Source organism: Candidatus Omnitrophota bacterium (assembly GCA_028693815.1).
Taxonomy (GTDB): Bacteria; Omnitrophota; Gorgyraeia; order Zapsychrales; family Aceulaceae; genus Aceula.
On the sequence record JAQUUP010000015.1, the window covers coordinates 1 to 45,229 of the forward strand.

General features: G+C 37.1%; 46 protein-coding genes. All 46 read left to right on the forward strand.

The genetic code is table 11. From position 1 onward, the window contains the following. Positions 1-1,394, forward strand: a 1,394-nt coding sequence (locus tag PHY73_05815; GenBank protein ID MDD3375221.1) for a hypothetical protein, incomplete at its 5' end; no start/stop codon positions are given. Position 1,395: 1 nt separating this feature from the next. Further along, on the forward strand, positions 1,396-2,502 hold the full coding sequence (locus PHY73_05820; protein MDD3375222.1) for an N-acetyl sugar amidotransferase: 1,107 nt from the start codon (positions 1,396-1,398) through the stop codon (positions 2,500-2,502). 17 nt (positions 2,503-2,519) lie between these two features. Next, positions 2,520-3,140 carry an imidazole glycerol phosphate synthase subunit HisH gene (hisH, locus tag PHY73_05825; protein ID MDD3375223.1) on the forward strand — a complete coding sequence of 207 codons (621 nt, stop codon included), beginning with the start codon at positions 2,520-2,522 and terminating at the stop codon, positions 3,138-3,140. 4 nt (positions 3,141-3,144) lie between these two features. After that, positions 3,145-3,963 (forward strand): HisA/HisF-related TIM barrel protein, encoded by an 819-nt coding sequence (locus PHY73_05830; protein MDD3375224.1) that lies wholly within the window; start codon positions 3,145-3,147, stop codon positions 3,961-3,963. 12 nt (positions 3,964-3,975) lie between these two features. Then, entirely contained in the window at positions 3,976-5,046 is a 1,071-nt protein-coding gene (locus PHY73_05835) for a hypothetical protein (protein ID MDD3375225.1), read from the forward strand. 1 nt (position 5,047) lies between these two features. Further along, entirely contained in the window at positions 5,048-6,394 is a 1,347-nt protein-coding gene (locus tag PHY73_05840) for a hypothetical protein (protein MDD3375226.1), read from the forward strand. Between the two features lie 34 nt (positions 6,395-6,428). Next, positions 6,429-6,989: an SIS domain-containing protein gene (locus PHY73_05845; protein MDD3375227.1), complete on the forward strand. Its 561-nt coding sequence runs from the start codon at positions 6,429-6,431 to the stop codon at positions 6,987-6,989. A 3-nt stretch (positions 6,990-6,992) separates the two neighbouring features. Continuing rightward, a complete protein-coding gene (locus PHY73_05850) occupies positions 6,993-7,817 on the forward strand; it encodes an NAD(P)-dependent oxidoreductase (protein MDD3375228.1) in 825 nt (274 codons plus the stop codon). Beyond that, positions 7,810-8,808: a Gfo/Idh/MocA family oxidoreductase gene (locus PHY73_05855; protein MDD3375229.1), complete on the forward strand. Its 999-nt coding sequence runs from the start codon at positions 7,810-7,812 to the stop codon at positions 8,806-8,808. Before PHY73_05850 ends, PHY73_05855 begins: the two co-directional genes overlap by 8 nt. Continuing rightward, entirely contained in the window at positions 8,795-9,526 is a 732-nt protein-coding gene (locus tag PHY73_05860; protein MDD3375230.1) for an SDR family NAD(P)-dependent oxidoreductase, read from the forward strand. The genes PHY73_05855 and PHY73_05860 overlap by 14 nt, the downstream gene beginning before the upstream one ends. Then, entirely contained in the window at positions 9,523-10,251 is a 729-nt protein-coding gene (locus PHY73_05865; GenBank protein ID MDD3375231.1) for an SDR family NAD(P)-dependent oxidoreductase, read from the forward strand. The genes PHY73_05860 and PHY73_05865 overlap by 4 nt, the downstream gene beginning before the upstream one ends. Further along, a complete protein-coding gene (locus tag PHY73_05870) occupies positions 10,248-11,336 on the forward strand; it encodes an iron-containing alcohol dehydrogenase (GenBank protein ID MDD3375232.1) in 1,089 nt (362 codons plus the stop codon). The genes PHY73_05865 and PHY73_05870 overlap by 4 nt, the downstream gene beginning before the upstream one ends. Beyond that, entirely contained in the window at positions 11,333-12,478 is a 1,146-nt protein-coding gene (locus PHY73_05875; protein MDD3375233.1) for a cupin domain-containing protein, read from the forward strand. Before PHY73_05870 ends, PHY73_05875 begins: the two co-directional genes overlap by 4 nt. Further along, entirely contained in the window at positions 12,475-12,930 is a 456-nt protein-coding gene (locus tag PHY73_05880) for a YhcH/YjgK/YiaL family protein (GenBank protein ID MDD3375234.1), read from the forward strand. Before PHY73_05875 ends, PHY73_05880 begins: the two co-directional genes overlap by 4 nt. Before the next feature lie 23 nt (positions 12,931-12,953). Continuing rightward, positions 12,954-14,243, forward strand: coding sequence for a hypothetical protein (locus PHY73_05885; protein MDD3375235.1), 1,290 nt, complete (start codon positions 12,954-12,956; stop codon positions 14,241-14,243). Next, the gene (locus PHY73_05890) at positions 14,240-15,763 is read left to right on the forward strand and encodes an oligosaccharide flippase family protein (protein MDD3375236.1); all 1,524 of its coding nucleotides are present in this window, start codon (positions 14,240-14,242) and stop codon (positions 15,761-15,763) included. Before PHY73_05885 ends, PHY73_05890 begins: the two co-directional genes overlap by 4 nt. Continuing rightward, a complete protein-coding gene (locus PHY73_05895; protein MDD3375237.1) occupies positions 15,760-16,452 on the forward strand; it encodes an acylneuraminate cytidylyltransferase family protein in 693 nt (230 codons plus the stop codon). The genes PHY73_05890 and PHY73_05895 overlap by 4 nt, the downstream gene beginning before the upstream one ends. A gap of 4 nt (positions 16,453-16,456) precedes the next feature. Continuing rightward, entirely contained in the window at positions 16,457-17,284 is an 828-nt protein-coding gene (locus tag PHY73_05900; protein MDD3375238.1) for an SDR family oxidoreductase, read from the forward strand. Between the two features lie 20 nt (positions 17,285-17,304). After that, positions 17,305-18,177 (forward strand): SPASM domain-containing protein, encoded by an 873-nt coding sequence (locus PHY73_05905; GenBank protein MDD3375239.1) that lies wholly within the window; start codon positions 17,305-17,307, stop codon positions 18,175-18,177. Between the two features lie 59 nt (positions 18,178-18,236). Further along, on the forward strand, positions 18,237-19,082 hold the full coding sequence (locus tag PHY73_05910) for an N-acetylneuraminate synthase family protein (GenBank protein MDD3375240.1): 846 nt from the start codon (positions 18,237-18,239) through the stop codon (positions 19,080-19,082). A 220-nt stretch (positions 19,083-19,302) separates the two neighbouring features. Then, positions 19,303-20,421: a hypothetical protein gene (locus tag PHY73_05915; GenBank protein MDD3375241.1), complete on the forward strand. Its 1,119-nt coding sequence runs from the start codon at positions 19,303-19,305 to the stop codon at positions 20,419-20,421. Next, entirely contained in the window at positions 20,414-21,793 is a 1,380-nt protein-coding gene (locus PHY73_05920; GenBank protein ID MDD3375242.1) for a hypothetical protein, read from the forward strand. The genes PHY73_05915 and PHY73_05920 overlap by 8 nt, the downstream gene beginning before the upstream one ends. A 56-nt stretch (positions 21,794-21,849) precedes the next feature. Continuing rightward, the gene (locus PHY73_05925) at positions 21,850-22,608 is read left to right on the forward strand and encodes a glycosyltransferase family 2 protein (GenBank protein MDD3375243.1); all 759 of its coding nucleotides are present in this window, start codon (positions 21,850-21,852) and stop codon (positions 22,606-22,608) included. A gap of 53 nt (positions 22,609-22,661) precedes the next feature. Next, a complete protein-coding gene (locus tag PHY73_05930; protein ID MDD3375244.1) occupies positions 22,662-23,603 on the forward strand; it encodes an SDR family oxidoreductase in 942 nt (313 codons plus the stop codon). Positions 23,604-24,133: 530 nt separating this feature from the next. Beyond that, on the forward strand, positions 24,134-25,477 hold the full coding sequence (locus tag PHY73_05935; GenBank protein MDD3375245.1) for an AAA family ATPase: 1,344 nt from the start codon (positions 24,134-24,136) through the stop codon (positions 25,475-25,477). A 236-nt stretch (positions 25,478-25,713) separates the two neighbouring features. After that, on the forward strand, positions 25,714-25,950 hold the full coding sequence (locus PHY73_05940; GenBank protein ID MDD3375246.1) for a helix-turn-helix transcriptional regulator: 237 nt from the start codon (positions 25,714-25,716) through the stop codon (positions 25,948-25,950). Further along, a complete protein-coding gene (locus PHY73_05945; GenBank protein MDD3375247.1) occupies positions 25,938-27,161 on the forward strand; it encodes a type II toxin-antitoxin system HipA family toxin in 1,224 nt (407 codons plus the stop codon). Before PHY73_05940 ends, PHY73_05945 begins: the two co-directional genes overlap by 13 nt. A gap of 128 nt (positions 27,162-27,289) precedes the next feature. Continuing rightward, entirely contained in the window at positions 27,290-28,327 is a 1,038-nt protein-coding gene (locus PHY73_05950; GenBank protein MDD3375248.1) for a thermonuclease family protein, read from the forward strand. Positions 28,328-28,513: 186 nt separating this feature from the next. Further along, positions 28,514-28,717, forward strand: coding sequence for a type II toxin-antitoxin system Y4mF family antitoxin (locus tag PHY73_05955; GenBank protein MDD3375249.1), 204 nt, complete (start codon positions 28,514-28,516; stop codon positions 28,715-28,717). Beyond that, the gene (locus tag PHY73_05960; GenBank protein MDD3375250.1) at positions 28,714-29,049 is read left to right on the forward strand and encodes a HipA N-terminal domain-containing protein; all 336 of its coding nucleotides are present in this window, start codon (positions 28,714-28,716) and stop codon (positions 29,047-29,049) included. The genes PHY73_05955 and PHY73_05960 overlap by 4 nt, the downstream gene beginning before the upstream one ends. Continuing rightward, positions 29,042-29,899, forward strand: a complete 858-nt coding sequence (locus PHY73_05965; GenBank protein ID MDD3375251.1) for a HipA domain-containing protein — start codon at positions 29,042-29,044, stop codon at positions 29,897-29,899. The genes PHY73_05960 and PHY73_05965 overlap by 8 nt, the downstream gene beginning before the upstream one ends. A 154-nt stretch (positions 29,900-30,053) precedes the next feature. Then, a complete protein-coding gene (locus PHY73_05970; GenBank protein MDD3375252.1) occupies positions 30,054-31,190 on the forward strand; it encodes an ATP-binding protein in 1,137 nt (378 codons plus the stop codon). Between the two features lie 47 nt (positions 31,191-31,237). Further along, entirely contained in the window at positions 31,238-31,798 is a 561-nt protein-coding gene (locus tag PHY73_05975) for a sugar transferase (GenBank protein MDD3375253.1), read from the forward strand. Between the two features lie 54 nt (positions 31,799-31,852). After that, positions 31,853-33,688 (forward strand): nucleoside-diphosphate sugar epimerase/dehydratase, encoded by a 1,836-nt coding sequence (locus PHY73_05980; GenBank protein MDD3375254.1) that lies wholly within the window; start codon positions 31,853-31,855, stop codon positions 33,686-33,688. After that, a complete protein-coding gene (locus PHY73_05985) occupies positions 33,685-34,938 on the forward strand; it encodes an O-antigen ligase family protein (GenBank protein ID MDD3375255.1) in 1,254 nt (417 codons plus the stop codon). The genes PHY73_05980 and PHY73_05985 overlap by 4 nt, the downstream gene beginning before the upstream one ends. Continuing rightward, positions 34,931-36,232, forward strand: a complete 1,302-nt coding sequence (locus tag PHY73_05990) for an O-antigen ligase family protein (protein MDD3375256.1) — start codon at positions 34,931-34,933, stop codon at positions 36,230-36,232. Before PHY73_05985 ends, PHY73_05990 begins: the two co-directional genes overlap by 8 nt. After that, a complete protein-coding gene (locus PHY73_05995; GenBank protein MDD3375257.1) occupies positions 36,225-37,538 on the forward strand; it encodes an O-antigen ligase family protein in 1,314 nt (437 codons plus the stop codon). Before PHY73_05990 ends, PHY73_05995 begins: the two co-directional genes overlap by 8 nt. A gap of 210 nt (positions 37,539-37,748) precedes the next feature. Then, positions 37,749-38,876, forward strand: a complete 1,128-nt coding sequence (locus PHY73_06000) for a glycosyltransferase family 9 protein (protein MDD3375258.1) — start codon at positions 37,749-37,751, stop codon at positions 38,874-38,876. 26 nt (positions 38,877-38,902) lie between these two features. Beyond that, positions 38,903-39,796: a glycosyltransferase family 2 protein gene (locus PHY73_06005; protein MDD3375259.1), complete on the forward strand. Its 894-nt coding sequence runs from the start codon at positions 38,903-38,905 to the stop codon at positions 39,794-39,796. A 318-nt stretch (positions 39,797-40,114) separates the two neighbouring features. Then, on the forward strand, positions 40,115-41,245 hold the full coding sequence (locus tag PHY73_06010; protein MDD3375260.1) for an ATP-binding protein: 1,131 nt from the start codon (positions 40,115-40,117) through the stop codon (positions 41,243-41,245). 286 nt (positions 41,246-41,531) lie between these two features. Further along, positions 41,532-41,795 (forward strand): phosphomannose isomerase type II C-terminal cupin domain, encoded by a 264-nt coding sequence (locus tag PHY73_06015; protein MDD3375261.1) that lies wholly within the window; start codon positions 41,532-41,534, stop codon positions 41,793-41,795. Positions 41,796-41,858: 63 nt separating this feature from the next. After that, positions 41,859-42,200, forward strand: coding sequence for a DUF5674 family protein (locus PHY73_06020; GenBank protein ID MDD3375262.1), 342 nt, complete (start codon positions 41,859-41,861; stop codon positions 42,198-42,200). Beyond that, positions 42,197-42,529: a hypothetical protein gene (locus PHY73_06025; GenBank protein MDD3375263.1), complete on the forward strand. Its 333-nt coding sequence runs from the start codon at positions 42,197-42,199 to the stop codon at positions 42,527-42,529. Before PHY73_06020 ends, PHY73_06025 begins: the two co-directional genes overlap by 4 nt. Before the next feature lie 133 nt (positions 42,530-42,662). Continuing rightward, positions 42,663-43,790 (forward strand): ATP-binding protein, encoded by a 1,128-nt coding sequence (locus PHY73_06030; protein ID MDD3375264.1) that lies wholly within the window; start codon positions 42,663-42,665, stop codon positions 43,788-43,790. Positions 43,791-44,099: 309 nt separating this feature from the next. Further along, a complete protein-coding gene (locus PHY73_06035; protein ID MDD3375265.1) occupies positions 44,100-44,864 on the forward strand; it encodes a glycosyltransferase family 2 protein in 765 nt (254 codons plus the stop codon). Between the two features lie 124 nt (positions 44,865-44,988). After that, a partial coding sequence (gene pgk, locus PHY73_06040; protein ID MDD3375266.1) for a phosphoglycerate kinase occupies positions 44,989-45,229 on the forward strand: 241 nt, incomplete at its 3' end.

Here is a 45,229-nt window from a genome sequence, read left to right on the forward strand (position 1 = left end):
ATACCAGTGATGACTATTATTGTAAAATGCTTTTTCAATCGCCTGAATATTTTAGAAAAGATATGGAATATTTAGGAAAGCGGTATTCTTCGCAGCATAATGTAGGGCTTTTTTTAGCAAATACGAATTTTGGTCTTTTCGAAAAAGATTTTGAAATTGCTAAAATAATAAGAGAAACCCAGGATAAATATGATTGGCCCAAAGTTATTAATGTTAATTCAGGAAAAGATCCTGATAAGTTGCTCAAAACAGCTTCTATTTTAAAGTATAAATTTAGTCCTTCAATTGCGTTACAAACACTTACGCCAAAGGTTCTAAAAAATATAGGCCGTAAAAATATTGAATTTGAAAAGTTTGTAGATTTCCAAAAAACAGTTTCAGAAACCATAGACAAAAACACTTCTACGGAGCTAATTTTAAATTTGCCTGGCGAAACTAAAAGTAGCTTTCTGGAGGTGATATCTTCAGTTCTGAATTCAAGTGTGGAGAGGATTGTTATATATACTCTGATGGCTCTGAGGGGAACGCCATTGGCTTCTAAGGAAAGTGCTCAAAAGTATGACTACGATATGCGCTATAGAGTGGTTCCTCGATGTTTTACTGAAATAGATGGAATTAAAATATTCGAACCCGAGAAAGTTGTTGTTGGAACAAAGGATATGTCGTTTGATGATTACCTGTATTTAAGGGGTCTATCACTTATTATAACTATTTTTGATAGTTCCGTAGAAATGGCTCCAATTAAAAAGTTTTTAGCTGATTTTGATATTAACATTGATAAATGGATATTCGGCATTCATTCTAGTATTTTAGATTCTAAAGTATTGCGTTCAATATATAATAATTTTATGGATGAAACTGAAAAAGAGCTTTTCAAATCTATTAATTCTTTGAAAAGTTTTTTTAATAAAAAAGAAAACTACGAGCTTCTTTGTTCAGGGAAGCTTGGAGATAATCTGTCTAGAAAATATAAAACAATATTTCTTTCGCAGTGTTATGGTGAGTGTTTGAAGGTAGCTTGTGCTGAATTGAGAGTTTTAGCCAAGAAAAAGGAAGAAAAAAAGCAGTGCGATGATATGATAGATGCTTTAGAATCATACTTAGAAAGCAGGGATATAAATTATTTATTTGAAGGAAAAGATGTGCGAAAAGAGCCAAGAAATATTGTATTAAAATATGATATTCCAAAATGGCTTGAAAATAAAAACAATAAAACTTTGAAAAAGTATAAAGGGGAATTCTTGTATTCAGTTGTTGTGACAGATTATGCTTATAATCGTGTTAAGAATTTCTATCTTGCAAATCGAGATCCGCAACTTTCATTGCAAATATTATTTCGAGATGGGGATATCAAAGATTTTTGGCCAAAATGGAATTATAGCGAGAGGAAATAGTATGCAGTATTGTAAAGAATGTCTGAATGTCTCTACTCGTCCACGAATTACGTTTAATGAAGATGGCGTGTGTAGCGCTTGTCAATGGGCGAGAAATAAAAAGGAAAGTATAGATTGGAAAAAAAGGTATAAAACTTTAGAAGAGTTATGCAATAAATATCGGTGTAATGATGGGTCAAATTGGGATGTGCTTGTTCCTTGTAGTGGGGGCAAAGATGGTTCATATGTTGCATGGAAATTGAAGCATGAATTTGGGATGCATCCTTTATGCGTAACATTGGTACCTCAGCTACAAACTGATTTAGGAAGAAAAAATTTAGAAAATTTTCAAAGATCAGGATTTGATCATATTTTAATAACACCGAACCTTCAAGTGTACAAAAAGCTTGCAATAAGAGGATTTAAGGAGCAGGGACGCCCTAAACTTCCGTTTGTAACAGGTGTAAGTACGGTCACCATTAAAACAGCTTTCAAGTTTAACGTTCCCTTTGTTATGTATGGCGAAGAAGGTGAAAGTGAATATGGAGGCGTGACTTCTCAATCAGTGGCACCAAAAATTACCAGAGATTATTTGGTTAACTATTATTATAGTGGGCATGATACAACTGAATATTTGGATGAGTTTTCAAAGGATGATCTGAAGTGGTGGCTGCTTCCAACAGATGAAGAAATGCAAGATGTAGACCTTTTCCCAACACACTGGTCTCATTATGAAAACTGGAATCCTTATGAACATTATTTAATTGCAAAGAAACATTGTGGCTTAAAGACTTTAACTGATAGAAGCGTTGGAACTTACACAAATTTTGCACAACTAGATGATTATTTACAAGATTTACACGCTTACATAATGTTTCTTAAGTTTGGTTTTGGAAGAGTTACTTCCGATGTTTGTATCGACATACGAAGAGGGGCGTTGGATAGAAAACAAGCTCTCACGTTAATTAAAAGATATGATGGCGAATATCCGGAGGAATTAACACCACATTTTTTAAAATACTTTGAAATGAATAGAGAAGAGTTTGAAGGTGTTCTTGACAAGTTCGCGAATAAAGATGTTCTTGAGAAGATTGAAGGTAAATGGAGATTAAAGGAAGATCCACATTAATCATGGGAAACAATAATATGATATCCATTGTAGATTATGGAATGGGTAATATTCGATCCGTTCGAAATGCCTTGGATTTTATTGGAGTCAAAAATAAGGTTATAGATTCTCCATCGAAAGTTTTAGCAAGTGAAAAACTTATTTTGCCTGGCGTAGGTTATTTTAGCGAGGCAATGAAAAATATACAGGCTAAAGGTCTTTTAAGCCCATTGAATGAAGCAGTTTTAGTAAGAAAAGTGCCTGTTCTTGGGATTTGTCTAGGCATGCACTTGTTGCTAAAAGAAAGTGAAGAGGGTGGGGCTACCAAGGGTTTTGGATGGATAGATGGTAAGGTCAAGCGTATTCCAGAAGCACCTTTGTTGAAAGTTCCTCATATTGGTTTCAATACAGTTTATTTTCAAAGGCCCTCTTTAGGTCTTTTTGAAAACTTGGGCGAACATTCTGATTTTTATTTTGCTCATTCTTATAGAGTTTTATGTGATGACGTTCAGACTGTTTCTGGATGGGTAGACTATGGGGATAGGTTTGCAGTAAGTATAGAAAAAAATAATATTTTTGGGACTCAATTTCATCCTGAAAAAAGTCAAAGTAATGGGCTTGCAGTGCTAAAGAATTTCTGTAAATTAAGAAAGAATTAGAGTTATGGTAAAAAATCGTTTAATTTTTACTTTATTATCAGATAACGGAAATTATATGCTGAGTAGAAATTTTTCTCTTCAAAAAGTAGGGGATTTGAATTGGCTACGTGAGCATTATAATTTCGATGCGATTGCTTACTCCATAGATGAATTAATTCTTCTTAATGTTGCCAGAGAAGATAAAAATTTTAAGCAGTTTTCAGAAAACATAATGGAATTAGGTAAGCAATGCTTTATTCCTATTGTAGCAGGCGGGGGGATCAGAAAATTAGAGGATGCATACTTGCTCATGAATTCTGGTGCAGATAAGCTTGTGGTAAATTCTCCTGTAACTACAGATCCAGCGCTAGTCAAGGCGTTGGTTAATATTTTCGGAAGTCAGTGTATAGTCGCCTCTATTGATTATTTTGTGACACAAGACAAGACAGAGGTTTATATTTCCAATGGTTCTAAAGCTACAGGTATGACGGTAGAGCAAGCTATAGAAAAAGCACAGGGCTTAGGATGTGGTGAGATATATTTAACTTCAATGGACAATGATGGTACAGGTGAAGGTTATGATTTAGAGACAATTAAAAAGGCGAGCAGTTTTTCGAAAGTTCCAATAATTGTTTCAGGAGGAGCAGGCAAGTATGGACACTTAGCTGAGGGGATTGTTCATGGAGGTGTTACTGCATCAGCTACAGCCAATCTTTTTAATTTTATGGCTGATGGATTAAGTGAGGCTAGGGATGTTATGAAGCAACGGGGCATAGAGATGGCTTCATGGGAAATTATATTGTCGAAAGAAAATGGGTTAATTGAAAAAGATAAAGTATATTAAAGAAATGAAATAATGTCAGAAACAGTGGATCAGTCTCATACAATAGAAATAAGTCGTAAAGGTTTTTTTGCAGATAAGATTGTTTTTATTGATGGCCAGCCAGGTTGCGGGAAAACCATGTTGGCTTCAATTGTGGCTGCTTTGGATAAGGCGGAGCTTTTAACGTATTCTTATGAAATTGAGCTTATTTGTATGATGCGTTATCTTGGCAGGATTGAACTTGATGCTGCGAGCGCTGCTGTGGGACTTCATACGGATCTTGCGCTTTATAATTTGATGATGTCCCGTGAAGTAAATTTTCGTATTGGAGATTTGTCCAGTATTTTTTCTTCAGCGTATCCGTGGCGGTATATTAAGCGATTGTTTATGAAGGGGGATGAACATGTGCCTGGGAGGATCAGGGAGTTGAACCCTATTTTGACATTGACAACGCATTTATTAACAGGTATGTCTGAGTCGATTTTTTCTCAATTGGGAGATCGCGTTGTTTTTATTGAGGGCGTGAGGCATCCTGCTTATATGGTTAGGCAACAAGAGTTAAATATGGAGCGTCTTGTAAGGAATCCGAGAGATTTTATTATTTATCATTTTTACAAGGGAAAAGATTATCCTTTTTGGGCGCGAGGATGGGAAGAAGAATTTGATCAGGCTAATGCTGTAGAAAAGGCGGCTTTATTTATCAAGCATGTTTCCGAATGGACAAATAAAACAAGAAAGAAAGTGAGAGACCAGTATGGGGCCAAGATTATTACGGTTCCTTTTGAATCTTTTGTGTTAGATCCAGAGCCATATTTAGATGAGATGTGTCAATGTTTGGGGACTCGTGTTACGTCGGTTACACGAAAAGCAATGAAAAGACAACGCGTTCCAAGGGCGAAAATTGCAGACGGTATTGGTTTAGGAATTTATAAACGTTGCGGCTGGGAGCCAGGCGAAAAGAATAGCGATGAGCGCAAGGAGTTAGATAAAAGGATGGCTTATGTGCGTGATCGTGTTTCAGACAATATTTATCAGGATTTTAAGAAACTATCTGATGATTATCAGAATACTTATTGGTCAGAGTTAGCGATTGAGCGAGTTTAAGATGACAAATGTAAAGCCAAAAGTTTTTTTGATTGTTGATAATCCACTACGAGATTTACAAGGGCTAGCGCTTTTGTCTTATCAGATGGCACACCGTGGTTTTGAGGCTTATTTGGTTCCTATGTATGAACAATTTGTTGCTTCTGCGATTATCCGCCCAGATATTATTATTTTGAATTATGCGCGTTTTGCTAATACGCCATATTGTTTATGGTGTAAAAGTATGGGTATTAAATTAATGGTGCTGGATACTGAAGGTGGAGTATTTGATAACATTCAAAATGATTTTGTAGATCGCATTCCCCGTTCTTTAGCACAGCATGTGGATCGTTATATAACGTGGGGTGATGTGCAACGTAAGGCAATCATAGATCAGGGTTTGTTTGCTGAGGATGAAATTGTGGCGACAGGTTGTCCACGTTATGATTTTTGCGCTCAACCATGGCGCAAGGCGTTAGAGAAAAAAGGCAAAGGAAAGTTTATTCTTATTAACATGCGATACGGCCTACTTTTTCCAAGGTATGCCAAAGATACAGTATCGGAAATTGAAAAGCCATTTAGAAAAGAAATAGTGTCGATTCATTGGTGCTGGCGATTTATTAATAGCATGAAAGGCTGTGTTTCGATTTTTGAATCGATTGAGTATCTGACCAAGGCGTTTCCTGACTTAGAAATTATCGTTCGTCCGCATCCTTTTGAGCGTGACGATATTTATAAGATTGTTTTTGAGGACATGCCTAATGTGAAAGTTATTCGTGAGGGATTTTCATTGGAGTGGATTAATTCGGCTTTGGCTGTGATTCAGAAGGAATGCTCCACTGCTGTGGAGTCTAAGCTACTGAATGTTCCGGTGTTATCCATCAATTGGCTAGGAGAAACTTTTACTGGGTCAGAAGCTACATATAAGGTGGCACATCCTATTAACAATCCACAGGAATTGATTGATATCATTCGTGCATTACGTGAAGGTCGAGCAGATATAAAAAATCATGAAATAGATACGATGATTTATGATTATTTTGGCGCTTTAGATGGTCAGGCTTCAGAGCGCGTATGCAGTGAGGTTGAGAGTGTATTGGCTTCTGAAAAGAAAAACATTCCTATTAATTTTTCTGTACGTTTTTTTGCTTGGAATAATATAATTAAGACTTTTATTAGAAAATTTTTAGGAAGAAAAATTATCCAGTGGATACGAAAGCTGAAAGGGGGCCGTGATAATAGTTCAAAATATTTTAGCAAAGAATGGGTGGAAAGAATCATGGTGCGTATTAAAAACGCTGATCCTGATGGAAAGCCAGTGGAAATAACTAGTTCTGTTTTTCGGTTTTTTATTAAAATTGTAACTTAATAATATGTGATTCTTTTCTTTAAGGAGGCAAAAGATGTTGATGGAATATTATGAGAATATGAAAAAAGTTTTTGATGCTTTTGTTGACAGGTCTGAAAATTTAGAGAATATGGCCAAGGCAAAAGATATTCTTGAGAACACAAGAAAGGCTGGCAAATGTATTTATCTTATTGGCAATGGAGGGTCTGCTTCAGTAGCTGAGCATGTGGCCATTGATCTAACAAAAAATGCTGGTCTTCGTGCCACGGCTTTAAGTGGCGCGACCATGATAACAACGTTTTCTAATGATTATGGTTATGAAAATGTTTTTAAAAAGTATCTTGAATCATTTGCATTTGAAGATGATGTGTTGATTGCTATTAGCAGCAGTGGCTCATCGAAAAATATTGTTAACGCTTGCGATGAAGCGCGACGTAAGAGCATGCATGTTATCACACTTTCAGGGTTTAAAGGTGACAATCCTTTACGCATGAAAGGAGATATTAATTTTTGGGTTGAGACTGAGGCTTTTGGATTTTTAGAAATCTTGCATAGCTTGATTCTCCATTGGATAAATGATTCTATTATTGGCAAGGAAGTCTACATGATAAGGTGATTTATGAAAACTTACTTTAATACAAAGACATTTGATGCTTTTTTAAAGAAATCGCCGCTCGTGATTACGGATGATGTGAATGAAGCATCGCTGCTTGTGTTGGGGGCAAAAAAAATTGATTTTTCAGTTTTTCCGAAATTAAAAGCGGTTTACCGTTTTGGCGTAGGGCAAGAAAATGTCGATTTTAATTATTTAAAAAGCAGGGATGTGGCGATTCATTTTCCGGCGGAGGCTGTTAAAGATATCGTTTATGAAGGAACGGCAAACTTTACTGTTTTAGGGATTATGTCATTGATCTTTGACAATATTTGCGGAGATGCGGAAAGCTGGACCAAAGAAAAGCGCGTCTTTCTCAAAAATAGAAAGGCTCTGGTGATCGGCATGGGGCACATTGGACGAAAGGTATTTGAGAAATTATCAGTGTTCATGACTATGCAGTCATTTGATGTGTTGAAAAATTCTATGGATGAGCTTGAGCTACTTATTCGAGAGGCGGATGTCATTACAATCCATATCCCATTGAATGATCAGACTAAGAATTTTTTTGATGAAGAAAAATTATCTTGGGTTAAAGAGGATGTGATTCTGGCTAATACGGCACGTGGTGATTTGTATAATGAAGGCGCTTTGTATAAGAAATTGACGCAAAGCAAATGCCGCGCATTTTTTGATGTGTTTTGGCAAGAGCCATATTCAGGAAAATTGAAAGAGCTCGGATATAAGAAATTCTTGATGACGCCTCATTCGGCCAGTAACACCAGAGACTTTGTTGAAAAAGGATTTTCAGAAATTCTTGAAATTGATAGGAGCTTGAAGCGTGATGGGTAAAACAATTAATTTTGGTATTGTTGGCTATGGAAAGATGGGGAAAATTCGCTATGAAACATTATCAGAGATGGACGGATGTTGTGTTAAGTCAATCTATGAGGCTGCAGAAGGGGTTGAGTTTCCTGAAGATGTAACGATTGCGAGATTTCCCGATGACATTTTTACAAATCCTGATATTGATGCGGTAGTGATTAGCACGCCGAATCATTTTATCAAAGAGTATGTTGTTAAAAGTTTAGAACAAGGCAAGCATGTATTTGCTGAAAAGCCTCCGGGAAGAGACCTTGAGGAAGTTTGCGCTATGCGCGAGGCATTAAACAAAGCGAAGGATTCTAAGTTGATGTTTGGTTTTAATCATCGTCATCATGAAAGTATGATCAAGGCTAAAAGTCTTATTGATTCTGGGGAATATGGTAAAGTTTTATGGATGCGTGGGCGATATGGGAAAAGTGTGGATGATACTTTTTTTGGCAATTGGCGATCGAAAAAAGATTTGGCTGGCGGTGGCATTTTTTTGGACCAGGGTATTCATATGCTGGATTTGTTTTTAATGTTCTGCAAGGATTTTGACGAAGTGAAGGCCCTTGTATCGAATTTATATTGGCATCTGGATATTGAAGATAATGTCTTTGCCATTTTTCATAATAAAGAAGGACAGGTTGCGTCTTTACATTCTACGATGACCCAATGGCGTCATATTTTTTCGCTAGAGATTTTTTTGGAACACGGATATATGACGATCAATGGATTGAAAACAAGTTCAAACAGCTATGGGGATGAGATTTTGACTGTAGCCAAAAACAGAAGTCTTCCGCCGGCAGCTAGTTGGACGGATGAAGAAAAACATGCTTATCATGTGGATACGTCCTGGAAAACTGAATTAGAAATTTTTGTCGACGCTGTGGCCAACAATAAAGATATTTCTGTGGGCAGCATTGATGATGCGGTAAAGTTAATGACCTTAGTGGAAAAAGTTTATGCTCAACAATAGTTTGAATAATCTTACAGTTTTAGTGACTGGTGGAACGCGTGGCATTGGATGTGCCATTGTTGAAGTCTTCCTCGATCAGGGTGCAACGGTGATTTATACCGGTATCAAAAAGGAGGATCCAAACAAGAATAATCGTGCGAAATATGTTCAGTTGGATTTTTGTTCGGATGAAAGCGTCGCTCAGGCATTAGAAACAATTTTATCTCATCATCGTATTGATATTTTGATCAATAATGCAGGAATTAATATTATTGAGCCTATTGATCAACTTAAAGAAGAGCATTGGGATCGTATTTTTAAAGTTAATTTGAAAGGAAGTGCTTGGCTCATCAAAGAGTTTTCTAGGCATATGATTGATCAGGGGATTAAAGGAAAAGTTCTCAATATCAGTTCAATTTTCGGAGTAGTTTCCAGGGCGAAGCGAGCGAGCTATTCATCTTCAAAATCAGGGATATTGGGGTTAACTCGGGCATCTGCCTTGGATTTGGCACCGCATCAAATCTTGGTGAATGCATTGTCGCCGGGGTTTACAGATACTGAATTAACGCGCGAAGTTTTAGGTGAAGAGGGAATGAGGGAGTTGGCTCAGCAAATTCCTCTTAAACGTTGTGCTGATGTTAAAGAAATTGCTCACTGGGCATTGTTTTTATGCTCGCCGCATAATTCTTATATAACGGGTCAGAATTTTGTTGTTGACGGAGGGTTTATTATTCAATGAGTACGTTAGATTTTAATAATAAGACAGTTTTGGTGACCGGCGCAAGCCGAGGAATTGGTCAATTTGTGGCACGTAAGTTTCATGAGCTTGGAGCAGATCTGATTTTAACGGCAACAGCGCTAACCAGCTTTGAAGGCATGATTCCTGATGCTGAACAGCATGCTCTTGATTTTACTGATCAGGCCTCTGTTGAGGTTTTTATAAAGGTTCTTGATGGGAAAAAAGTTGATGTTTTGGTCAATAATGCTGGGATTCATTCTTTGCAAGCGGTTGGAGAGATGGACTCTGAAACATTTGATAAAATTTGCCGTGTAAATCTTTGGGGTGCGGCAGTGTTGTGTAACGCAGTGGCCAAAGGAATGAAAGAGAGAAAGGGCGGGCGTATTGTTAATGTTAGTTCTATTGCAGCGATGGTCTCAAAACCTGGTTCTGGAGCTTATTCTGCGTCTAAGGCAGGGCTGTTGGGATTTACTCGATCTTGCGCTCTTGATATGGCACCGTTTAATGTATTGGTTAATGCGGTTTGCCCTGGGACAACACAAACAGATATGGTTGAGAATATTTTAAGTGATGAGCAAAAGAAAAGAATTATTAGTCATGTTCCTTTAAAACGATTAGGCAATCCTAAGGAGGTTGCGGAGCTAATTGTTTTCTTGTGTTCTGATTTAAACACCTATATGACAGGGCAGTCATTAATTATCGATGGAGGATATATAATACAATGAAAATAGAGTCACGTGTAAAAAATTATGATGTGGAGATGGCTGATGCCATTTTGCAAAATAAGCAGATGCTGCTTGATGGGTTTTCCTGCAGCAATGAATTTTATTTTATTGATGAAAATGTTTATAAGATTTATCAGAAGGAAATTGATGTCTTTACGCAAGGGGCTAAGATTCTGGTTATCGAGGCGCATGAAACTAATAAAGAATACATTAAACTTGCTGAGTATTATTCATGGCTCATTGAGCACCAATTTACGCGTAAAGATGTTTTGATCACAATTGGCGGAGGAATTTTACAGGACATAAGTGGGTTTATCGCCTCAACCCTTTATCGCGGCATGAAGTGGATTTTTTTACCAACAACATTGCTTGCTCAGGCGGATAGCTGTATTGGGTCGAAAACATCTATTAATTTCAAAGATAGTAAAAATTTGATCGGATCGTTTTATCCTCCAGACCGTATTTTTATAGATTCAGCCTTTTGCAAAACGCTTACACCGGAATATTTTAATAGTGGCGTTGGAGAGGTAATCAAATTTCATTTGTTGTCTAATCAAGAGGGATATAAAAAATTAAAGACTTATATTTTTGCAAAAGATGGGCATGAGTCTCAATTGCTTAAAGATATTATTTGGTCAACGTTGAATATTAAGCGATCTTATTTTGAAGAAGATGAATTTGATACTGATAGAAGAAATCTATTAAATTACGGACATTGTTTTGGTCATGCGTTAGAGTCAGCTAGTCATTTTGAGGTGTGTCATGGAGAGGGCGTACTAGTCGGGATGTCTTTTGCGGATTTGTTATCTTTGAAAAGAGGCGCGATGTCGCAGTCTTTATATGGTGAGTTTCAGAAAATTTATGAAGGCCATTACCCGGATTTTGATTTAAGCACTATTGCTGCCGAAGAGATTGTTAAATACTTAAAAAAAGATAAGAAACGTGTTGGCAAGGATCTAACGATGGTTATCGGAGAAGATATTGGTAAATTTCATAAGTGCGACAATATCACTGAAGATGAAGTTCACAAAGTGTATCAGGAATTTTTAGTGAAATGGCAAACGTATAGAAAGTTGGACTCATGAGTAGAATAATTGCTATGATCCCCGCCCGATTAGGAAGCAAGCGAGTGCCGCGTAAGAATTTGAGGTATCTCGCTGGAAAGCCATTGATCTGTCATTGTATCGAAACGGCTAAGGACAGCGGAGTTTTTGATGAGATTTATATTAATTCCGAGGCGGAAATTTTTGCTCAAATAGCACAGGAGAGTGGTATCAGTTTTTATAAGCGAGATGAAAAATTTTCGACCGATCAGACGAATAATGATGAATTTGCGCATGATTTTATTCAAAATACCGATGGAGATATTTTAGTCCAGATTTTACCAACATCGCCGCTTATTACGGCTGAGGAGATTCGGAATTTTGTGGTGATGATGACTGAAAAAAAATATGAAACTTGCGTGTCTGTTGTGCCGCATCAAATTGCTTGTGTTTATGAGGGTGAATCTGTTAATTTTTCTTATGAAGAGGCACATCGCTCGTCTCAGACCATGTCGGCAGTGTGTTCTTATGCAACCGTGCTGATGGGGTGGACATATGAGAGCTTTAAACGCAATATCAAGGAAAAAGGGTTTGCGTATCATGGAGAGAAAGGTAAGATTGGTTTTTTTCCGATTACAGGATTATCTACTATTGATATTGACCATGAAGAAGACTTTCAATTAGCTGAAGCGGCTATGGTGTATAGATCTATGAGCCAGCAGAATAAGATTCCTAAGTATTATGGTGATGATCAAAATGAAAGCTTGCGTTCAGAGGTGGATGTGCCAACGATCTTGAAAAAAGATGGAGTCAATAAAAGTAATTTTGAACAAGAGAATACATTTTTGATCAACATTGATCATATCATTAAAAATTATGATAACACGCAGTCTTGGTGTCATAGATTAGTTAATACAGAAAATAATTCAGCTACGTTGATCTCGCAGATGCCTGGAGAAGGTAATCGTCGACATTTTCATCCGGATTGGAATGAATGGTGGTATATTTTGCGAGGGCAGTGGAAATGGGAGATTGAAGGCAAGGAGCATGTTGTTAAAGAGGGAGATGTTATTTTTATTCCTAAGGGGAAATGGCATTGCATTATAGCGATTGGTGATGAGCCTGCGATTCGCTTGGCTGTTAGTCGGGCCGATGTTGCCCATGTTTATAAGGGGGATACATGATATTTGATTCTTTAGATCGATTAAATTTATATGAGAGCATTCCAAGGAGTAAGGAGATTGTTGAGTTTCTGAATGCGAATGATTTTCTTAATCTGGAGTTGGGAGATCGTAAAATTATTGGGGATGATTTGATTGCAAAGGTCATGGAATATGAAACTAAGCCTCATGAGGAACTTTTTTTTGAAACTCACGACCACCATATTGACGTGCAAGTGATGTTGAGTGGTGGGGAAGTGATGCAGGTTATAAATACGGAGCACCTCATTCCTGCGCAAGGTCCGGATATTCAAGGGGATTTTCATTTTTATAAGCCGAATGGGCCGTTTTCTTCTATTTATGTGGCCAAAAGATTCTTTACAGTCTTTTTTCCATGGGATGCTCATCGCCCAGGATGCTCACTTGATCAAAATAAGACTGTTAAAAAAGTGGTATTTAAAATCAAAATAGTCTAGACAAGGGAAGCTGCGTTTTTATTATGACTTTGTTAACAAAGAAACATTTTGTATTTTTTGTTTTAAAGGCCACCAGTGAGCTTGATTTTTTTGTTCCATTGATTTGGGGGATTAAAAAGCGAGATTGGGACGTCGATGTTCAGGTGATTTATCTTTCTTTTAATAAAGACAATATTCTTAGAGAAACACAGTTTTATTCTTCTACGTTAAAGCAGCTTGGTGTCAGAGAGTATGATCTTTCTGATATTCTGCGCCCTGCTTTTGCTATTTTAAAACCGTTAATTAGGCGGTGGAATCGGACATCATTATGGGATACTCCTAATACGCTTGGTGGAAAATTTCAGCGTATTTTTTGGAAAATCGGTAAAAAGATCTGTGAGCTTTTTATTGATCTCAAAGGACATTTGGATTGTCTTAATCCATCTATTGTTTTTTTTCCGATAAGAAGTTTTTCAGCGCCGGGCGTGGATCAGTTTTTGTCTTATGCCTATGAGAAAAAAAAACCGGTTGTCTTGTTTCCGCATGGCACGTTTGGGAGCACTGGGTTTCAAAGCTTATATTTTGGCAAAGAGGAAGGGTTGCCGGAATTTTGTTATTATTGGTATCCTTTTCCTTTAGAAGAAACGATTGACCGTTATCCTCAATTTCATGAACGAATACAATTTTCAAGTTATCCAGGCAATGATGCTTCATGGATTGATTTTTTGAAAACACAGCACTCTAAGCAGGGTGAGCATTTGCGAGTGCTTTTTGTAATTCGAAAATTTGGTAGGTCAGAAAATGCGGCTCAGACGGATAGTACATTGACAGCTGATGAGTTTAAAAAGACATTGAGTGCGGTTGTGCAGGCAATGAAACAAGCCCAAGCCCAATTGGTTATTAAGCCTCATCCGCAAAATAATTATGAAGCAGTCAAAGAGATTATGAAGGAGTTTGATTATGATGATTGGATAATTACCTATGAGCCGATTTATGCTGAATCGTTGCAGGCTGATATTGTCTTATCATTTGGGTCAACGACGGTGACCATTCCGTCTTTGCAGGGAAAGCCGGTGATCTTGTTTAATGATTCGATTGCTCAAGAATTTCTGGAGTGGGAGGGGTCGCGTAAGGTATTTGAAGGACTTGTGTATCAACTGAATGATATTTATGAATTTCAAACTACTTTTATAGAAGTTTGCTGTTTGGTTCGCGATCCAGAATTGCTGTGTGTTTATCAGGAAAAGGCGCTTACATATTTTAGAAATTACTATTCTGCAGCTGCCATTAATAATTGTCTTGCATTTCTCGATAAGATGGGAGAGAGGTTTTGAAGCAGTTGATTTTTAAAAATACATTTTTTTGCGGCCTATCAACCTTTGTTATTGGCTTGACGGGGTTGTTTTTGTTGCCTTTTATGATTATTAAATTGGGGGCTGAGCAGTATGGCCTTATCGCTATTGTTTATATTTTTACAATGAATGGCTATATCAATCTTTTTGAGTTGGGATTTCAGGGTGGAGTAGCGCGTTATGTGGCTAAATATAAAGAAGAGCAGAATGTTCAGGGTCTATTTTCAGTAACCATTTCTTCGTTTGCGATTTTTCTTGCTTTAGGTGTTGTTTTATTAGCTGTTTCTTTTTTGTTTAAAGGCTTTTTAGTTGATCTTTTTAAGATTCCAGCGTTGTATGCAAGCTCAGTATCTACTGTCTTGGGATGGGTATTTTTATCTTATTTGTTTGTCTTTCCTTCAGTTGTCTTTATGGGTTATTTTCAAGGGTTGCAGCGATATGATGTTTTAAAAATTACTGAAATCGTAACTTATTTGAGCTATGCTCTGGGCACCTTTTTTTATCTGAATAGCGGCGGTAGTAATTTTCAAATGATTTTATATTTTTTTCTTATTTCTTTATTTTTTCGTTTTGTGACATACGGGGTATTTTTTGTGTTTGATTTTTCTCAGTCTGGGGCTCGGGTCTTGTTCGACAAAGAGGAGGTGGCTAAAGTCTGGGGGATGGCAAAATATTTGTTTGCTGGAAAGCCCGCGAGCATGCTCTATCATAACGCCCCTCGTTTAATGGTGGCCATTTTTTTAGGACCTGTTGCGATGACAGGCTATGAGATAGTTATGAAGATTCCTCGTTTTTTAAAGAGTGGGTTAGGTTTTTTAAACAGCGCGGTGATGCCTGTTGCTAGCACTTTAGAAGCAAGAGGGGATCAGGTTAGATTAAAAAAGCTGTTTTTGTGCGGATTTAAGTATCAGTTTCTTTTTCTTTTGCCGGCCTTGAGCGTTTGTTTTCTTTTCTCCAGAGAAATTCTTCACTTCTGGATGCCGGCTGAATATGAGCACTTATTTCCTTTGTTGCGGATTATGTTTGTTTGGAATCTTTTGGCGCCCCTGGTTGCTTATAGTAATTCGATTATGACAGGTATGGAGCGAAAGCTTAAGCTTATGGCATTTTGGGTTTGGGGCGTTGTTCTTATTTCGACTTTATTTATTGTGCTGACGATTCATTGGTGGGGTCTGTATTCAGCGGTTATTGGTTATCTTTTAGGAACAGTTTTGTGGATTCCATTTATTGCTATTTGGACCTGTAGGGAGACGGGGTCATCTTCGACTGAATTTTTCTTAATTTTAGGAAATGGATTGAAATATGTTTTTATACCATTAACATTGTATGTAATATTTCGACATTTTTTAAGCAATATTGTTTTGGTTGCCTTGTTTGCAGTATTGTGCATGGCAAGTTATTTTGTTGTGTTATTTTATAAATACTTAACTCAAGAAGAGCGAGGGTTCATAGTGAGCCTTTTACCGATGTCTGCTGAGAATTATTTTCGAGGACGGAAATGAAAACAGTTGCTATTATCCCTGCGCGAGGAGGAAGCAAGGGAATCAAAAATAAGAATATTATTGAAGTGGCAGGAAAGCCGCTGGTTGTGTGGTCGATTGAGCAGGCACTTCAGTCAAAAAGCATTGAGGCTGTTTTTGTAACAACTGATGATGAAAAAATAGCTGAAATTTCTGAGAAGGCAGGGGCGAAAGTTATAAAAAGGCCGGAGGAGTTATCATTAGACACAGCCACTTCAGAAGCTGCGTTGTTACATGCGATTAATGTTATTGAAGAGGATTTACAGATAGATTTTGAGATAGTTGTATTTTTACAGGCGACATCGCCGGTTCGCGAAAGTTTGGACATTGATCATGCGTTTGAAAAATTTAACAGAGAAAATCTGGATTCTTTGTTCTCCTGCTGTAAAGTAGAGGACAGGTTTGTATGGGAAAAGCAGGGCGAGGACTATCAAAGCATTACATATGATTACCGTAACCGTCAGCGCCGTCAGGATATCAAGCCCAGATTTTTGGAGAACGGCTCGATCTATATTTTTAAAAAGGATATTCTGCGTCAAACCAGTAACCGGCTGGGCGGAAAGATCGGCATATATGAAATGCCCTTCTGGAAGTCGTTTCAGATCGATAAGGAAGAGGATATCGATATTTGTGAATATTATCTGAATAGGCTGTGTCAGAAAAATGGATAAGAAAATGACGAACTTTTTTGACCTAACAGGAAAAACGATTTTCATCACAGGGGCAACCGGATTTTTCGGCAAGTATATCTCAGAGGCAATGCTTGAGGCTGGTGGGAATGTCATCCTTTTGGGCAGGTCAAAAAAGGTGACGGCCTTTGTTGGCCAATGTAATGAAAAATATGGATCAGGAAGAGCGACTGGTTTTCTTCAAGATATGTATGATCTGGAAGGGTTAGAGAAGCTTCTGCAAACCATTGCGCAAGATTTTGATATTGACGCGATCATTAATAATGCTTATGACCTTGGTAAAAAAACCGGGTTCAATTCCAAAGAATCCTGGTTCGAGAATTTAGATCATCAGACATGGAAAAATGCTTTTGAAAGCGGCATATATTGGAGTGTCTTGACTATAAAGATTATTGGGGAAACATTCAAAAAGAAAAAGGCAGGAAGTATTATTAATATCAGCTCGATGTATGCCACGGTTTCGCCCGATCCCGGCCTTTATGAAGGAACGGATTTTATGAATCCGGCCACGTACGGCGTCAACAAATCCGGTATTTTGGCTTTTACAAGATATATTGCCTCTTTTTGGGGAAAATATAATATACGATGTAATGCTGTTGTGCCTGGTGCGTTTCCAAATCTAGAAACGGAAACAGAGAACAGCGTTAGTGACGACAATGATTTTTTTATTGAACGGCTTAAAGAAAAAACAGTATTAAAAAGGGTTGGGCATCCTAAGGATCTGGTCGGGACATTTATTTTTCTTGTTTCAGATGCCTCGAGTTATATGACGGGCCAGTCTATTGTTATTGATGGCGGTTGGACGATAAAATAGTCATGATGTAAGGAGTTGTAATGAAAAAATGTTTTAATGGATTAACAACGGTGAACGTTGAATTGACCAGCAGATGCAATAAAGAATGCTGGATGTGCGGACGTCGAAAGGTCGATAAGGATTATCCGGAAATCGCCATGAATTACGGCGATATGGATTTTGTGCTTGTTGAAAAAATTGCCGCTCAGTTACCGGAGAATATTGTTGTGCAACTACATAATAATGGTGAGCCGCTGCTGTATCCACGGTTTAAAGAAGCCGCACAGCTTTTTGCTCGGCAGATCACCAATTTTGATACAAATGGAAAGCTTTTAGTTGAAAAGGCCGATGAGATCATTGATGTGGTAGATACGATGGCCATTTCTGTTTTTGAAAATGACGAGGAAGCGGATGAACAGTATGAAATCATCGAAAAGTTCTTAAAAATAAAAGGCGAGAGGAAACCGTATGCCATCTTGAGAATTAACGGAGATGTTGATGTCAAACGGTATGAAAAATTCGGGCTTGTGATGGCGTCGCGTGTTCTACATGCCCCTATGGGAAGCTTTAATTATAAAAAGGCCGAGCCCACGGTGCCTGAGGTGGGTATCTGCCTGGATTTTTTAAACCATATGGCGATTGATCGGAATGGGGAGGTCTCGATCTGTGTGCGGTTTGATCCCAAACGGCTGGGAGTGATCGGGGATGCAAATAAACAAAGTTTGTTTGATATCTGGAACGGCGAACAACGGATGAAGTGGCTTGAATTGCACAAGAAAGGTAAAAGGAAGGATATTCCGTTGTGTTCGTATTGTCATTTTTGGGGTGTGCCCACAGGCAGAGGAAACGCGGTTCATAATGTTAAAGAAAAGGTTGATGATTCAGATGTTGTTAATAAACAAAGGGCTGAGTAGTGCAGTCTGTTTAAAGATGTGTTGAGGAATGCAAGTTGAAAAAGGAAAAGGAGAGTTATATGTGGGAAAAAGAAAAAATTTTTATTATTGCGGAGATCGGCATCAATCATAACGGGGACCTGTCTATAGCAAAAAAACTTATTGATATGGCAAAAGAATGCGGTTGCGATGCAGTAAAATTTCAAAAGCGTACGATTGATATTGTCTATACAAAAGAATTGCTGGATTCTCCTAGAGAAAGTCCCTGGGGAAACACTCAAAGAGAGCAGAAAGAAGGATTGGAGTTCGGAAAAGAAGAATATGATGAAATAGACAGGTATTGTAAAGAAAAAGGCATTATCTGGTTTGCTTCAGCATGGGATCTTGAAAGCCAGAAATTCTTAAAGCAGTATGATTTAAAATACAATAAAGTCGCGTCGGCGATGTTGACGCACTATGACTTGTTAGAGATGATCGCGCAGGAGAAAAAACACACGTTCATTTCTTGCGGGATGAGTGATTGGGGGATGATCGATAAAGCCTTGGAGGTCTTTGAGAAGAAGGGTTGTGTGTATACATTGCTTCATTGCGTTTCTACTTATCCTTCGGATGATGAGGAATGCAATTTAAACGCAATAAAAACGCTGAAAAAGAAATATGGATGTGAGGTAGGATATAGCGGGCACGAGCGAGGGGTTTTACCCTCTATTTTGGCTGTTGCCGCTGGCGCTGTGGTTCTCGAGAGGCACGTTACTCTCGATAGGACTATGTATGGCAGTGATCAGGCGGCATCACTTGAACATAGGGGTTTAGAGCTTCTTGTAAGAGATGCACGTAGGGTTAAGGATATTTTAGGTGATGGAAATAAGGCTGTTTCTGAGAAGGAAGCATCAATCGCGAAAAAGTTACGATATTATGAGGAATGATCCACATTGGATTAAGGCTACAAAACAGGCGACTAGAGGTGTTCGGGAGAAATCTCTGCTGATTACCTCGTTGCTGACGATTTGGGCGTTATATTCTCTAAATTTTTATTTTATATCAGCTAAATCACGTTTTGATAAAACTCAGTCTCAAGCGACAATTATAGTTATTGTCTTTTTTTTCTTTGTATTTGCTGGCTTTTTGATAACTAAGAAAGTCTTTATGAAAAAGAAGAAATATACGGTTGCTGAAAGCGAAATTTTTTCAGTGAACATAGCTTGGGGTTTTATTTTAATTTTTACTCTCTTGGCCTTGGCCGGACTGTCTTTTCATTTTTATGATAAAATTTTCAATCTTGAAGTTGATTATTCTAAGAGCATTGCCTATGCTCGCCACGCATGGATAAGTGCGTCTGTCGCGAGAAAACAAGCAGGAATATTGTCGTGGTCAAGTGCTCTTGGTCACGTATTGTGTAATTTTTACTTTATTCCTATTTTTTTACTTTTATTTTCTTGGGAACAGTTGATTTCTAAGGCTAAATATGTGTTGTTGTTTTTGAATGTTTTTATCATGTTAATATATGCATCAACCATGGGATCGCGGACGATTCCCTTCTTTTTTTTATGTTTCTTTTTTGGCTTGATTTTGCTAAAGTGTAAAACTTGTCCAGGTAAAAAAATAAGAAGCTATGTCTTTCTATGCTTAGTTGTTGTATTGCTGGTGACTTCTTATAATTTCTATATTTTTAAGTTGAGAGTAAATGCGTTTGGAAAAAAGAACGTAAAATATTATTCCGAGTCGTTTTACGCATTTTTAGGAGGAGAAAAGAAGAAGATTGAAAAGGTCGAGAAGGTTGAGAATATTTTTGTAAAGATATATTATTATTATGAGCTGACAAGTATTTATATCATTCACAATCATTGGACTTTCGCAAAAGTTTTAGAGATGGAAGATTATAGGAAAGAAATGATGTTTCGATATTTATGGTTTCCGTTAGAGCGAATAGGCATTAAGGTTCCTTTTAATCAGACTCCCTCTAGAACTCCGGGCAAGTTTTTATCTTTGCCGGGTAGCGCTTATGTCACGTATGGGAAGAGAGGGATGTTTATTTTTGCGTTTATTTTAGGATGTTTTATTGGGTTGGCTGAAATTTTAGTTAATATTAAAAAGCAGAGTTTGGGCGCGGCGTTTTTTTATGTTTTAGTAGGAATATTTGTTTTCTCATCTTTCTTAACTTCAGCTGGAAGCTTATTACCCTTTCCTTTTTTTTGTTGTGCGTTTTTTATTTTTTTGATTTCGTATAAAACATTTACAAAGCTTAAAGGGAGAAGATATGCCTAAGAAGATAGCTTTATTAGTCATGCGGATTCCTGAGGCAGAATTTTACATAAAAATGTGTCCTTTTTTTGATAGAGTGGGCATACAGGCCGAATTTATTTCATGTCACCAGGCAGCTTCAAAAGTAATTAGAAAAAAAGGGTATATATGCCACGATATATTTGAAATTCAAGCGCCAGGGGGTTTTTCTGAATCAGAAGTTTTATTGACAGAAAAGAAGTTTGGAATACCGAATATCAGGGAGGTTTATTTTCGAGAGTCTGTGCAATTTAATATTAAGGATGAAAAGTTTTTATTGGAGAAAACATTAAGATATTTAAGAGTTATGGATCAAATCTTAAATGAATCTTCTTTTGATCTGGTCGCGCAAGAAACAGCAGATTTTATTGCCCCTTTGACTTTGTATTATGCTTCAAAAAAGAATAATATTGAGCATTTGTTTATTGAACCATCGATGCTCAAAGGAAAAATTGTTTTTTCTAAAAATACATTATTTGCTGATATTTGCGATGAGAGTTTATCATCAAGAATTGAGCAAGAACAGCTTGATGAAGCGACTTGTCTTATAAACGAATATATTGAAAGCAAAGATATAAGGATGCCTGAAAAAGATAAGGTGTTTTTTTTAAAAAGGGGCTGGAGAGATTTATTTTCAGCTCAGAAAATAAAAAGTTTATTTAGAAAACTGAATCATAAATATTTCACAAAAGAAAAAGAAGAATACGGTGCTATCTTTAATCGTTGCATGATGATTTTAGAAAGAGCTTTTACTTTAAGAAAAATGAAAAAACTATATACAAGTAAGGTTCCGGATTGTAATTACATATATTTTCCATTTCATGTCCCTTTTGACCTACAGCTTACAACTAGATGTAATGAATTTTTTGACCAAATAGGATTGGTTGAATATATTTCTCGAAAGTTACCTTATGGATGGGTTTTGGTTGTCAAAGAGCACCCTGCATCTGTTGGCATGTATCCTTTTAAAAGGATACGGGATACACTTAAAGCGAACCCCAGTATATGCCTTTTAAATCCATCTATTAATTCATTTGATATCATAAAGGATTCGAGGGCGGTGATTGCGGTTAATTCGAAAGCTGGGGTGGAGGCTGTTTTGCAAGGTAAACCCGTAATTGTGGTTGGAAAGACTTTTTATCGCGGGAAGGGAATTACGCTAGATGTTGATAGTTTAAATAAATTGTCAGAAGCAATTCATAAAGTGAGAAACGGGTGGGCGCCAGAATACAATAAAGTCTTGAAATTTTTAGCGCAGGTTTTTTTATGGTCAAAAGATGGAGAATTGTTTGGATTTTCTGAAGATAGTCCTAGAAAAACAGCAAAGTCTTTAATCGAGCAAATAGGAACTGTTTAAATAATTTATAATTGTAATGTCATTTTACTGAAAATTAAGAATGAGATTTCTTGAATATGAATCAAGAATTTGCAGTATCCATTATCACTCCGACCTTTAATTCTGATAGATTTCTAGCTGATGCGATTAAGTCTGTTCAAAAGCAAGTGTTTAATAATTGGGAAATGATTATTGTTGACGATTGTTCAAGTGACAAAACAACAGAGATTGCTGAAAGCTTTGCAAAGAATGACAAACGAATTCGTTTATTTAAGAATCTTCACAATAGCGGCCCTGCTGGGACGCGCAATAAAGCATTATTAGAGGCTAGGCATCGTTTTGTTGCCTTTTTAGATAGTGATGATATGTGGTTGCCTGCTAAGCTCGATAGACAGGTTTCTTTTATGTTAAGGAAAAATAGTGCTTTTTCTTTTACTGAATATAGAAGAATTTCTGTTTTAGGAAATAAGCAGGGAAGAATTATTCGAATTCCAAAGCTTGTTAGATATGATGATTTGCTTAAGAATACTGTAATTGCAACATCTTCTGTAGTAATAGATAAAACTAGAGTTGGGGATTTTTTTATGAAAGAAACATATTATGATGATTTTGTTCTTTGGCTTGATATTTTAAAGAGGGGGTTTTTAGCTCATGGATTAAAAGAAGATCTGATGCGGTATCGAGTTGTTGGCGGATCTATCTCCAGAAACAAGGTTGCTTCAGCAAAATATGTTTGGAGTACATATCGAGAAGATGAAGGATTAAGCGTGATATATTCAACGTGGTGTTTTATTAACTATGCTTTGAATGCATTTTTAAAATATATAATTTTTTAAGATATTGGAAAAAGACAAGAGCTTGATGTGGAATAATAAATAATGGATAGGTGATGACTGTTCCAAAAAAAATATTGGTTACTGGCGCTAGCGGATTTATTGGTCGCAATTTGTGTGCTTCTTTGAGAGCGAGAGGCTATTTTGTCCGAGTCGCTATTCGAAATAATATGCACGATGTTTTTGGTGCTGATGAATATATTGAAATTAGTGATGTTGGTCTTGAAGCTGATTGGGCTCAAGCATTAATCGGAATTGATGTGGTTATTCATTTGGCAGCGCGTGTTCATGTTGTTAAAGAATCAGCTGCTGATTCGCTTGAAGTTTTTCGAAAAGTGAATGTGTTGGGCACAAAACGATTGGCAGAGCAGTCAGTAAAGGCAGGGGTGAAACGATTCTTTTTTATGAGTTCAATTGGTGTTAATGGAGAAGTTGATTCGGGAAAGCCTTTTGCGGAACAAGATACTCCTTGTCCGGTTAGTGCCTATGCAATCTCAAAATGGGAGGCTGAGCAGATTCTCTGCGAAGTTGTAAGGGGTACTGGTATGGAAATTGTGATTTTTCGTCCAACTCTGGTCTATGGACCCAGCGCTCCGGGTAATTTTGCACGATTAATGCGCTTGGTTAAGCTGAAAGCTCCTCTGCCATTTGGAGGCTTTAAGAATTTACGGAGTTTTCTTTATGTTGGTAATTTAGTGGATGCGATTATTACTTGCATGACTCATCCAAGAGCTGTAGGTGAAACTTTTTTGTTAAGTGATGGTGAGGATGTGTCCACGCCGGATTTAATACAGATGATTGCAGTTTCAATGAACAAGAAGGTAGTTTTGTTTCCTTTTCCTCAGAGTGTATTAAAAACATTGTGTAAAATTATTGGTAAAGATAAAGAGTTGGAGAAATTAACAGGAAATCTCACTGTTGATTGTAGCAAGATTCGTAATTTATTAGGATGGAAGCCTCCGTTTACGATGGAAGAGGGAATAAGGGAAAGTATTTAGTATGTGGTATTTGGTATGTAGGATAATAGCGTATAGCGGATAGCGGATGTCATGCGGATATCCCCGCGTCGCTTTAGAAGTGCTCCTTGGGATAAATTCGCGCTTTAGTTTACATCCCTGAAGGTCACGTAAACTATGCGCTCATTCAGAGTGAAGTGTGAATAGTGAAGCGAAAAAGTATTTAGTATTTGGAGTGTAGGATAGCGTATAGCGTATAGCGTATAGCGGAGAGCGGATGTCATGCGGATATCCCCGCGTCGCTTTAGAAGTGCTCCTTGGGATAAATTCGCGCTTTAGTTTACATCCCTGAAGGTCACGTAAACTATGCGCTCATTCAGAGTGAAGTGTGAAGAGTGAAGCGGGAAAAGTATATAGTATGTAGCATGTAGTATATGGTATGTAGGATAGCGTATAGCGCATAGCGTAGAGCAAGTACTTGGTTTTAAATTTGTATAGTTTAGCCTTGTATTATAGCCAATATTAGTATATTATATCCTTGTATATTAGCCATATATAGAAAGGATTTTTTTATGAAAAGAGACCTAGAAAGAGATTTGTTCGATTGGAAAGAGCGTAAAGACAGGCTTCCTTTATTATTACGAGGGGCACGGCAAGTAGGCAAAAGTTACATTGTGGAAGAGTTTGGAAAAAAGGCATTTAAAAATGTCGTTATCGTTAATTTCGAATTTAAACCTGAACTCAAACAATGTTTTACCACGCTTGATCCTATTGAGATTATTAACAAGCTACAGCTTCTTACGGGTGAACGCATTGAAGCCGAGAAAACATTGCTCTTTCTTGATGAGATTCAGGAATGCTCTAACGCGATTATGGCCTTGCGGTATTTCAAAGAAAAGCATGGCAGACTTGCTGTTATTGGAGCAGGTTCATTGATGGAATTTGCTCTAAACAACTCGAATTTTCGGATGCCGGTAGGCAGGATTCAGTTTATCTTTCTTGAGCCATTATCGTTCGGTGAGTTTTTAACGGCGTCAGGAAATGAGCCTTTGCGTCAATATTTGTCGGAAATACGATTGGATCGCACCCTTGATGACGCGATCCATCAGAAGCTGATGGATTTGTTGCGGATATATCTCATCGTGGGAGGTATGCCAGCTGTGGTTAAAGAGTACCTTGAAAATAAAAACTTTTTAAATTGCCAGCGCATTCAAAATTCTTTGCTTCAAACATATCGCAGTGATTTTGGGAAATACGCGAAATTTTCTGAATTTAAATATTTGCAAAAGGTGCTAGATGAAGCTCCGAGACTCGTCGGCAATCGCATCAAGTATTCCAACATTGATCCGGACAGCAAATCAAGGGACGTTAAGCGGGCGCTCAACCTTTTAAAGTTAGCGGGCATTATTTATCCTGTCTATGCTACGGCGGCTTCGGGTCTTCCTTTAGGAGCGCAAGCGAATGAAATGAAATTTAAACTGAACTTTCTTGATATAGGCCTGATGCAGAATGCCTGCGGTTTGCAAACCGAACTTACATTAACGAATAATTTCTTTCAGATCAATGCTGGTGCTGTGGCTGAGCAGTTTATTGGCCAAGAATTACGGGCTCATGGCGACAGTTATTTAGAGCGCGGTCTTTTTTTCTGGGCGCGTGATAAAAAGAGTAGCTCGGCTGAGGTTGATTACGTCGTGGCGGTTGATTCTCTGATATTGCCGGTGGAGGTTAAGGCAGGCAAAACCGGTACGCTTAAATCTTTAAAATTGTTTATCGAGGAAAAAAAATCGTTGTTTGGCTTGCGTTTTTCGCAGGAGAAATTGTCTTTGCATGATAAAGTGTTAACACTGCCGCTATATGCGGTAGAGCAGATGAAAAGATTGGCTCGGGAAGTGGGGGACGCGGGAAGTGAAAAGTGAAGCGGGTTAAAGGATAAGGGGTAAAGTCCTAAGTCTGAGGTCGGAAAAAGACAAAGGACGTGAGACGTGAAGCGGGAAAAGTATTTAGCATATAGTATTTGGTATATAGTATGTAGCATGTAGTATATGGTATGTAGATTTGTGTATGAATTCATCTGAGATTAATAGTTACCTATCGGTAATTTTATCTTGCTTTTTTAATTTTATATGCTATATTATTACCGAGAGGGAATACTATGATTGAGCTTATAAAAAATACAAAACAATTAGGTCAGGTTATTCGCAAGAGACGCAAAGAGTTGAAGCTAACTCAGAAAGAAGTAAGCGATCTCTGTAACACTGGTAATCGCTTTATTTCCGAGCTTGAAAATGGTAAGCCAACTGTTCAGCTTGAGAAAGTATTAAAAATTATCAATGCTCTTGGTTTAGAAGTTCAAATTGTGCATAAAGGGTTTGAGACATGGAAAAGTTAAACGTTTTCTTTCAAGAGAATATAGTTGGCTTTCTTAAAGTTGATGATAATCAAATTTGGGAGTTTCAATATTCGCCACAATGGCTGTCATTTAAGAATAGATTTCCCATATCTATTTCTCTCCCATTACAAGAAAACAGGTTTTCTCACAAGCTTTCTTTAAGCTTTTTTTCAAACCTTCTTCCTGAGGGCGATGTTCGCGCTCAAGTTGCTAATTATTTTAATATATCACAAGATAATTCTTATGCGCTGCTAAAGGCTATCGGAGGGGATTGTGCTGGAGCTTTGATTATTTTGCCTGACGGAGAATCTTTAGATTTACATAATGATTATCGTGTCATTTCTTTAGACGAAATGGATGATATGATTCAGAATCTTAATACCAAGCCTATTTTGGTTGCTGATGGCCATGTCCGATTATCTCTTGCTGGTGCGCAACAGAAGATTCCTGTTTTTTATAAAGATGAGAAAATAATGCTTCCGTTAAGGAATAGTATCAGTACGCATATTTTAAAGCCTATTAATTTGCGATTTCCGGGCTTAATTGAAAATGAATTTTTTTGTATGAAATTGGCAAAAAGTATTGGGCTTGATGTTCCTGAAGCATGTTTATTAAATATTAAAAATATCAATGCCCTTTTAATTGATCGCTATGACAGGGTTTTTATTAATGGGAAATGGAGTAGGTTACATCAAGAAGATTTTTGTCAGGCATTAGGAATAGCTTCGTATAATAAGTATCAATCAGAGGGAGGCCCTGGAATTAAAGAATGTGTTTCTTTAGGAAAAGAGTTCTCTGGCAATTCAATATCTGATGTAAAACGTTTGATCAATTGGATTTGTTTTAATAGTATTATCGGCAATGCGGATGCTCATGCTAAGAATATTTCTTTTTTGTATGATGCCAAAGGAATTAAAATAGCACCTTTCTATGATTTAGTTAGCACGATATTTTATTCGGGACTATCTAAAAGCTTAGCTATGAAAATTGGCGGGGCAAAGAAAATTGACAATATTTATAATAAGAATTGGGTGTCATTAGCTGAATCAATTGATCTTAAGGCGGATTTAGTTTTGCGGTTAAAGAATGAAATGATTGATATGGTTTTGAGAGAAGGAAATAAATTAAAGAAAGAGTTCGCAGGCGTATCGACAATTAACGATATTTACAAATTAATTGAAAAGAATACCTTAAGGTTAGCCAGGGAGTAACGAGGATGTTGAGAGGGTGAAAGATTTTTGACAAAATGAGTGAAAAGTATGCAGTATTTTGTATATAGTATATAGCATATAGTATTTGGTATATAGATTAAAGGATTTATAGAGATAAAGAAATTCTTATGACAAAAACTCTTTCTAGTCATTTTTATCAGACAATTTTAAAGAAAATTAAAGATGAGATTGTTCGCGGAAGAAAAACAATTGAAGAATCTTATCGACGAGAAGTGCTAAAGACGCATTGGAATATTGGGCAAATCTTAGAGCAGCCATTTGTGGGTGAGCTTGGATGTAATTCTGAGCGTGCAAGTATGGTTTCAAAGCTTGCGAAGGATTTAAATCGCCCAAGAAGTTTTTTTTATGATTTATCGAAGTTTTACCGTTTTTATTCGTCTATCCCAAAGACATCTTTGTCGTGGAGTCACTATTCTAATCTGATTCGCGTTGAAGATGAAAAAGAGCGCAAAAAGCTTGAAGATAAGGCGATCAAAGAATCGCTGTCAGCGCTAAAACTTTATCAGTTAATTTTTTCAGAAAAAATCGAGAAGAAAAAGAAAGAGGAAAATAAACAGCTTGAGATTTTGGCAAAGCCGGGAATTTTGCCATGTATTCGAGGCAAGCTTTATCGATATCGATGCTTGTTTCGTAAAGGTATCCCTTGTGCTAAAGCTCAAGCGTTGGTGGATATGGGATTTGGCTTTTTGCGTACTATCAATATTCCTGATTGGAAAAGCAATGGAAGCCCAACGCCGATTCGTTCTTATAAAAATAAAAAAGGTTATTTTGTTCGTCGTGCGACAAAACATCCAGAATATCTTTATACATACCAGGCAACTGTAACGCGCGTGATTGACGGGGATACGATTATTTTAAACATTGATCTTGGTTTTGATTCATGGATTGAGCAAAAATTACGTTTGCGAGGCATTGACACGCCTGAGATTTCATCGGTTTCAGGAATAGCGGCCAAAGAGTATGTTAAGAAAATTTGTGCAAAAGTTGATTTTGTTATTTGCAAAACATACAAAGAAGATAAGTATGGTCGATATTTGGCGGATATTCTTTACCACTTGAATGAAAAGGACCCAGAGCTTGTTGCTGAAAAAGGGACATATCTTAATCAAGAACTTATTGATCAAGGGTATGCGGTTATTTATTGAAATAGAGTGCATAGTGTGTAGTATATAGTATGTGGTATTTGGTATGCATAATAAGAATACCCTATAGGGTGTAGTAGTAGGATATTTATACCTCTTAGGGTTCATGATAGTAAATAATTTATTGATATTATACCCGAAAGGTGATATATTATTAATATGATAAGATTAAATGTTTCTGATAAATACATGGCTAATATGGTTTTCCAAATAAAAGAATTGCGTAAGAAAATTGGCTTAACTCAAGTGGAATTTGCTAAGAGGGCTGGAGTTGGTTTGCGTTTTTTAAGGGAGCTTGAGCAAGGGAAAGCCACTGTGAGAATGGATAAGCTTGTGCGTGTTCTGGATTTTTTGGGATATCATTTGGAATTAAGGAAGAATGAGGCGAAATGAATATCATGAGAAAAGCGGAAGTTTTTTATAATGACGAATTGGCAGGATACTTGTCAGAGGCTACAAGTGGGTATATCTTTCAATATGATTTTGAATTCTTAAAGAAAAACATCCCGATTGCAGTGTCTTTACCTCCTCGCGCAGAGCCGTATCAGTCTAAAGAATTGTTTCCATTTTTTAAGGGACTTTTACCTGAAGGATGGTATTTAGATATTGTTAGCGCAACGCAAAAAATTGACAGCAAAGATTATTTTGGGTTGCTGATTGGCACGGCTAGCGCAGACACAGCTGGCAGTGTTACTATTCAGAAAGTTGATACGGGCCATGAATAAAAAGATCTTAAAAGAGATGTTTCATTGTTCAAAATGGCCGAGCATAGACTTTGGCTTGGCAGATGTGCCGCAACAGGCACAAAAGTTAGCGGGAAAATTTTCTATTTCTGGTGTTCAGCCAAAGCTATCTGTTAAGTTGGATAAAAAACAAAATATGCTCATTGTCGTGGATGCGGGAGGAGAATATATTCTAAAACCGCAACAAACTTTTTTGCGTATTCCAGAGAATGAACAATGTTGCATGGATATTGCACAAGAATTGGGTATTGAAGTTCCGCCTCATTGCCTTCTTTCTTTAAAGGACAAAAGTCTTGCCTATGTAATCAAAAGATTTGATCGGGATAAAAGGGTTAAAATTCAGCAGGAAGATTTTGTTCAGATCATCGGGGTCAATGATAAATACAAAGGATCGGTAGAGCAAATTGGCCGAAAATTGAAAGAGATATCTTCAGCGCCAGGATATGATGTTCAGCTTTTTTTTGATCGGGTTGTGCTTAACTTTATTGTCGGTAATGGTGATGCGCATTTGAAGAATTACGCCATATTACATAAAGAAGGAGGCATTCGGTTAGCTCCAGCTTACGATATCGTGTGTTCAAAATTGGTAATTCTTAACGAGGATGAGTCCGCGATAAACATTAATGGCAAGAAAAATCATTTATTAAGAAAAGATTTTGATTGTTTAGCTGAATATTTTAATGTGCCGATTAAGGTGCGTTACGAACGATTTGAAAAGAAGTTTAATCTGATGAGAGAGATTGTTCTGACGTCTCAAATGAATGATGCAGATCAGGCAAGATTTCTTGATATTATCAAAGAAAGGCTGGATCGGCTAAAGATAGTACAATAATTTGTTTTTTGTTATGCTTTTATGTGTTTTTAGAAGGGGTGAGGGAGCGGTAATATAGAAAAGTATTTAGTATGTAGTATTTAGTATGCGGTATGTAGTATTTAGTATTTGACGTTGCCATTGACAACTCCAAAAATATGTGTAGAATGGAATTATGTATTCCAGATTAATTCACTTCCCCAAAGATAAAAGTTTTTTCTTATTTGGTCCACGAGGCACAGGCAAGACTACGTGGGTCAAAGCTGCTTTTCCTAAAGCCATTTATGTGGATTTATTGGAGGCGGAGCTTTTTAATAGTCTTCTGGCTAATCCGCAACGCTTAGAAAATTTAATATCTGAAGGTTTTAAGGATTGGATTATCATCGATGAAGTTCAAAGAGTTCCCGAGTTGTTAAACGAAGTTCACCGTCTGATAGAAAAGCATAAATATAAATTTATTTTAACCGGTTCAAATGCAAGAAAGATAAAAAAAGAGGGGCAAAATTTACTGGCTGGTCGTGCCCTTACTTGTTATATGCATCCGTTTACTGTTTCGGAATTAGATAAAGATTTTGATTTAGGCTTTTCGCTGGCCCATGGACATTTGCCTAGTGTTTATACGGAAAAGAACCCCAAGGCCTATCTTGCAAGCTATGTCAAGACTTATCTCGAAGAGGAAATACGGCAGGAGGGCTTAACTAGAAATTTGGCAGGATTTGCCCGCTTTCTCGAAGCTGCAAGTTTTTCGCAAGGCTCGATTCTTAATATTTCATCTGTTGCCAGAGAGTGTTTTGTCGAGCGCAAGGTTGTGGAAAACTACTTTTCAATATTAGAAGATATGCTTATGGCGTACAGGGTTCCTGTTTTTGTCAAGAAATCAAAGAGACGCATGGTGAGTCATCCTAAATTCTATTTCTTTGACGCGGGAGTTTATCGCACCTTGAGGCCTGCGGGCCCCTTGGATATGCCTGAAGAGATAGAAGGGGTCAGCCTTGAGACGCTTCTTTTTCAAGAACTCAACGCTGTCAATACGGATTATGGGCTAGGTTATAAAATATATTATTGGAGAACGGCGGATAATTCGGAAGTAGATTTTGTACTGTATGGAGATAAAGGGATCCGGGCTTTTGAAATTAAACGGACGAAACGGATTTCGGGAGGCATGTTGAAAGGATTGAAGTCTTTTCTTGTGGATTATCCCATGTCAAACGCATATTTTTTGTATGGCGGCAGCCGCGAAATGAGGGACGGCAAAATTTCGATTCTTCCTATAGAAGATGCATTAAGACGCCTACCTGAAATCTTGTCTTAGGTATTCTTGATAATCTAGGGGCATAATAATTAATTATGAGAAGCATGATAAAGCGTATTTTTGATATTATTTTGTCCCTATTTTTAATCATTCTTTTAAGCATTCCGATGTTGATCATTGCTTTATGGATTAAATTAAGCTCTAAGGGTTCTGTCATCTTTTGGACAGATCGTGTTGGGATTAATAACGCTATTTTTAAGATGGCAAAATTTCGGACAATGAAAGTTGGTACGCCTCAGGTTGCTACGCATTTGATGAAAAATCCTGACCAGCATTTGATTCCTTGTGGGAAATTCTTACGTAAATATAGTCTCGATGAATTACCACAATTATTCAATGTTTTAAAAGGGGACATGAGTTTTGTTGGTCCAAGGCCAGCATTGTTTAATCAAGATGATTTGGTGGCAATGCGCACAGAGAAGGGAATCTCTGCCCTTGTTCCTGGCGTAACAGGATGGGCGCAGGTTAACGGGAGAGACGAGCTTCCGATTCCTGTGAAGGTTTCTTTTGATGAGTATTATTTAAAGAATCGTTCTTTTTTGTTTGATCTTCGTATTATTTTTTTAACGGCTTTGAAAGTTATTAAAAGAGAAGGTGTGTCTCATTAGTAAATATGGTTAATTAGTTGCCAAAATAATTCTCTAGTATATAATAAAAATCTCATGAATATTAAAGCATTAATTTTAAAATTTCGTCGAGTGATTACGATCGGAATTCATTTTTTTCTGATTATCTGTGCGTATATCCTTGCTTTTTGTTTGCGTCTAGATTTTAATATTGACCCAAAATTCTGGGACACGATCTTAAAAACATTTCCTTTGCTTATTCTTATCAAGATGGTTCTTTTTGGCTATCATGGCCTTTTTTCTGGCTTATGGAAATATGCTGGGATCGAGGATATTTGGAGAATCTTTAAGGCGAATGTGTTGTCTACGATAAGCTTTGTGGTTGGAGTTACTTTTCTTTATCCTGGTCTTGTCATTCCGAGATCGGTCATTGTTCTAGACTGTCTTTTGTGTTTTTGTTTAATGACAGGAGTTCGTTTTGCTGTTCGTCTTTTTAGAGAGAAATTTCGCCCGATGTTTAGGGCTCAACGAAAAAGAGCGCTTGTTGTTGGGGCAGGAGAAGCGGGTGTTTTGGTTTTAAGGGAAGCGCGTATTAATGCAAAAGCTGGCATGGAGGTGGTTGGGTTTATTGATGATGATCCTAGAAAAAAAGGCTCTCGCTTGCAGGGGGTAAAAGTTTTAGGAACGCGTAGCGATATTGAGGCGTTGGTAGAAAAATACAGAATTGATGAAATTATCATTGCGATTCCTTCGGCAACTGGAGCTGTGATAAGAGATGTTGTTTCTCATTGTAGGATTCCTTCTGTTAAAATACGAATAGTTCCTGGCTTACAAAAGATATTGAGCGGAGAGCAAGAAGTAAGGGCGCGAGCGATTACGCCGGATGACCTTTTAGGTCGCGAGAAGGTGGAAGTTAATGAAGATGAGATTGGTGGGTACCTTGAAGGTAAAATTGTTTTGGTGACGGGCGCAGGAGGATCGATTGGGTCTGTTCTTTGCAAGCAAATCGCTAGGTTTAACCCAAAAGAAATATTGTTGTTTGATCATAATGAAAATGATGTTTATTTTTTGACTATTGATTTCTTAAAGGAATACAAGGACATTAAGTTTACAACCATTATTGGAGACATCAAAGATGTCGGAGTTTTGAAATATGTTTTTTCGCGCTATAGCCCTGAAGTTGTATTTCATGCGGCGGCGCACAAACATGTTCCGTTGCTGGAAGAAAATCCAGTTGCGGCTGTTAAGAATAATGTTTTAGGCACAGGTAATATGATTTATGCTGCGCATCACTATAAGGTTGAGCGGTTTATTTTAATTTCAACGGATAAGGCGGTTAATCCGTCTAGCGTGATGGGCTTTACAAAACGTGTTGCTGAGATGCTTTTGCAGGCAAAATCGCAGAAAAGCCAAACAAAGTTTATGGCGGTGCGTTTTGGCAACGTGCTAGGTTCGGCTGGAAGTATTGTGCCGCTTTTTATGAAGCAAATTGAGGAGGGTGGTCCACTTACCGTAACCCACCCAGATGTGCAGCGGTATTTTATGAGTATCAATGAAGCGGTTTTGTTGGTTTTGCAAGCAAGTGTCATGGGTCAAGGCGGAGAGATTTTTGTTTTGGATATGGGCGAGCAAATTAAAATTGTTGATTTGGCAAAAGATCTTATTATCCTTTCTGGGCTTGTGCCGGAAAAAGATATCAAGATTTCTTTTGTTGGGCTTCGGCCAGGAGAGAAATTGAAAGAAGAGCTATTTTTGAATAGAGAAAGAGATGCTGCAACAAAATATGACAAAATTTTTGTCGCTCCTCCTGATAAAATTGATATTCGAAAATTAAGACAAGAAATTCGTAAGCTTTTGGCGTATGCTCAAAATTATGATTATGCAAAGGTTTGTGAGCTGTTAAATGAGATTGTTTTGAAAGTAAAAAAATGAGAGAAAGAATAGCAAGCTATTTTAGAAAGACGGATTTTAGGTTGAATCGTCAAAAAGCTATTATGATATCTGAAAAGATGATTGAATGTGGCTTTTATGGAGTAATATTTTTTCTTCCGATATCGAATGCTTTGCTTGAGTCTTTTGTAGGTTTTGTTGTTTTTGGTTTTATTATAAACAAGGCGCTGACTCGGGATTTTACAAGTTTTAAGGCAGATGCGAAAATATTTTGGCTCTTACTCGCGTTATTTATTTTCAGCGCATTGTCATTGATTAATAGCGGGCCGTTTTTGGCTAAGGGGTTTAAGGCGTTGTTTTCTAAGTGGGCAGAGTATTTTCTTGTTTTTGCGATCGCGATAGATCATTTTAGAGACCGAAAATCAATAAAGAATTTTTTTTATGTTTTTCTTTTTGTTGGAGGACTTGTTGGGCTATCGGCCTTATCTCAGAAGTTTTTAGGTTTTGAATTCTTTAGAAATAAAAGTATGGTAATGCGTGCTGTGACAGGGCCTTTTGAAAATCCTAATTCTTTGGGGTCTTATTTTGTCTATTGTTTGCCAATCTTTATTTTGTTGGCATCTTGGAAATGGAAGAAAAAAATAGTCCGGATATTAATATATTTTGTAGTGGTTGCTTTGGGCATGTCTCTTCTTTTAACTTTTTCTAGGTCTGCATGGCTTGGATTTTCTGTAGGGCTTTTGATGATTATTATTTTATCTAAAAAAAAGAAATTTCCTTTAGCAGTTTTTGGTCTGTTTTTTTCAAGTCTATTTTTAGTTCCTTCTTTCTTTAAAAGAGTGATGTATTCTTTTGGTTCAGCAGGAGACTCTCAAAGGTATGTGATTTGGCAGGGAGCTGTTGACATGATCAAGGAAAATCCTTTTTTTGGCAAGGGGTTGGGCACTTTTATGAATTATTTTGATCAATATGTTCCTGATATAGGTATTTATTATGCTCATAATTGTTATCTTCAGATGTGGGCAGAGAGCGGAATTTTTACGCTTATAGCTTTTTTGAGCTTAATAGGATTTATCTTATATCGAGGAGTTTGGATTTCTCTGAAAAATAAGCAAGATGAATATGGAATTCTCTTGATTGGCCTAGTTGCCGGGGTTTTTGGGTTTTTAGTCGTAAGCTTTTTTGATACTCAGCTGTATTCACTTCAATTGAGTATTTTATTTTGGGTAATGCTGGGAATGACTGTGGCTGTCCAGCGGGTTCTTTTAGAAAGGAGAGCTAGTCTTGAATAAAGAAAAGATCATAAAAATAGCAGATAAGATAATAGAATATTCTATCTATGGATTGATACTTTTTATTCCGATCTCAAAAGCAGGAGTTGGAATCTTTTGCGTTTTGGCTATTGTTGCTTTTTTTGTAAAAAAGTCTTTGTGTCCTGATTTTTCTTTTATTAGAGATAACAAATCTATTTATATTTTTCTTTTTTTATTTGTTGTTTTTATGGCCATGTCTTTATTGAATAGTGGGCCTTATTTGGCCAAGGGTTTAAGGGCTTTGGGCGGTAAATGGGTACAATACATTTTTATTTTTATAATCGTTGCTGACACACTTAAAACATCAAAACGAATAAGAAATGCAGTTATTTTAATGTTAAGTGTGGCAGGCCTGGTTGTTTTGTCTGGGTATTCTCAGAAGTTTTTAGGGTTTGAGGTCTTTAGAGGTAGACCTCTTTTTGGAGGTGTTGCTGTGACAGGGTCGTTTGAAAACCCGAATGATTTTGCTGCGTATCTTGTTCTTCCTGCAATTTTAGCTTTGAGCGTGAGTATTATTAATTTTAAGAATAAGATTTATGGTTTTTTTGTGCCTATGTTTGTATTTTTGTCTGGAGGTGCGCTTTTATTAACGCTTTCTCGCGGGGCATGGATGGGATTTTTGCTTGGCGGGGTTTTGTTGGCCATAATAATAAAGAAGTATCGGCATATTTTTCTTTTTTTGATTCTTTTTTTGGTTGGAATAGCTTCGTTGCCCGTAGCCTCAGCGAGAGTGATGAATACTTTTGCATCAGTCAGAAATAGTGTCAGCAATCCTGCTGGAGGTCTCGTAGGAGGATTGTCCGAAGCGAGCGCTGAAAGCAGTATTATTGGAGACCCTGCAAGGATTGCTATTTGGCGAGGCGCGATTGCCATGATTAAAGAGAATCCTTTTTTGGGTAAAGGATTAGGGACGTTTATGGATCGTTTTTCTCAATATGTTCCGTCCATGGGTGGCAGTTATTATGCGCATAATTGTTATTTGCAAATTTGGGCTGAGAGTGGGGTTTTTTCACTTATTGCTTTTCTTTGTTTTGTTGGCTTTATTTTTTGGAGATCTGTGCGTTTTTCATTTCTTAACCGGCAAAATAATTTGGGGCTTATTTGTGGGGGTCTGACCGCTGGGCTTTTTGGATTTTTGGTTCATAGTTTTCTTGATACTCAGCTGTATTCCTTACAACTTAAAACGCTTTTTTGGGTAACGCTGGGAATGCTGCAGGCGATGTCTACATTCCTTTCTGCTGAAGGAGACAAAGGAGGACTTAGGAATGATTAAGCGAGAGAAAATAGGTAAATTTTGTGAGAGTGTGATTTTTTGGTTGATTGTTGCCATTCCTTTTGTGGCTAGTTTTTCTTCGGCAGCGGTTGACGGATGTATCGGAGCTCTTATTTTTTTCTTTATTTTTAAAAGAGTTGTTTTGAAAGAAAGAAATTCTATCCCGTTAGAAAAGAAATCTTTTCTAAAGGGGATTACTATTCATCCGGTACTTATTTTATTTTTTGTTTTGTTTGTTATTGCTTTGTTGTCTTTTTGGAACACGATTAGTATTGATGATAGTTTGAAGGGGATGGGGAAGCTTCTTAAATACGGCTTTCTTCTTATCATTGTTTTTTTTGAAGTTCGGGATGTTCGTCATATCCAGAAAATTGTTTTGGCGGCGATTTCTGGGCTTCTTTTGGTTTCGTTAGATGGGATTTATCAGCTGGTATTCGGCGTGGATCTTTTGCGGCAACATCATTATGATGTGGCGATTGGGGTGATTCGGCTGAATGCCACGTTTCCCCATACGAATATCTTTGCTGGTTATCTTGCTCTTTTTATTCCAGCCTTAATTCCTGTGGTTTTGTATTATGCAAAGAAAAAACAAAAGGTTGCTGGGATTATAGTTGTTATTCTTGCATTGTTTTGCCTGGCTTTTACTTTTTGCCGAAGTGCACTCTTGGGAGTGTTTCTTGTCTTGCTCCTTATGAGTGTAGTTAGAAAAGATAAAGTAATTTTTGTGTTGTTGTTGGCGTCTATCTTGGTAGTTCCATTTGTCATTCCTAGAAATGTTAAGGATTGGTCGAAGACAACTAATTCTTGGGTAGAGATTTTTCTTGGCAAAGATAGGCCGATTATTTATGAAACGGCTTTTAATATGATAAACCACCATCCTTTTTTGGGAGTGGGTGTAAATACATTTTCTCGTAATTATCAGAAGTACAAATTGCATAACGCTATTTTGGATCCTGGAAATGAAAATAATGTTAATGGGAGCTGGTATGCACATAATAGTTATTTGCAAATGGCAGGAGAAACCGGAATAGTTTATTTCTTAGTTTTTGTAGTCTTGATGTTTGCTGTGTTTAGAGAGGCAATATTTTTTTATAGGTGTATGAATAATGATTTTTTGAAGTTTTGTAGCTTGGGGATTATGATGGGCTTGGTGTCCTTTATGGTGCATGGTTTTACAGAGACCAATTTGTATAATCCTAAGATTGCTGTGTTATTTTGGTTTCAGGTTGCATTTTTGATGGCTGTTGTGCGGATAGGTAAAGATTCGCGTACGTCTTGTTCTGACTATTTGGAGGAGCTTTCTTGATGTTGGCATTGTGCAACAGGAGAGATTTTAGAGAGTGGTAAAAAGTATTGTTTTTTAAAAAAGGCGACAAGCGCTACCCTTAATTAGCGATGCGTGTTTTTACGTTTAGTTTTTTTAAATCGACAGAGAGAGTCTCTTGCGGATATTTTGCTAGAGGTTATTTGGCTAGAAAAGAAATTAGTTTATTGTTAAGGGGGAGACAGGGAGAGAATGGATTTTTATCAAGTAAAAGATTATCCAAAAGAGGTTTTTGAGCATTTTGCACGTAGAAAAAGGTATCTACGCTTACAAGAAGCTGTAAAAACTATCGTGTTTCATAAGCCAGGAGCTGGGCTTGGCGATCTTGTTTTGTGCATTCCTGTTCTCCGAGCGCTCAAGAAAATGTTTCCATCAGCAAAATTGTATTTTTTTGGCTCTTATAACTCTGTTTATGATTCTATTTTTAAGGCTATTCCTTATATTGATGGTTTTATTTCAAATGTTGAGCCTGGAAAGAAAGAACTTTTTAAAGGTTTCTCTAATTTTTTTAGGAAATATTTTAAGAAATTTGATCTTATTGTTTCTGGGCAGTCTAAGTTTAAGCCGTCTCTACGCTTATGGTCGCTATTTCCGGTGATTTATATTTCTAGAAATCCTTTTTTTTCACGATGGAAGATACTAGATTTTCGATTTTATAAAAAAAGGAATGTTCATGTTGTTTCTCAGATGGCGGCACCCATTAAAGTTCTTGGCGCAGGAGACATTGACTATAGTCCTGCAATCGAGATTTCAGAGCAGTATCTTTTTGTCGCCAAAACTTATCTTGCTAATTTTAGTGGTCCTTTTATATCTATTCTTCCTGCTTCAGGCAATTTTCATAGAAATTGGGATGAAGATAAGTATGCTGCGCTTTCTGATAAATTGATAGAGATGGGTTATAACATTATATTAGTTGGCAATGAAAAAGATATTCTTGTTCGTATAAAAGAAAAAATGCAGGCAAATCCGTTAATACCATTTCTAGAAGAAGAGAGATTTGGGCAGGACCCAATTTATAGCATTGGTCTTTTAAAGTTTTCACGTTTGGCAGTTGGAAGCGATGGAGGGGGCGTACATCTTGCGTCTTTAGCGGGTTGTCCTGTTGTGGCGTTGTATGGGCCCAATACACCTATTAAGTGGGGTCCTTTGGGGCGAGAAAATGTGGTTATTTATAAAGATCTTGAGTGCTCGCCTTGTCGGTATGTGCACATGAAGGAATTGAAAGAATGTGAATCTGATCGAAAATGTTTGCGATCAATTACTGTAGATGAAGTGATGGATGCGGTTAATTTTATTTTGGAGAATACGAATCCACGCTAGAATAATATAGCAAGTATGAATAAAAGGTGGAAAGGAAAAGTCTTTTGGGCGTTAATGAGAAAGAATTAATTTCTGTTATTGTTCCTGCTTATAATCGTGCGGAGATGTTGACTAGGGCCATTAAAAGTGTCTTGGCTCAAGATTATATAAATTTTGAGATCATTGTTGTTGATGATGCTTCGACAGAAGATATAAAGCAAGCTGTAGAGTCTTTTAAAGATGAGCGAATTCTTTATTTTCGCCAACAGGAAAATAGAGGTGCAGCTGCGGCTCGTAATATTGGGATGCGAAAGGCTAGAGGCGAGTATCTTGCTTTTTTGGATTCTGATGATGAATTTGTTCCTAATCGGCTAAGCCGACTTTTAGAGGTATTTAGGTCTTTAGAGCAGAAGCCAGGAATGATTTTTACTAATGCTTCAGAGATTAATACTAAAAGGGAAAAAGTATCAACTGTTGACAAAGATTTTCGTTCAGGTTACGTGACAACAGAGTGTAAGTTTCCAGCTAGTGTTTTTACGCCAACAAGCTGTTGGATATTTCGTCGCGAGGCTTGTCGAGGAGATTTCTTTGATGAAGAAATACAAGTTGGTGAAGATTGTGATTATTTTGCGAGGATTGTTCGCAAGCAACCATCGTATTTCTTAAATGAATTGCTGGTTGTCAAGCATGTTCATGACAATGCTCAAGGAAGGGTACCTCTTCAATGCTTAGAGCAAACAAAACAGCGGATACTGAAGAAATGGTTTCCTAAAATGAAAAAAGATAAGAAGTTCTTAGTTAATTTTTATTGTGCAATGGCCAAGGATCTTGTACGTTGTGGCAATAAGAAGAAAGCTAGGGATGTTTTGTGGAAGGCGTTTTTGCTTTCGCCTTTTAATTTTAGGGTGTTCGGTAAATTCATGAGTGCTTTGGGTAGATAAGGAAAAATGAAAATAAAGAAAAGCGCGAGATAGTTAAAGTTTTGAAGGGAGTGAGAATGTTTATGGACGAACAATATCTAGAGACACAAAAAGAATATTTGGTATGTAGTATTTGGTATGTAGAGAGTAGTAAAGATGGTGGAAGCCCCGCGTCGCTGAAAATTGCTTCTGGGGTAAATTTGCACAGTGATTTATGCTCGCTGTGCTCCATAAAGCACGTGCTCATTTAGAGTGCGCAGCGTACACAGTTGACAATGCACTTTAATATGATATAATTAGGTCAGTTAGATGACCTAATTAGTATTAATAGGGGTGATTATGTATATTCGACAGAAACAACTTGATAATTTAATAAATTCTTTAAAGTTTGGGAAAGTTCATGTTATTTATGGCGCAAGAAGATGCGGAAAAACAACGCTTTTAAAGAAATTTATTGAAGAAATTCAAAAAACATGTCTTTTTGTTAGCGGGGAAGATATCGCTGTACAGGATATTTTGTCGAGTCAATCGATTGAAAAGCTAAAAGGGTTTGTGAGAAGAAATCGATATGTGATTATTGATGAAGCTCAGAAAATAGATTTTATTGGTCTTAATTTAAAGTTAATTGTAGATCATATTCCAGATGTTGCTGTTATTGCGACAGGGTCTTCAGCTTTTGATTTAGCACGAAAAATGGGGGAGCCTTTAACTGGCAGAAAGATGTCTTTTCATCTTTTTCCTCTAGCACAGATGGAGCTTGCCTCTAGAGAAAACACTGCTTTGACTCAGTCTTTCTTGGAGAGCCGATTATTGTACGGGTCTTATCCTGAGGTTGTTCTTGAAAAAGATAATAGAGAAAAAGAGATTTATTTGCGCGAGCTTGTTGCTTCGTATTTGTATCGGGATATTCTTGAATTTGAAACAATACGAAATTCAGACAAGCTTTCGAGATTATTGCAAATGATTGCTTTTCAGATAGGAAAGGAAGTTTCATTAACCGAAATTGGCAGTTCTTTAGGTATCAGCAAGAATACTGTTGCGCGATATATGGATCTTTTAGAAAAGTGTTTTGTTATCTTTCGTGTTGGGGGATTTAGCCGAAATTTGCGAAAGGAAGTGTCGAAATCGTCGAGGTATTATTTTTTTGACGTAGGAATTCGTAACGCGCTTATTAAAAATTTTAATTCGTTAAATTTACGTAATGACGTCGGGATGCTATGGGAGAATTATATTATTGCGGAGCGATTAAAAAAACAGGCGTATGATCAAATGTTGGTGAATAATTATTTTTGGCGAACGTATGACCAAAAAGAAATTGATTGGGTTGAGGAGAGGGATGGCGGACTGTTCGGATACGAAATGAAATATGGAAAAAAACAAAAGAGAATACCGAAAGAATGGATTGAAACATACGCAGGCGCGCAATTTTCTGTTATTGATCAGGAAAATTATATAAAATTTATTGTATAAAAGTCGTTGTGATGTTAGTTATTTTTATTTTGGGAAGCATGTAGTATTTAGTATGTAGTATTTAGTATTTGGTATGTAGGATGTAGGATGTAGTTGAGAAAGAAGCATGTAATTTGTTAAATCTAGGAAGGATTCTTAGAAAGGATTTTTTTTAAACATGAAAAATAATCACAGCGAAGAGGAATTTTTAGAAACACAAAAAGAATATCTTGTTTCTTTAGGCGAGAGGCCGTTGGGGGTATTATTTAGTTTTAGCAAATGAAGTAGATATGAAGATTAAAAAGTTGTGGTAAACCCCGGCAAACGATTGAGCCTTCAGAGGCATAAATTAAGGGAAGAGCACTGGTTTATTGCTGAGGGGCAGGCAAATATTTTTATTGATGAGAAAAAGATTGTTTTGAAAAAAGGCGAATCGATTGATGTTACGCGAGGCCAAATCCATCGTATTGCAAATGATACAAACAAACCTTTGGTATTTATTGAAGTGCAGACCGGCGATCATTTCGGCGAAGATGATATTGAGCGATTAGAGGATGATTATAATCGATAAAATAGTGAATCGAGTTTAGAGAAATAAGAGTTTAGCTGGTAGCATTTATAGCGAGGAGAAGAAATGAAAATATTAGATACAATGATTGCTATTGATGAGTTGAAGCAATTAGCGCAGAATATTTTTGGTAATTTAATTAAAGCTGTTGTTGACGTTGATCGTGAGTTGATTGCTGTTGATGCTGAGCTACATTCTGATTTGGAGGCTTTGCTTTTGGAAAAGGGATCAAAGCAAAATAGTCTTTGGGGTATTAATTTTTATCCTGATGCAGAAGGGGATGATTTTTTAGAATTTGATTCGATGATTAATATGCGTCCATCTCAAGGGAATCTAAGCAGAGGCGTTGATTCTGAAGATATCCAAAAGAAAATTGTTGAGATTGTTAGCAAAAGGATAAGCCGATGACGATTCAGCATCAAGATCTTGCTAAGGGTCGTTGGGCGCAGATGTCTTTTTGTGAGCAAATGGCTAATGTTGGTAGCGAGGTAAGTCGAGCTCTTAACTGGCGGAAAAAAGAAAAAGATGATCTTTCGAAAGAAGCGGTTGTGCGAGCGCTAGAGTTGCTTGATCTTGTAATCATGCCAACAAAGAAATATTCTCGGCTCAAAGAGCTTCTTCGTGTAAGAGAGGCTTTGGTAGATTTTTTTTATGGGGCGAATGAATTTTTATCATCTGAAGTATTATGGCGCAAGTATTTTGATTGTTTTAATTATGCCTCGAGAAAGCATTATTAGAATTTGTTTTGAACCTATTTTCAACCTCGTAGGTTGAAAAGTGTTGTAATCTTGTCTACCTGGAATAGTGCCATTATAGGGAATGTAGATCCCCAATATTGACATATTATGTTATTTATGGTATGTTTGAATTATGCATATACCACGTTTTTATGATAATTTAAATTCTTTTTTAAAGCCAAACAAGGTTTTAGTTATTTTTGGCCCACGGCAAGTAGGCAAGACAACTTTGATCCAAAAGTTTCTTGACACATGTCAGCTTCGGTATAAATTAGATTCCGGAGATAATGTGCGCACAAGGAATATTCTTGGTTCTCAGAATTTTGATGCAATTAAAGAATATGCGCAGGGATATTCGTTAATTGTTATTGATGAGGCTCAGAGAATTCCCAATGTTGGTCAGGGATTGAAAATCTTGGTGGATCAGATTCCTGGTATTCAAGTTATTGTGACAGGTTCTTCTTCTTTTGAGTTGGCCGGACAGATGGGGGAGCCTTTGACAGGAAGAAAAACTACCTTAACGTTGTATCCGGTTGCGCAATTAGAATTACAAAATCTTTATAATCCTTATGAATTAAAAGATAATCTTAAGGATTGGCTTGTTTTTGGAGGATATCCTGAAGTTGCGATTACCGAAACAAGGCAAGAAAAAATTCGTTTGCTTGAAGAATTAGCTCAGTCATATTTGTTTAAGGATATTTTGGAGCTTGAGCAGGTCAAAAATTCTAAAACTCTCATAGATTTATTGCGTCTTTTAGCTTTTCAGATTGGGAAAGAAGTTTCTCTTAATGAGTTGGGTCGGCAAATTGGGATGGATCACAAGACGGTAGCTCGCTATCTTGATCTTTTTGAAAAAACATTTGTTATTTATAATGTGCGGGGTTTTAGTCGTAATCTGCGCTCTGAGGTTGTGAAAAAAAGTAAATATTATTTTTATGATAATGGTATTCGCAACGCGATTATTTCGAACTTTAATAAATTGGAAATGCGTGATGATGTTGGAGCATTGTGGGAAAATTTCTTATTTATAGAGCGTTTGAAAAAGCGTTCTTACCAGGGAATTTATGCCAATAGTTATTTCTGGCGAACGTGGGAACGTCAAGAGATTGACTTGGTTGAAGAGAGGGAAGGAAAACTGTTTGCGTTTGAATTTAAATCTGGCAAAAGAAAAACTAAGATTCCACGTCAATGGACAGAGGCTTATCCTGAAGCATTGTTTGAAATTATCGATAGGGATAATTATTTAAAGTTTATTGTCTAAAGTCAGTTAGAGAAGTTTTCTAGCAGTTTGAGCTGACGGTGGCATTTCCATTTGAGGCTGATTAGTCTCAGGCTGAGAATTATCGTCGACTCCAATTGGCGGCTTTCTTTAACAGGGTAAATGTTTTTGCTTCGGGGATGTTCGCTTTTTTATATATAGTTAAATTAAGAGGAAAAGCTCTTATCCGCCTACGCAAAAGGTATTTTTAGTTATAAAACGGATAAATGTGAAAAGTAAAGTTTTTTGTTTCGGTGGGGTGTTCGCTCCATTCTTAATATGTATTAATATTCAACTTAAAGGAAGAGCTCTATGATTAACGGAAAAAAAGTTGTTGTTGTTTTACCGGCTTATAACGCCGAGAAAACTCTTGAAAAAACTTACCAAGAAATTCCAAAAGATATTGTTGATGAAATTCTTCTTGTGGACGATCAATCAAGCGATGAAACGATCAAGGTTGCAGAATCTTTGGGGATTCCGACGATTGTGCATGCGCAAAATCTTGGATATGGAGGAAATCAAAAAACCTGTTATCAAGAAGCTTTAAGAAGAGGCGCTGATATTGTGGTGATGCTTCATCCTGATTATCAATATCCGCCAAAGCTGGTAGGGCCTATGGCATCGTTGATTGCGACGGGTATGTTTGATGTTGTTTTGGGGTCACGCATTTTAGGCGGGTATGCCTTAAAAGGTGGGATGCCGATTTATAAATATATTGCTAATCGTGCTTTGACCGCTTTTGAAAATATTTTGACCGGGCAAAAGTTATCGGAGTATCATACGGGCTTTAGAGCGTTTTCTAGAGAGGTTCTTCTAGGTATTCCATTGTTAGAAAATTCCGATGATTTTATTTTTGATAATCAGATTTTGACGCAAATATTTTATTTTGGGTACGCAATAGGAGAAATTAGCTCGCCATGCAATTATAATAAGGGGTGTTCTTCGATTAGTTTGAAGAGAAGCACGATTTATGGTCTTGGGGTTTTGAAAGTTGCTTTTCAGTATGCGTTGGCAAGACTAAAAATGAGCCATAATATTATATTTGATAATGAAAAAGGAAAGAAACTAGCTTTGTAGGCTGGTTGAAGGATCCTTTGTTGCTTCATTGACAAAACCCATAATTTCGATATAATAGTCCCTTCATTAGAGAATTATCCGTATATTGTATAAGCATTTAGGCAAATTAGGAAGGAAAAAGAAAATGAACAAAATGACTGTCAAAGATTTGGATATTAAAGGTAAAAAAGTTATTATTCGAGCTGATTTTAATGTTCCTTTGGATAAGAACCTTAAAATCACAGATGATCGGCGGATCCAGGCCTCGATGCCGACCATTAAATATGTTCTTGAGAATGGTGCTTCGAAGGTTATTTTGATGAGTCATTTGGGGCGACCAAAAGGAGAGGGTCCAGAAGATGAGTTTCGCCTGACGCCTGTGGCGG

What these genes read in the sequence shown, in the direction of transcription:
- PHY73_05950 (MDD3375248.1), top strand. Translation starts at nt 27,290, where the DNA reads ATGACAAAAACTCTTTCTAGTCATTTTTATCAGACAATTTTAAAGAAA.
- PHY73_05820 (MDD3375222.1), top strand. Translation starts at nt 1,396, where the DNA reads ATGCAGTATTGTAAAGAATGTCTGAATGTCTCTACTCGTCCACGAATT.
- PHY73_05850 (MDD3375228.1), top strand. Translation starts at nt 6,993, where the DNA reads ATGAAAACTTACTTTAATACAAAGACATTTGATGCTTTTTTAAAGAAA.
- PHY73_05905 (MDD3375239.1), top strand. Translation starts at nt 17,305, where the DNA reads ATGAAAAAATGTTTTAATGGATTAACAACGGTGAACGTTGAATTGACC.
- hisH (MDD3375223.1), top strand. Translation starts at nt 2,520, where the DNA reads ATGATATCCATTGTAGATTATGGAATGGGTAATATTCGATCCGTTCGA.
- PHY73_05845 (MDD3375227.1), top strand. Translation starts at nt 6,429, where the DNA reads ATGTTGATGGAATATTATGAGAATATGAAAAAAGTTTTTGATGCTTTT.
- PHY73_05945 (MDD3375247.1), top strand. Translation starts at nt 25,938, where the DNA reads ATGGAAAAGTTAAACGTTTTCTTTCAAGAGAATATAGTTGGCTTTCTT.
- PHY73_05835 (MDD3375225.1), top strand. Translation starts at nt 3,976, where the DNA reads ATGTCAGAAACAGTGGATCAGTCTCATACAATAGAAATAAGTCGTAAA.
- PHY73_06035 (MDD3375265.1), top strand. Translation starts at nt 44,100, where the DNA reads ATGATTAACGGAAAAAAAGTTGTTGTTGTTTTACCGGCTTATAACGCC.
- PHY73_05900 (MDD3375238.1), top strand. Translation starts at nt 16,457, where the DNA reads ATGACGAACTTTTTTGACCTAACAGGAAAAACGATTTTCATCACAGGG.
- PHY73_06025 (MDD3375263.1), top strand. Translation starts at nt 42,197, where the DNA reads ATGACGATTCAGCATCAAGATCTTGCTAAGGGTCGTTGGGCGCAGATG.
- PHY73_05980 (MDD3375254.1), top strand. Translation starts at nt 31,853, where the DNA reads ATGAATATTAAAGCATTAATTTTAAAATTTCGTCGAGTGATTACGATC.
- PHY73_05930 (MDD3375244.1), top strand. Translation starts at nt 22,662, where the DNA reads ATGACTGTTCCAAAAAAAATATTGGTTACTGGCGCTAGCGGATTTATT.
- PHY73_05970 (MDD3375252.1), top strand. Translation starts at nt 30,054, where the DNA reads ATGTATTCCAGATTAATTCACTTCCCCAAAGATAAAAGTTTTTTCTTA.
- PHY73_05920 (MDD3375242.1), top strand. Translation starts at nt 20,414, where the DNA reads ATGCCTAAGAAGATAGCTTTATTAGTCATGCGGATTCCTGAGGCAGAA.
- PHY73_05985 (MDD3375255.1), top strand. Translation starts at nt 33,685, where the DNA reads ATGAGAGAAAGAATAGCAAGCTATTTTAGAAAGACGGATTTTAGGTTG.
- PHY73_05830 (MDD3375224.1), top strand. Translation starts at nt 3,145, where the DNA reads ATGGTAAAAAATCGTTTAATTTTTACTTTATTATCAGATAACGGAAAT.
- PHY73_05955 (MDD3375249.1), top strand. Translation starts at nt 28,514, where the DNA reads ATGGCTAATATGGTTTTCCAAATAAAAGAATTGCGTAAGAAAATTGGC.
- PHY73_05885 (MDD3375235.1), top strand. Translation starts at nt 12,954, where the DNA reads ATGACTTTGTTAACAAAGAAACATTTTGTATTTTTTGTTTTAAAGGCC.
- PHY73_05855 (MDD3375229.1), top strand. Translation starts at nt 7,810, where the DNA reads ATGGGTAAAACAATTAATTTTGGTATTGTTGGCTATGGAAAGATGGGG.
- PHY73_05860 (MDD3375230.1), top strand. Translation starts at nt 8,795, where the DNA reads ATGCTCAACAATAGTTTGAATAATCTTACAGTTTTAGTGACTGGTGGA.
- PHY73_06020 (MDD3375262.1), top strand. Translation starts at nt 41,859, where the DNA reads ATGAAAATATTAGATACAATGATTGCTATTGATGAGTTGAAGCAATTA.
- PHY73_06030 (MDD3375264.1), top strand. Translation starts at nt 42,663, where the DNA reads ATGCATATACCACGTTTTTATGATAATTTAAATTCTTTTTTAAAGCCA.
- PHY73_06000 (MDD3375258.1), top strand. Translation starts at nt 37,749, where the DNA reads ATGGATTTTTATCAAGTAAAAGATTATCCAAAAGAGGTTTTTGAGCAT.
- PHY73_05880 (MDD3375234.1), top strand. Translation starts at nt 12,475, where the DNA reads ATGATATTTGATTCTTTAGATCGATTAAATTTATATGAGAGCATTCCA.
- PHY73_05895 (MDD3375237.1), top strand. Translation starts at nt 15,760, where the DNA reads ATGAAAACAGTTGCTATTATCCCTGCGCGAGGAGGAAGCAAGGGAATC.
- PHY73_05915 (MDD3375241.1), top strand. Translation starts at nt 19,303, where the DNA reads ATGAAAAAGAAGAAATATACGGTTGCTGAAAGCGAAATTTTTTCAGTG.
- PHY73_05965 (MDD3375251.1), top strand. Translation starts at nt 29,042, where the DNA reads ATGAATAAAAAGATCTTAAAAGAGATGTTTCATTGTTCAAAATGGCCG.
- PHY73_05865 (MDD3375231.1), top strand. Translation starts at nt 9,523, where the DNA reads ATGAGTACGTTAGATTTTAATAATAAGACAGTTTTGGTGACCGGCGCA.
- PHY73_06010 (MDD3375260.1), top strand. Translation starts at nt 40,115, where the DNA reads ATGTATATTCGACAGAAACAACTTGATAATTTAATAAATTCTTTAAAG.
- PHY73_05995 (MDD3375257.1), top strand. Translation starts at nt 36,225, where the DNA reads ATGATTAAGCGAGAGAAAATAGGTAAATTTTGTGAGAGTGTGATTTTT.
- PHY73_05840 (MDD3375226.1), top strand. Translation starts at nt 5,048, where the DNA reads ATGACAAATGTAAAGCCAAAAGTTTTTTTGATTGTTGATAATCCACTA.
- PHY73_05935 (MDD3375245.1), top strand. Translation starts at nt 24,134, where the DNA reads ATGAAAAGAGACCTAGAAAGAGATTTGTTCGATTGGAAAGAGCGTAAA.
- PHY73_05910 (MDD3375240.1), top strand. Translation starts at nt 18,237, where the DNA reads ATGTGGGAAAAAGAAAAAATTTTTATTATTGCGGAGATCGGCATCAAT.
- PHY73_05870 (MDD3375232.1), top strand. Translation starts at nt 10,248, where the DNA reads ATGAAAATAGAGTCACGTGTAAAAAATTATGATGTGGAGATGGCTGAT.
- PHY73_05925 (MDD3375243.1), top strand. Translation starts at nt 21,850, where the DNA reads ATGAATCAAGAATTTGCAGTATCCATTATCACTCCGACCTTTAATTCT.
- PHY73_05940 (MDD3375246.1), top strand. Translation starts at nt 25,714, where the DNA reads ATGATTGAGCTTATAAAAAATACAAAACAATTAGGTCAGGTTATTCGC.
- PHY73_05960 (MDD3375250.1), top strand. Translation starts at nt 28,714, where the DNA reads ATGAATATCATGAGAAAAGCGGAAGTTTTTTATAATGACGAATTGGCA.
- PHY73_05875 (MDD3375233.1), top strand. Translation starts at nt 11,333, where the DNA reads ATGAGTAGAATAATTGCTATGATCCCCGCCCGATTAGGAAGCAAGCGA.